The organism is Nocardia sp. NPDC004260, from assembly GCF_053603155.1.
In genome coordinates this window covers 147472-205142 of record NZ_JBSGEZ010000001.1, presented here as the reverse complement: position 1 = coordinate 205142, position 57671 = coordinate 147472, and the positions used below count along the sequence as shown (strand labels likewise).

Sequence of the window (57671 nt, the reverse complement as noted above, 5' to 3'; positions counted from 1 at the left end):
CGCTGGCGCAGCAGCGCATGTGGTTCCTCAACCGCTTCGACGCCGACTCCGCCGCGAACAACATCCCGGCCGCGGTGCGGCTGGAAGGCGCGCTGGATCTGGACGCGCTGCGCGGCGCGGTCGCCGACGTGGTCGGACGGCACGAGTCGTTGCGCACCATCTATCCGTCTCGCGACGGCGTGGCCTACCAGCGGGTGTTGAACGCCACCAGGGCGATTCCCGAGCTGGACGTGGTCGAGGTGGCCGAGGGGCAATTGCTCGGCGTGCTCTACGAGTTCGTCGAGCGCGGCTTCGACGTGACCGCCCAGCCGCCGGTGCGCCTGCGCGCCTACCGGCTCGGACCGGACGACTACGTGCTGGTCGTCGTGGTGCACCACATCGCGGCCGACGGCTTCTCCATGCGTCCGCTGGTGCGCGACCTGATGACCGCTTACGTGGCGCGGACCTCGGCGGCTGAGCCGGGCTGGCCGCCGCTGGCGGTGCAGTACGTGGACTTCGCGCTGTGGCAGCGCGACACGCTCGGCTCCGAGGACGACCCGACCTCGCTGATCTCCGAGCAGCTCGACTACTGGCGTGAGACGTTGGCCGGGCTGCCCGACGAACTGCGCCTGGCCGGTCGTCCGCGGCCCGCCGTCGCCTCCTACGGCGCGGGCACCTACCGGTTCCGGGTGCCGGGCGAGCTGATCGAAGACCTGAACCGGGTCGCGCAGACGCATGGCAGCACGCTGTTCATGGTGGTGCACGGCGCCTTCGCCGCCCTGCTGGCGCGGTTGAGCGGCTCCGAGGACATCGCTATCGGCATCCCGGTCGCCGGTCGTGGTGAGCAGGCGCTCGACGATCTGGTCGGCATGTTCGTCAACACCCTGGTGCTGCGCGCCGAAGTGGACACCGCCGAGTCGTTCGCCGATCTGCTCGCCCGGGTCCGCGAACGCGACCTGCAGGCGTTCGCGCACGCGGACGTGCCGTTCGAGCGGCTGGTCGAGGTGCTCAACCCGGCGCGTTCGCAGGCGCGGCATCCGCTGTTCCAGGTGATGCTGTCGTTCCAGAACCTCGGCCGCACCGCGCTGGAACTGCCCGGCCTCACCGTCTCCGAGCTGGGCATCGACCAGCCGACGGCGAAGTTCGACCTGCAACTCACGCTCAGCGAGGTCCCCGGGGCCGAGACGGCGATGGACGCCGAACTCGTCTACGCCACCGACCTGTTCGACGGCGTGTTCGCCGGGACGTTCGCCGAGCGGTTCGTGCGCGTGCTGTACGGCATCGCCGCCGATCCGTCGGTCACCGTCGGCGACATCGACCTGCTCGACGACGCCGAGCGGGCCTTGGTGATCGAGCGCTGGAACGCCACCGAATTCCCGGTCGACGCCGCGCTCACCTCGCCGGTCGGCGACGCCGCCGCGACCCTGGTCTCGCTGTTCGAGGCGCAGGTCGCGCGCACCCCGGACAGTCCCGCGGTGACGTTCGAGGGGACGAGTCTGTCCTACGCCGAGTTCGCCCAGCGGGTACATCGCCTGGCGCGCTGGCTCAAGGTCAACGGCGTCGGGCCGGAATCGTATGTGGCGCTGGGTATGCGCCGCTCGATCGACCTGGTGGTCGGCATGTACGCGGTGAACGCCGCGGGCGGCGCGTACGTGCCGCTGGATCCGGACCATCCGGCCGAGCGCATCGACTACATCCTGGAGACCGCGCGCCCGGTGTGCGTGCTGACCTCCGGCTCCGATTTGGAGACCACCGTTTCCCGGCAGGTGCGCATCGACCAGCTCGACCTGTCGGAGTTCTCCGACGGGCCGCTGACCGACGCCGACCGGCACAAGCCGCTGCGTCCGGCCAACACCGCGTACGTGATCTTCACCTCCGGTTCGACCGGCCGCCCGAAGGGTGTGGCGGTCTCGCACGCCGCGATCGTCAACCGTCTGGTGTGGATGCACGCCGAATACGGTTTGGCGGCCTATGACGTGGTGTTGCAGAAGACGCCCGCGACGTTCGACGTGTCGGTGTGGGAGTTCTTCTGGCCGTTGCAGGTCGGCGCGCGCCTGGTGGTGGCGAAGCCGGACGGGCATCGCGATCCCGCGTACCTGGCGCGGCTGATCGTCGACGAGCAGGTCACCACAGTGCACTTCGTGCCGTCGATGCTGTCGGTGTTCGTGGCCGAGGAGCGTGCGGCCGAATGCACCACGCTGCGTAATGTCTTCGCGTCCGGTGAGGCGCTGCCCGCGGTGACCGCGCAGAAGTTGCGCGAGCTGACCGGCGCGCGGTTGCACAACCTGTACGGCCCGACCGAGGCCGCGGTCGACGTCACCTTCCACGAGGTGACCGACCACGACACGGTGTCGGTGCCGATCGGCGCTCCGGTGTTCAACACGCAGGTGTACGTGCTGGATTCGCGGCTGCGGCCGGTTCCGGTCGGCGTGCCCGGCGAGCTGTACCTCGCGGGCGCGCAGCTGGCGCACGGCTATGTGGGCCGCCCCGATCTGACCACCGAGCGTTTCGTGGCCAACCCGTTCGGCACTGCCGAGCGGATGTACCGCACCGGCGACCTGGTGTCCTGGACCGAAGACGGCGAGCTGGAGTACTTGGGCCGCACCGACTTCCAGGTGAAGGTGCGCGGTCTGCGCATCGAGCTGGGCGAGATCGAGTCGGCGCTGACGGCGCTGGAGTCGGTGGCGCAGGCGGTGGTCGTGGTGCGTACCGATGAGCGGACCGGTGACCAGCTGGTCGCGTACCTGGTGGCGGACCCGGACCGGGTGGTGGAGGTCGAGTCGGTCAAGGCCGAACTCGGCGCGAGCCTGCCGGGGTACATGGTGCCCGCGGCCTATGTGGTGCTGGAGGAGTTCCCGCTCAACGCCTCGGGCAAGCTGGATCGCAGGGCGCTGCCGGAGCCGGTGTTCGAGGCCAAGGTGTTCCGTGCGCCCGCCACGCCGGTGCAGGAGATCGTGGCCGCGACCTTCGCCGAGGTGCTCGGCGTGGAACGGGTCGGCTTGGACGACGACTTCTTCGAGCTGGGCGGCAACTCGCTGATCGCCACGCAGGTGGCGGCGCGGCTGGGTGAGGCGCTGAACACGCAGGTGCCGGTGCGCACGCTGTTCGAGGCGTCGACCGTGGCCGCGCTGGCGGCGAAGGTGGAATCCGTCGCGGACGAGGGCGGCCGGACGCCGCTGGTGGCGCGGGAGCGTCCCGAGCTGGTGCCGTTGTCGCTCGCGCAGCAGCGGATGTGGTTCCTCAACCGGTTCGACAACCGGACCGCGGTGAACAACATCCCGGTGGCGCTGCGGCTGAGCGGTGCGCTGGACGTCGAGGCGCTGGGTGCGGCCATCGGCGACGTGCTCGCGCGCCACGAGGCGCTGCGCACGATCTACCCCGAGGTGGAGGGCACCGGCTACCAGCGCGTGCTGTCGGTCGGTGAGGTCGGGTTCGGCCTGGTCGCCGAGCCCGTCGCCACGGAGGAGCTGCCCGCGCGGATAGTGGAGCTGGCGAGCGTCGGGTTCGATGTGACCGCCGAGATCGGGTTCCGGGCGAGCCTGTTGTCGCTGTCGGCGACCGAGCACGTCGCGGTGCTGGTGCTGCATCACATCAGCGCGGACGGTTTCTCGCTGCGGCCGTTGCTGCGCGATGTGGTGCTCGCCTACACCGAGCGCGCTCGCGGCGAGGTGCCGTCCTGGGCTCCGCTCGAGGTGCAGTACGCCGATTACGCGCTGTGGCAGCGTGAGGTGCTCGGCGCTGAGGACGACGCCGAGTCCGTCGCGGCCCGGCAGATCGCCTACTGGACCGAGCAGCTGCGTGACCTGCCCGATCAGATCGAGCTGCCCGCCGACCGGCCCCGGCCGGAGGTGGCCTCGAATGCCGGTGGCACGCACAACTTCTCGGTCGACGCGCAGGTGCACGAGGCGCTGGCCGAGCTGGCGCGCGCCCGCGGCGTGACGCTGTTCATGGTGGTGCACGCCGCGCTGGCGGTGTGGGCGGGCCGGTTGTCGGGCAGCACCGACGTCGCGATCGGCACGCCGATCGCGGGTCGCGGTGAACGCGCGCTCGACGACGTGGTCGGCATGTTCGTCAACACGCTCGTGCTGCGCAGCGAGGTCGAGCCGGGCGCAGGCTTCGACGAGCTGCTCGAGCAGGTGCGCCGCACCGATCTGGCCGCCTTCGCCAACGCCGACGTGCCGTTCGAGCGGCTGGTGGACGTGCTCAGCCCGGCGCGCTCGCAGGCGCACCACCCGCTGTTCCAGGTCGCGCTGACCTTCGAGGCGGCCTCGGCGGCCGCTCTCGGTGCGGTCGCGCTGCCCGGTGGCGTCGAGGTCGCCGCGGTCGAGTTCGATCCGGGCACCGCGAAATTCGACGTGCAGCTCACCGTGGGCGAGGCCGCCGACGGCGGGTTGACGCTGTCGTGGAACTACGCCACCGAACTGTTCGATCCCGAGACGGTGGCCGCGTTCGCGGATCGTTTCGTGCGCGTCCTGCGCGGGGTCGCCGAGGATCCTCGGGCGGCGATCGGCGATATCGATCTGCTCGGCGAGGGCGAGCGGCTGGACGTCTCGCAGCGCTGGGTGTCGTCGGGTTCCGAAAGCGTCGCAGGGCTTTTCGCCGATCCGAACATCACCTTGGTGGGGCTGTTCGACGCGGCGGTGGCCGCGCATCCGCATCGTGTCGCGGCCCGCTTCGGCGTGGAGACGCTGACCTACGCGGAGCTGGACCGGCGCGCGAATGTTTTGGCGCGCAGGCTGATCAGCGACGGCGCGGGGCCGGAGACGCTGGTCGCGGTGATCCTGCCGCGGTCGCTGGATTTGGTGGTGGCGCTGCTAGCGGTGGTGAAGACCGGCGCGGGTTACGTGCCGGTGGACCCGACCTATCCGGCCGAGCGCATCGCCTACGTGCTCGCCGATTCGCGGCCGACCAGCGTGGTGCTCGACTCCACGGTGCAGGTCGAGGTGCCCGCCGGGCTGCCGTCGGTCGTGCTGGACGGATTCGCGGTGGAGACCGGCAACGTCGAGGACGCCGACGACGCCCCGATCACCAACGCCGACCGCAACTCCGCGCTCACGCCGGACAACGTCGCGTACGTGATCTACACCTCCGGCTCGACCGGCCGCCCGAAGGGCGTCGCGGTGGCGCACCGCAACGTGGTGCGGCTGTTCGCGAACACCGACCGCGACTTCGGTTTCGGACCCGGCGACGTGTGGACGCTGTTCCACAGCTACGCCTTCGACTTCTCGGTGTGGGAGCTGTGGGGTCCGCTGCTGTTCGGCGGCACCCTCGTGGTGGTCGACTACTACACCTCGCGCTCGCCGGAGCAGTTCCTGGAACTGCTGCGCGCCGAGCGGGTCACGGTGCTCAACCAGACCCCGTCGGCGTTCTACCAGCTGGCCGAGGCCGACCGGAACGCCGCGCCCGACGCCGCCGCGCTGGCGCTGCGGTATGTGGTGTTCGGCGGTGAGGCGCTGGAGCTGCGCAGGCTGTCGGATTGGGTGGCGCGCCACGGCGACGGCACCGGCGCGACGGCTGGTACCGCGCCGCTGCTGGTCAACATGTACGGCATCACCGAGACCACGGTGCACGTGTCCTACCGCGCGCTGGACGCCGCGACCATCGCCGCCGCCTCCGGCAGCGTGGTCGGCCGCGCCATCGCCGGTCTGCGGGTGTACGTCCTCGACAGCAGGCTGCGCCCGGTGCCGGTCGGCGTCGCGGGCGAGATGTACGTGGCGGGCCCGCAATTGGCGCGCGGTTACCTGGGTCGTCCCGATCTGTCGGCGACCCGTTTCGTGGCCGACCCGATGGGCGGCACGCCGGGCGGGCGGCTGTATCGCTCCGGCGACCTCGCCCGCTGGAACCGCTTCGGTGAACTCGAGTACCTGGGCCGCGCCGACGACCAGGTGAAGGTGCGCGGTTTCCGCATCGAACTCGGCGAGATCGAGTCCGCGATCCTCGCCCAGCCTGGCATCGCCCAAGCCGCGGTCATCGTGCGCGAGGACCAGCCCGGCGATCAACGGATCGTCGCCTACGTGGTGTCCGAGCCGGATACCGAGCCCGTGCTGGACGCGGTGCGCGACGGCGCGGCCGCGCAACTGCCCGCCTACATGGTGCCCTCGGCCGTGGTGCGGCTGGAATGGATCCCGCTGACCGTCAACGGGAAACTGGACCGTCGTGCGCTGCCCGCCCCGACGGCGACCTCGCGCGCCTTCCGCGCGCCGGTCACCCCGGTGCAGGAGACCGTGGCGGCGGTGTTCGCCGACGTGCTCGGCCTGGAGCGGGTCGGCGTGGACGACGACTTCTTCGACCTCGGCGGCAACTCGCTGATCGCGACCAGGGTGGTCGCCCGCATCGGCGCGGCGCTGGGGACGACGGTCGCGGTGCGCACCCTGTTCGAGGCCTCGACGGTGGAAGCGCTCGCCGCTCGGGTGGAATCGCACGCCGACGGCGCGGCCCGCGCCCGGCTCGTCGCCCGCGAGCGCGCGGCGGGCGAATTGGTGCCGCTGTCGTTCGCGCAGCAGCGCATGTGGTTCCTGAACAAGTACGACACCTCCTCGGCGGCCTACAACCTGCCGATCGCCATCAGGCTCACCGGTCGATTGGATGCGGCCGCGCTGCGGCTGGCGGTGGCCGACGTGGTGCGCAGGCACGAATCGCTGCGCACCCGTTACCCCGAGCACGGCGGCACCCCGGTCCAGGTGATCGTGCCCGCCGAGGACATCGCCCTGGACCTGCGTCCCGTGGCGGTGGACCCGGCGCGGTTGATCGAGACGGTGACCGAGTTCGTGACCACCGGATTCGATGTGGCCGAACAGGTTCCGCTGCGCACCCGGCTGTACGCGGCCGGGCCGGACGAGCACGTGCTCGTCGTGGTGGTGCACCACATCGCGGCCGACGGTTTCTCGATGGGGCCGTTGACCCGCGACGTGATGGCCGCCTACACCGCGCGCAGCACGGGCAGCGCTCCCGGCTGGGCGCCGCTGGCGGTGCAGTACGCCGACTTCGCGGTGTGGCAGCGCGAGATCCTCGGTTCCGAGGACGATTCCGACTCGCTGCTGGCGAAGCAGGTCGCCTACTGGCGGCATGCGCTCGACGACATCCCCGACGAGCTGTCCTTGCCCACCGACCGCCCGCGTCCGGCCGTCGCCTCGCACCGCGGCGCGACGCTGCACCGCGAGTTGTCCGGTGAACTGGTCGCCGCGCTCGAGGAGATCGCGCGGCAGCACGGCGCGTCGCTGTTCATGGTGATGCACGGCGCGCTGGCGGTGCTGCTGGCGCGGCTGTCGGGCAGCGACGACGTCGCGGTCGGCACCCCGGTGGCGGGCCGTGGCGAGGCCGCGCTCGACGACCTGGTCGGCATGTTCGTCAACACGCTGGTGCTGCGCACGGGAATCGAGCCGGGCGAGTCGTTCGCCGACCTGCTCGGCCGGGTGCGCCGCACCGACCTGGACGCCTACGGCAACGCCGACGTGCCGTTCGAGCGGCTGGTGGAACTGCTCGCGCCGGAGCGCTCGCAGGCCCGCAACCCGCTGTTCCAGGTGATGCTGGCGTTCCAGAACTTGGAGCGCACCACCCTGGAACTGCCGGGACTTTCGGTGTCCGCGCTGGACCTGGAAGAGAACGTCGCCCGCTTCGACCTGCAGTTCACCCTCGCCGAGCGTGGTGAAACCGGCCCCGGCGCTATGGCTTTGGCGCTCACCTACGCCACCGAGCTGTTCGACTCCTCGACCGCCGCGGCCATCGTGGATCGTTGGGAGCGCGTGCTCGCCGCGGTGGCGGCCGATCCGTCGGTCGCCGTCGGCGCGATCGACGTGCTCGACGCCGCCGAGCGCGCCGACCTGGTCGCGCGCACCGGTGCGCCCGCCACGCCCGCGCGGACGCTGCCGGACCTGCTCGCCGAGGCCGCCGCCATCGATCCCGAGGCGCCCGCCGTGGTGTTCCAGGGGAGAAGTGTGTCCTATGGCGAGCTGGACACGCGGTCGAACCGCTTGGCCCGTTTGCTGATCGAGCGCGGTATCGGCACCGAGGATCTGGTGGCGGTCGCCGTGCCGCGCTCGGACGAGTCGTACTTCGCCGAGTGGGCGGTGTCGAAGTCCAGTGGCGCGTTCGTGCCGATCGACCCCGCCTATCCGGCCGACCGCATCGCGCACATGGTCACCGACTCCGGTTCCCCGATCGGCCTGACCGTGGCGTCGGTGCGCGCCGAACTGCCGGAATCGGTCGAGTGGCTGGTGCTCGACGAACTGGATCTCGACGGGTTCGACAGCGCCCCGGTGACCGACGCCGATCGGGTGCGCCCGGTGCGGCCGGAGCACCCGGCCTACGTCATCTACACCTCCGGTTCCACCGGCGTACCCAAGGGCGTCGTGGTCACCCACGCCGGTCTCGCGAACTTCCGCGACGAGCAGAACGCCCGCTACGACGTCGACTCCGACACGCGCGCACTGCATTTCGCCTCGCCCAGCTTCGACGCCTCGATCCTGGAGTTCCTGCTCGCGATCGGCCGCGGTGGCGCCCTGGTGGTCTGCCCGCCCGGCGTGTACGGCGGCGAGGAACTGTCCGAGCTGATCCGCTCCGAGCGGGTCACGCACGCCTTCATCACCCCGTCGGTGCTCGCGTCGCTGGATTCGGCCGCGCTGGCCGGCATGCGGGTGATCGTGGCGGGCGGCGAGGCCGTGCCGGCCGATCTGGTCACCAAGTGGGGTGGCGCGCCGGACGGCTCGGGCCGCCGCTTCCACAACGGTTACGGCCCGACCGAAACCACGATCATGACCAACATCAGCGACGCGCTCGCGCCGGGCGACCGGGTCACCATCGGTGGCCCGACTCGCGGCATGCAGTCGCTGATCCTGGACGCCCAGCTGCGGCCCGTTCCGGTGGGTGTCGCGGGTGAGCTCTATCTGTCGGGCGTCCAGTTGGCGCGTGGCTACCACGCCCGCCCGGGTCTGTCGGCGGAACGGTTCGTCGCCAACCCGTACGTGCCCGGCGCGCGGATGTACCGCACCGGCGACGTGGTGCGCTGGACCCGGGTCGGGCACTCCGCGGGCTCCGCGCCCGCTGGAGAAGTCGAATCGCTTGTCGTCGAATACGTAGGCCGCTCCGACTTCCAGGTGAAGGTGCGCGGTTTCCGCATCGAACTCGGCGAGATCGACGCCGCGCTCGCCTCGCACGAGACCGTCGACTTCGCCGTCACCGTTGGCCACAAGAGCGCCGCGGGCGCTGTGTCGCTGGTGTCGTACGTCGTTGCCGCGCAAGGTCGTACGATCGACGTCGCGGCGCTGACCGCGCACGTCGAGGAGCGCCTGCCCGCCTACATGGTGCCCTCGTCGATCATGGTGATCGACCATGTGCCGCTCACCCCGGTGGGCAAGCTGGACCGTAAGGCGCTGCCGGAGCCCGTGTTCGCGACGGAGGTCGTGTTCCGTGCGGCGCGCACGCCGGTCGAGCAGACCATCGCGGAAGTGTTCGCCGAGGTGCTGGGCGTGGAGCGGGTCGGCGTGGACGACTCCTTCTTCGCGCTGGGTGGCGACAGCATCGTCTCCATCCAGTTGGTGTCGCGGGCCAAGGCGCGCGGCGTGGTGTTCACACCGCGGCACGTGTTCGAGCAGCGCACCGTGGCCGGGCTGGCGTCGGTCGCGGAGACCACCGAGGCGGCCGAGGCGTCGGCGACGACGCTGGCCGAGCCGCCGGGCGGCGGTATCGGCGTCATGCCGTTGACGCCGGTGGTGCGGTTCATGGCCGAGCGGCGCGGTTCGTTCGGCCGGTTCAATCAGACGCTGGCGCTGGAACTGTCGGTCGGTATCGATCGGGCGGGTATCGCCGCGACGGTCGGCGCGGTCATCGATCGTCACGACATGCTGCGCGCGAGCCTGCGCCGCGACGGCGACGACTGGGTGGTGGAGACCGCCGCGCCGGGCACGGTCGCGGTGGACGCGCTGATCGATCGCACCGAGTTCGACGCGAACGTCACCGACGCCGAACTGGTCGAGATCGCCTCGGCCGCATTGGACGAGTCGCTGGACCGGCTCGATCCGGCCGCGGGCGTGGTCATCCGGTTCGTCTGGCTCGAACCCGATTCCGCCGAGCGCGCCGGTCGCCTGATCGTCGTCGCCCACCACTTGGTGGTGGACGGCGTCTCCTGGCGCATCCTGGTGCCGGACTTCGTCGCCGCGTGGGGGCAGCGCACCGCCGGGCAGACGCCCGAGTTGGTCGCCCCGGCCACGTCGATGCGGGCGTGGGCGCACGCGCTGGAGCGCGAAGCGGTCAGCCCGGAGCGGGTGGCCGAGCTGGACTACTGGCGTTCGGTGGTCGGTACGGCCGATCCGCTGCTGACCGAGCGTGCGATGGATCCGGCTCTCGACACCTCGGGCGTCATCGCCAAGCATCAGGTCGAGGTGTCCGCCGAGGTCACCAAGGCCCTGCTCACCACGGTTCCGGCGCTGTTCCACGGCGGTGTGAACGACGGCCTGCTGACCGCGCTGGCGCTGGCCACCGCCAAGTGGCGGGCGCGGCGGGTTGCCGCTCGCGGCGAGGATTCGCTGCTGATTCGCTTGGAGGGTCACGGCCGCGAGGAAGACGTGGTGCCGGGTGCGGATCTGTCGCGCACCGTCGGCTGGTTCACCGCGATCTACCCGGTCGCCTTCGACCTGTCCGGCATCGACGTCGACGCCGCGTTCACCGGCGGCCCCGCGCTGGGCGCGGCCGTGAAGGCGGTCAAGGAGCAGTTGCTGTCGGTGCCCGACAAGGGCATCGGCTACGGCCTGCTGCGGTACCTGAACACCGAGACCGCGGCCGAGTTGCCGCGTGAGCTGCCCGGCCAGGTGAGCTTCAACTACCTCGGCCGCGTCTCCGAGGGTGACGTGCCGGAGTCGCTGCGCGGCTTCGGCTGGATCCCCGCGCCGGAACTCGGCGCGCTGGGCGGGGCCTACGACGCGGACATGCCCGCGATGGCGCCGCTGGACGTGAACGCGATCGTGGTCGGCGACAAGCTGACCGCCAACATCGGCTACCCGTCGACCCTGCTGTCGGCCGCCGAGGTGCGCGAGTTCGGCGAACTGTGGACCGCCGCGCTGGAAGCTGTCGCGCGGCACGCCAATTCGGCGGGCGCGGGCGGGCACACACCGTCGGATTTCGCGCTGGTGCGCAGCACGCAGCGCGACATCGACGTCTGGGAGCGGCGCTTCCCGGCGCTGGCCGACGTGTGGCCGCTGTCGGCGTTGCAGGCCGGTCTGCTGTTCCACGCCCGCCTCGCGGCGACCTCGGTGGACGTGTACACCGCGCAGGCGGTGCTGACGCTCACCGGCCGGGTGGACGCCGCCCGGTTGCGCTCGGCCGCGCAGGCTCTGGTGGACCGCTACGAGAACCTGCGCACCGCGTTCGTCAGCGACCACGACGGCAACCCGGTACAGATCGTGCTGGACAGCGTCCGGGTGGCGTGGGCCGAGCACGACCGGATCGAATCCGGTGTGGCTGAGGACCTGATCGAGGCCGACCGCATGAGCCGGTTCGATCTGGCCGCGCCGCCGCTGATCCGCTTCACGCTGATCCAGGTCGCGGCCGACCGCTGGCAGTTCGTGGTGTCCAACCACCACATCCTGCTCGACGGCTGGTCCATGCCGCTGCTCATGCGGGATCTGCTGGTGCTCTACGCCGCGCACGCGGACGCCTCCGCGCTGCCCGCGGTGCGGTCCTACCGGCACTTCCTGGACTGGACCCGGCAGCAAGATCAGGCGGCGTCGCTGGCCGCGTGGGCGCACGCGCTGCGCGGCGTCGGCGAGCCGACCCTGCTGGCGCGGCCGGACGCCGGTCGCGAGATCACCTCGCTGTCCGGCGAGTACTTCTTCGACCTGGACGAGGCGACCACCGCGCGGCTGACCGCGCTGGCCGGCTCGCTGGGCGTCACCCCGAACACCGTGTTGCAGACGGCGTGGGGCATTCTCGTCGGCCGCATGACCAGCCGCGACGACGTGCTGTTCGGCACCACCGTCTCCGGTCGTCCCGCGCAGCTGTCCGGCGTGGAGGCGATGGTCGGCCTGTTCATCAACACCGTGCCGGTGCGGGTGCGTTTCGATCCGTCGGAGTCCGTGCGCGACCTGCTGGTCCGCACTCAGGGCGAGCAGGCCGACCTGCTCGACCACCACTACGTGGGCCTGGCCGACATCCAGGCCGTCGCGGGCGTCGGCGGGCTGTTCGACACCCTGGTGGTGTTCGAGTCCTACCCGGTCGACGCCGCGGGCTTGCAGGCGCAGGCGGCGGACATCGACGGCATGGCCGTGGTCGGCCTGGACGCGGCCGACGCCACGCACTACCCGCTGACCCTGATCGCGCAGCTGGATTCGCGGCTGCGGGTGCGCGCGGGCTACCTGCGCGACCTGTTCGACGAGCAGACGGTGCGCCGCATCGCCGACCGCTTGGTCCGGGTGCTCACCGCGATCACCGCCGAACCCGAGGCGGTGGTCGGTGACATCGAGTTGCTGGATGCCGCTGAGCGCGAGCTCGTGGTGTCCGGGTGGAACGACACCGCGCATCCGGTGGACACCGGCGCGACGTTGGTGTCGATGTTCTATGACCAGGTCGAACGCACTCCGGACGCGACGGCGGTCACGTTCGAGGGGACAAGTCTGTCCTACGCCGAGTTCTCTTGGCGGGTGAACCAGCTGGCACGTTGGCTGATCGCGCGCGGCGTGGGCGCGGAATCGTTTGTGGCGCTGGGAATGCGGCGTTCGATCGATCTGGTGGTCGGCATGTACGCCGTCGCCGTGGCCGGTGGCTCGTACGTGCCGCTGGATCCGGATCACCCGGCCGAGCGCACGGAATACATTCTCGGCACGGCCGATCCGGTGTGTGTGCTCACCTCCGGTAGCGATCTGGACATCGATACCGCGCAGGTGCGCATCGATCTGCTGGATCTGAAGGGTCTGTCCGAGGCCCCGGTCACCGACGCGGATCGTCGTGCGCCGCTGCGTCCGTCGCACACCGCGTATGTGATCTTCACGTCGGGTTCGACGGGTCGTCCGAAGGGTGTGGCGGTTTCGCATGCGGCGATCGTGAACCGTCTGGTGTGGATGCAGACGGCCTACCAGTTGACCGGCGCTGATGTGGTGTTGCAGAAGACTCCTGCGACCTTCGATGTGTCGGTGTGGGAATTCTTCTGGCCGTTGCAGATCGGTGCCCGCCTGGTCGTGGCGAAGCCGGACGGTCATCGCGACCCGGCCTACCTCGCTGAGATCATCAGCGCCGAAAAGGTGACCGTCACCCACTTCGTGCCCTCGATGCTTGCGGTATTCGTCGCCGATGCCGCCGCCGCGCAGTGCGATTCGCTGCGACTGGTGTTCGCTTCGGGTGAGGCGTTGCCACCCAAGCCTGCGCACCGCCTGCGCGAGCTGACCGGCGCGGCCTTGCACAACTTGTACGGCCCGACCGAAGCGGCGGTCGACGTCACCTTCCACGAGGTCGTCGACGCCGACACCGAGACGGTGCCGATCGGTGCTCCGGTGTTCAACACGCAGGTGTTCGTGCTGGACGCGCGCTTGCGTCCGGTCCCCGTTGGTGTCGCGGGTGAGCTGTACCTCGCGGGTGTTCAGCTGGCGCGGGGTTACGTCGCGCGCCCGGATCTGACGAGTGACCGGTTCGTCGCCAACCCGTACGGGGAGCCCGGCGCGCGGATGTACCGCACCGGCGACCTGGTGGCGTGGACCGAGCACGGCGAGCTGGAGTACCTGGGCCGCACCGACTTCCAGGTGAAACTGCGTGGTCTGCGTATCGAACTCGGGGAGATCGAGCAGGCGCTGACCGGCCTGGACGAGATCGCGCAAGCGGTCGTCGTGGTGCGCTCCGACGCGCACGCGGGCGATCAGCTCGTCGCGTACGTCATCCCCGCGCCGGACGCCGCGCTGGACACCGACCTGGTGCGCGAGGACCTCGGTCGGCAGCTGCCCGCCTACATGGTGCCGTCGATCGTGATGGTGCTGGAGGAGTTCCCGCTCAACGCTTCGGGCAAGCTGGACCGCAAGGCGCTGCCCGCGCCGGTGTTCGAGGCCGCGGTGTTCCGCGCGCCGACCACGCCGGTCGAGGAGATCGTCGCCGCCACCTTCGCCGACGTGCTCGGCCTCGAGCGGGTGGGTCTGGACGACGACTTCTTCGCCCTCGGCGGCAACTCGCTGTCGGCCACCCAGGTCGCCGCGAGGCTGTCGGCCGCGCTGGACACCGACCTCGGCGTGCGCGAGCTGTTCGAGGCCTCCACCGTGGTCGCTTTGGCGGCGCGCGCGGAGACCAAGGCGGGTGTGGGCGGTCGTGCGCCGCTGGCGCCGCAGCAGCGGCCGGAGCTGGTGCCGCTGTCGCTGGCCCAGCAGCGCATGTGGTTCCTCAACCGCTTCGACCCCGACTCGGCGGTGGACAACATCCCGGCCGCGGTGCGGCTGTCGGGTCTGCTGGACCGTCAGGCGTTGCAGATCGCCGTCGCCGACGTGCTGGCCCGCCACGAGTCGCTGCGCACCTTCTACCCCGAGGTGGACGGCGCCGCACATCAGCAGATCGTGGCCACGGCCAAGGTCATTCCGGACCTGACGCCGGTCGACGTCACCGAAGCCGAACTGCCCGAACAGCTCGCGCGGCTGATCGGCACGGCCTTCGACGTCACCGCCGAGGTGCCCTTCCGCGCCCGGCTGTTCGAGATCAGCCCCACCGAGCATGTGCTCGCCCTGGTGGTGCACCACATTTCGGCCGATGGTTTCTCCATGGGCCCGCTGACCCGCGACGTGATGACCGCCTACGGGGCCCGCGTCGACGGCGGCGAGCCCGCCTGGCGTCCGCTGGAGGTCCAGTACGCCGACTTCGCGCTGTGGCAGCGTCAGGTGCTCGGCGCCGAGGACGATCCGGCTTCGGTGATCGCCGAGCAGATCTCGTTCTGGTCGGACTCGCTGCGCGGGCTGCCCGAGCAGCTGGATCTGCCGTCGGATCGGCCGCGTCCGGCGGTTGCCTCCGGTCGCGGCGCCACGCACGTTTTCGAGATCGACGCGCAGACCCACGCTCAGCTCACCGAACTGGCCCGCACCCGGGGTGCGACGCTGTTCATGGTCGCGCACACCGCGCTGGCCGTGCTGCTGTCGCGGCTGTCCGGCGAGGACGACATCGTGATCGGCACTCCGGTCGCCGGACGTGGCGAGCGCGCGCTCGACGATCTGATCGGCATGTTCGTCAACACCCTCGTGTTGCGGACCCCGATCCGGGCCGGTGCGACGTTCACCGAGTTGCTGCGCGCGGTGCGCGCCACCGACATCGCCGCGTTCGGGCACGCGGACCTGCCGTTCGAGCGGCTGGTGGAGATCCTGAACCCGGCGCGCTCGCAGGCGCGGCATCCGCTGTTCCAGGTGATGCTGTCGTTCCAGAACACCGGCCAGAACAGCCTGGAGCTGCCGGGTCTGACGGTGAGCGGTGTCGAATTGCCGATCGACGTCGCCAAGTTCGATCTGCAACTGGTGCTGTCCGAACGCGACGCCGAGAATTCCGCGGGCGCGAACTCCGCGGGCATCGCGGCCGAGCTGATCTACGCCACCGACCTGTTCGACCCGGCCACCATGGCCGAGTTCGGGCGGCGCTTCGGCCGGTTGCTGAAGGCCGTCGCCGCCGAGCCGGACCGGCCCATCGGCGATCTCACGCTGCTGGAGGAGTCGGAGGCCGAGCAGGCGCTGCGCGGCTGGAACGACACCGCACGCGACCTCGGCCCGGCGAGCACGCTGGTCGAGGAGTTCGCCGCGCAGGCGGCGGCGACGCCGGACGCGGTCGCGGTGATCGATCCGGCCACCGGGACGCAGCTCTCCTACGCCGAATTCGCCTCGCGGGTGCGGCGGTTGGCGCGTCGCCTCATCGAGGCGGGTGTGGGTCCGGAGACGTTGGTCGCCTTGGGCCTGCGCCGCTCGGTGGACTTGGTCGTGGCCGCTTACGCGGTGCAGGCGGCGGGTGGCGGCTATGTGCCGCTGGATCTCGACCAGCCCGCCGACCGGGTGCACTACGTGCTGGACTCGGCCGACCCGGTCTGCGTGCTGACCACCGCGCGCGACGCGTTCGACGGCGCGGGCCGCGCGACGCTGCGCATCGACGAGCTGGAGTTGTCCGGTTACGCGGACGACCCGGTCACCGACGCCGAGCGCGTCGCGCCGCTGCGCCCGCAGCACCCGGCGTACGTGATCTTCACTTCCGGCTCCACCGGCCGCCCCAAGGGCGTCGCCGTGCCGCACGCCGCGGTGGTCAACCAGATCCGTTGGATCACCGGGGAATTCGGTATCGACGCCGAGGATGTGGTGCTGTTCAAGACCCCGGCTACCTTCGATGTGTCGGTGTGGGAGCTGTTCGGCCCGCTGAGCACCGGTGGACGGATCGTGGTGGCGAGCCCGGACGGGCACCGCGACCCGCAGTACCTGGCCGAGGTGATCGCGGCCGAACGGGTCACGATGACCTCGTTCGTGCCGTCGATGCTGACCGTGTTCGCGGCCGGGATCGACCCGGCCGACGCGGACGCGCTCGCCTCGCTGCGCACGCTGTTCGTCGCCGGTGAGGCGTTCACCGCCGACGCGGTGGTGGCGATCCGTCGTGTCAGTGATGCCGCGTTGTACAACCTGTACGGACCCACCGAGTTCACCGTGCACGCCACGCACGCGCCCGTAGCCGAGCAGGTGGACGGGGCGGTGCCGATCGGCCTGCCGGTGTGGAACGCGCAGGCGTACGTGCTGGATTCGCGTCTGCACCCGGTGCCTTCGAACGTCGCGGGTGAGCTGTACCTCGCGGGCGATCAGTTGGCGCGCGGATACTTCGGTCGCACGGACCTGACCGCCGACCGCTTCGTGGCCAACCCCTACGGCGCGCCAGGTGCTCGGATGTACCGCACCGGCGACTTGGTGCGCCGGGACGACACCGGCGCCATCGAGTACCTGGGCCGCACCGACTTCCAGGTGAAGCTGCGTGGTCTGCGCATCGAGCTCGGCGAGATCGAGACCGCGTTGACGGCGCATGAGTCGGTCGCGCAGTCGGTCGCGCTGGTGCGCTCCGACGCGCGCACCGGCGACCAGCTGGTGGGTTATGTGGTGCCCGCGAACGGCGCGACGGTGGACGTCGAGGTGCTGCGCGCGCATCTGGCCGCGCAGCTGCCGTCCTACATGGTGCCCGCCGCGATCGTGGTGCTCGACGCCATGCCGTTGAACCCGAACGGCAAGCTGGATCGCCGCGCGCTGCCCGAGCCGGTCTTCGAGGCGCGGCAGTTCCGCGCGCCGTCGACGCCGGTGGAGGAGATCGTCGCCGATGTCTTCGCCGAGGTGCTCGGCCTGGCACAGGCGCAACGCGCGGTCGGCTTGGACGACGACTTCTTCGACCTGGGCGGCAACTCGCTGATCGCCACCCAGGTGGTGGCCCGGCTCGGCGCCGCGCTGGACACCAGGATCCCGGTCCGCACGCTGTTCGAGGCGCCGACCGTGGCGGCGCTGGCCGTGCGGGTGGAGGCGCACCAGGGCACCGGCCGCCGCCGGGAACTCGCCGCGGGCCCGCGCCCGTCGAAGATCCCGCTGTCGCTGGCCCAGCAGCGCATGTGGTTCCTGAACCGGTTCGACAACCAGACCGCGGTGAACAACATCCCGCTCGCGGTCCGGCTCACCGGAACCCTGGACACCGAGGCGCTGCGCCAGGCCGTGGCCGACGTGGTCGACCGGCACGAGGTGTTGCGCACGGTCTACCCGGAGACCGCCGACGGCCAGGGCGTGCAGGTCGTGCTGCCCGCCGGGCACAGCGCGGTCGACCTCACCCCGATCGAGGTGTCCGAGGCCGAGATCTCCGAGCGGATCAGCGAACTGGTGCTGACCGGCTTCGACGTCACCGCCGAGGTCCCGGTGCGCGCCGCGCTGTTCCGCATCGCGGGCTCGATGGACGGCTCGCAGCCCGACACCCACGTGCTGGTGTTCGTGGTGCACCACATCTCCGGCGACGGCTGGTCGGTGCGCCCGCTGGCGCGCGACGTGATGGTGGCCTACTCGGCGCGTTCGCGCGGCGAGGCGCCCGCGTGGGCGCCGCTGCCGGTGCAGTACGCCGATTACGCGCTGTGGCAGCGCGAGACGCTGGGGTCGGAGGGCGATCCCGCCTCGCTGATCGCCCAGCAGGTCGCGTTCTGGTCCGACTCCCTGGCCGGGCTGCCGGATCAGCTGGATCTGCCGTCGGACCGGTCGCGTCCGGCGGTGGCGTCCAACCGCGGCGGCGTGTACGAGTTCGCGCTCGACGCGCAGCTGCTGCGCGAGCTGAACGCGCTGGCCCGCGCGAACGGCGCCAGCCTGTTCATGGTGGTGCACGCGGCGTTCGCCGCCCTGCTGGCCCGGTTGTCCGGCAGCGACGACATCGCCATCGGCACCGCGGTCGCGGGCCGTGGCGAGGCGGTGCTCGACGACGCCATCGGCATGTTCGTCAACACCCTGGTGCTGCGCAGCGCGGTCGATCCCGCGATCGCGTTCACCGAATTGCTGGCGCGCACCAAGGACACCGACCTCGCGGCGTTCGCGCACGCGGACCTGCCGTTCGAGCGGCTGGTGGAGATCCTGAACCCGGCGCGTTCGCAGGCGCGGCACCCGCTGTTCCAGGTGATGCTGTCGTTCCAGAACACCGGTGAGGCCACCTTCGAGCTGCCCGGCCTGGAAGTGGCCGGGGTGCCGCTGGACGTGGTGACCGCCAAGTTCGACCTGCACCTCAACCTCGCCGACCGGTTCGACGCCTCCGGCTCGGCCGACGGCATGACCGCCGAATTCGCTTACGCCACCGACATGTTCGACCCCGACACCATCGCGGGCGTCGCGTCGCGGCTGGTGCGGATGCTGACGGCGATCGCCGCGGATCCGTCCGTGGCCGTCGGCGATGTCGAGTTGCTCGACAGCGTCGAGCGCACCGAGGTGCTCGAGCGGTGGAACGACACGGCGCACCCGGTCGACCCGGACGCCACGCTGGTGTCGATGTTCGCCGCGCAGCTGGCGCGGACCCCGGACGCGCCTGCGGTGACGTTCGAGGGGACGAGTCTGTCCTACGCCGAGTTCGCCGCTAGGGTGAACCGCCTGGCCCGGCACCTGATCTCGCTGGGCGTCGGCCCGGATTCGATGGTCGCGTTGGGTATGCGCCGCTCGATCGAGCTGGTGGTCGGCATGTACGCGGTGAGCGTCGCCGGTGGCGCGTATGTGCCGCTGGATCCGGACCATCCGGCCGACCGCACCCGCTACGTGCTCGACACCGCGCAGCCGGTGTGCGTGCTCACCACTTCGCGCGACGAGTTCGACGCGGGCGCTACCCCGGCGATCGAGATCGATGTGGTCTCGCTGGCCGGGTACTCCGACGAGCCGGTCACCGATGCGGATCGCCGTGCGCCGCTGCGCTCGTCGAACACCGCGTACGTGATCTTCACCTCCGGTTCGACCGGCCGCCCTAAGGGTGTGGCGGTCTCGCACGCCGCGATCGTCAACCGTCTGGTGTGGATGCAGGACGAGTACGGCCTCGACGACACCGACGTGGTGTTGCAGAAGACGCCCGCGACGTTCGACGTGTCGGTGTGGGAGTTCTTCTGGCCCTTGCAGGTCGGCGCGCGCCTGGTCGTAGCGAAGCCCGACGGCCACCGCGACCCGGCCTACCTCGTGCAGGTCATCACCGGCGCGCAGGTCACCACGGCGCACTTCGTGCCGTCGATGCTGTCGGTGTTCGTGGCCGAGGAACGGGCCGACGAATGCACCAGTCTGCGCAACGTCTTCGCCTCCGGTGAGGCGCTGCCCGCCGCCACCGCGCAGCGGATGCAGGAACTCACCGGCGCGCTGCTGCACAACCTGTACGGCCCGACCGAGGCCGCGGTCGACGTCACCTATCACGAGGTGACCGAGGCCGACACGGTGTCGGTGCCGATCGGCGCTCCCGTGTTCAACACACAGGTGTACGTGCTGGATTCGCGCCTGCACCCGGTGCCGGTGGGTGTCGCGGGTGAGCTGTATCTCGCGGGCGTGCAACTGGCCCGCGGCTACGTCGCGCGTCCCGATCTGACCGCTGACCGGTTCGTGGCCAACCCGTACGGCGCGCCGGGCGAGCGGATGTACCGCACCGGCGACCTCGTCTCCTGGACCGACAAGGGCGAACTGGAGTACCTGGGCCGCACCGACTTCCAGGTCAAGCTGCGCGGTCTGCGCATCGAGCTCGGCGAGATCGAGTCGGCGCTCACCGCGCTGGACTCGATCGCGCAGGCCGTGGTCGTGGTGCGCTCGGACGAGCGGCTGGGCGACCAGTTGGTGGCGTACGTCATCGCGACCGCGGGCCGCTCGGTGGACATCGAGGGCGTGCGTTCCGAGCTCGGCGGCGAGCTGCCCGCCTACATGGTGCCGTCGGCGTTCGTCGTGCTGGACGCGTTCCCGCTGAACGCCTCCGGCAAGCTGGACCGTAAGGCGCTGCCCGCTCCGGTGTTCGAGGCCAAGGTGTTCCGCGCGCCGTCCACCCCGATCGAGGAGATCGTGGCCGGCACCTTCGGTGACGTGCTCGGTGTCGCGCGGGTCGGCCTGGACGACGACTTCTTCGAACTCGGCGGCAACTCGCTGCTGGCCACTCAGGTGACCGCGCGGCTGGGCGCCGCGCTGGACACCCAGCTTGCGGTCCGCGACCTGTTCGAGGCGTCCACCGTGCTGGCGTTGGCCGCCAGGGTGGAGCGCAACGCCGGGTCCGGCCGCGACCGGCCGCGCCTGGAGGCCGGGGAGCGGCCGGCGCGCATCCCGCTCTCGCCCGCGCAGCAGCGGTACTGGTTCCTCAACCAGTTCGACACGGCTACTTCGGCGGTGGACAACATCCCGCTGGCCGTCCGCTTGTCGGGCACGCTGGAGGTGGCCGCGCTGGAGCAGGCCATCGGTGACGTGTTCGCTCGTCACGAGGTGCTGCGCACCACCTACCCGCGCTCGGCGGAGGGCCCGCACCAGGTGATCCGTCCGGCGGACCGGTCAGCGGCGGCGCTCACCCCGATCGACGTGGCCGAGGAGGACCTGCTCGGCGCCGTCATCGGCTTCGCGCTGACCACCTTCGACGTCACCGTCGAGGTGCCGTTGGCGGTGGCGCTGTTCCGCATCGCCGACAACGACCACGTGCTCGCGTTCACCGTCCACCACGTCGCGGCCGACGGCTCGTCGATGGGCCCGCTGGCGCGCGACGTGATGGCCGCCTACGTGGCCCGGGTGCAGGGCGAGACGCCGCAGTGGCAGCCGCTGCCGGTGCAGTACGCCGACTACGCGCTGTGGCAGCGCGCGGTGCTCGGATCCGAGGACGATCCGGAATCGCTGGCCGCGCAGCAGGTGGCGTACTGGCGCCAGGCGCTGGCGGATCTGCCCGATCAGCTGGAACTGCCCGCCGACCGGCCGCGCCCGCCCGCGCAGTCGTTCCAGGGCAAGGCGATCCGCTTCGAGATCGACCCGCAGCGGCACGCCCGCCTGCACGAGCTGGCGCGCGCGCACAACGCGTCGCTGTTCATGGTGGTGCACGCGGCACTGGCGGTGCTGCTGTCGCGGTTGTCGGGCACCGACGACATCGCGGTCGGCACCCCGATCGCCGGTCGCGGTGAACGCGAACTCGACGACCTGATCGGCATGTTCGTCAACACCCTGGTGTTCCGCACCACAGTGGCGCCCGGTGAGCGCTTCGCCGACCTGCTCGGCGACGTCAAGGAACGCGACCTGGAGGCGTTCGCCAACGCCGACGTGCCGTTCGAGCGCCTGGTCGAGGTGCTCAACCCGGTGCGCTCGACCGCGCGCAACCCGCTGTTCCAGGTGGGCCTGTCGTTCCAGAACCTGGCCGAGACCACCTTCGAGCTGCCCGGCCTGACGGTGAGCGCGGTCAACTTCGACTCGCAGCTGGCCAAGACCGACCTGCACGTCACGCTCTACGACCGGTACGCCGACGACGGCACGCCCGCCGAGATCATCACCGAATTCGGCTACGCCACCGATCTGTTCGACGAGGACACGGTGCAGGGCTTCGCCGACCGGTTCCTGCGAGTGCTCGACGCCGTGCTGGCCGACGCCACGGTGCGGGTGGGCGAGATCGACCTGCTCGCCGCCGAGGAGAGCGAGCGCATCCTCACCGCGTGGAACGCCACCGAGCACGAGGTCGACCAGACCGCGACGCTGGTGTCCTTGCTGGACGCCACGGTGGCCGCGACCCCGGCGGCCGTGGCGCTGGTCGCCGACGAGCCGACCGGCCGTCGCGAGCTGACCTACGCCGGGCTGGACGCGCGGGTCAACCGCCTGGCCCGGTACCTGATCGGCCGCGGCGTCGGCCCGGAGGACCGGGTCGCGCTGGCGATCCGCCGCAGCAGCGACCTCGTGATCGCCATGTATGCCGTCGCGAAGGCCGGTGCGGCGTACGTGCCGATCGATCCGGACCAGCCCGCCGAGCGGACCGACTACATCCTGGGCACCGCCGCGCCGGTGTGCGTGCTGACCACCGGCCGGGACGGGTTCCACACCGCGGCGGCCGATGTCGTGCAGATCGACGGGCTCGACCTCGCCGAGTACTCGACGGCTCCGGTGACCGCGGCCGAGCGCACGGGCGCCCTGACCCCGGCGAACACCGCGTACGTGATCTTCACCTCCGGTTCCACCGGTCAGCCGAAGGGCGTCGCGGTGCCGCACGCGGCGATCGCCAACCAGCTGCAATGGGAGACCTCCGTCTTCGAGCTGGGCGCGGACGACGCGGTGCTGCTGAAGACGGCGGCGACGTTCGACCTCTCGGTCTGGGAGTTCTGGTCGGCCGCGGTTTCCGGCGGCCGCCTGGTGATCGCCTCCGCCGACGGACATCGCGACCCGGCGTACCTGAACGAGCTGATGCGCGCCACCGGCGTCACCACGCTGCACGTGGTGCCGTCCATGCTGGACGCACTGCTCACCGAATCCGGTGGCCGCCTGTCGGATTCGCTGCGGCGGGTGCTGGCCATCGGTGAGGCGCTGCCCGCCGCGACCGCCCAGCGGTTGCGCCGTAACAACGCCGCCGAACTGCACAACCTCTACGGTCCGACCGAGGCGGCGGTGTCGATCACCAGCCACCTGGTCACCGATGCCGACGAGGCGGCGGTGTCGATCGGCGCGCCGGAGTGGAACAGCCGGGTCTACGTGCTCGACTCGCGCCTGCGGCCGGTTCCGGTCGGTGTTTCGGGTGAGTTGTACCTGGCCGGTGCGCAGTTGGCGCGCGGGTACTTCGGTCGTGCGGACCTGACCGCGGACCGGTTCGTCGCCGACCCGTTCGGCGCGCCGGGCGACCGGATGTACCGCACCGGCGACCTGGTGGCCTGGAGCGCCACCGGCGAGCTGGACTACCGCGGCCGCACCGACTTCCAGGTGAAGATCCGCGGCTTCCGCATCGAGCTCGGCGAGATCGAGGCCGCGTTGCTGCGGCAGGACGCGGTGAGCGCCGCGGCCGTCGTCGCGCACACCGATCCGAGCATCGGCGATCGGCTGGTCGCCTACGTGGTGACCCGCACGGGCGCGCTGGACAAGCGGGCGCTGCAGTCCGCGCTGTCGGCCGAGCTGCCGTCGTACATGGTGCCGTCGATGCTGATCGGGCTGGAGGCGTTGCCGCTCAACGCCAACGGCAAGCTGGACCGCAAGGCGCTGCCGGAGCCCACCTTCGAGAAGGCGGTGTTCCGCGCGCCGGTCACGCCGATCGAGCAGATCGTGGCGAACACCTTCGCCGAGGTGCTGCGGATCTCCGATCGCGAAGGCGGCGAGGCCAAGCGCCTCGGCCTGGACGACGACTTCTTCGCCTGGGGCGGTAACTCGCTGCTGGCCACGCAGGTCGCCGCCCGCCTGGGTGAGGCGCTCAACACGCGGGTGCCGGTGCGTCTGCTGTTCGAGGCGTCCACCGTCGCCGCGCTGGCGGTGCGGGTGGAGCAGCACGCCGACATGGGCGGCCGCCGTGCGCTGACGGCGGGCCCGCGGCCGGAGCACATCCCGCTGTCGCTGGCGCAGCAGCGCATGTGGTTCCTCAACCGGTTCGACACCCAGTCGGCGGCCTACAACGTGCCGATCGCGGTGCGGTTGTCCGGCGCGTTGGACGTGGCCGCGTTGCGTGCCGCGATCGCGGATCTGGTGAGCCGCCACGAGATCCTGCGGACGGTGTACCCGCAGACCGAGGCGGGCCCGGTGCAGGTCATCCTGCCGCCCGCCCAAGCCGTGCCGCGCTTGGAGGTGCGGGTGGTCGCACCGTCGCAGATCGAGTCGGCCGTGGTGGCGCTGACCTCGACGATCTTCGATGTCACGACCGAGGTGCCGGTGAAGGTCGCGCTGTTCCAGATCGCCGGGGAGGGCGCGCAGATTCCGGCGGACGGGTCGGTGGACTACGTGCTGGCCATGGTCGTGCACCACATCTCCGGTGACGGCTCCTCGGTCGGCCCGCTGACCAGGGACCTGATGATCGCCTACGCCGCGCGGTCGGCGGGCGAGGCGCCGAACTGGGCGCCGCTGGAAGTCCAGTACGCGGACTACAGCATCTGGCAGCGCGAACTGCTCGGCGACGAGGCGGATCCGGAGTCGCTGGCCGCCAAGCAGGTCGCCTACTGGCGCCAGGCGCTGGCCGAGCTGCCCGATCAGCTGGACCTGCCCTCGGACCGGCCGCGCCCCGCGGTGCAGTCGTTCGCGGGCGGCAAGGTCGAGCTGCGGGTGGACGCGCAGACCCATCAGGCGCTGATCGAGCTGGCGCGTGCCGAGGGCGCGACGCTGTTCATGGTCGTGCACACCGCGCTGGCGGTGCTGCTGGCCCGGTTGTCGGGCACCGACGACATCGCGATCGGCACGCCGATGGCGGGCCGTGGCGAAGCCGTTCTGGACGACCTGATCGGCATGTTCGTCAACACCCTGGTGTTCCGCACCCGGGTCGAGGCGGGCGAGGCGTTCACCGATCTGCTGGCCCGCCAGCGCGAGACCGACATCCAGGCGTTCGCCAACGCCGACGTGCCGTTCGAGCGCCTGGTGGAGGTGCTCAACCCGGTGCGTTCGACCGCCCGGCACCCGCTGTTCCAGGTGGGTCTGTCGTTCCAGAACCTGGCGCAGTCCGCGCTGGAGTTGCCCGGCCTGAGCGTGTCCGGCCTGGACATCGACACCGAGCTGTCCCAGTTCGACCTGCACCTGATCGCGACCGACCGCTACGACGACGCCGGCGCGCCCGTGGGTATCACCGGCTTCTTCACCTACGCGACCGACATGTTCGACCGCGCGACGGTGCAGGGCTTCGTGGACCGGTTCGCGCGTCTGCTGGGCGAGATCATCGCCGCGCCCCGCACCCCGGTCGGCGACCTCGAACTGCTCGACGCCGCAGAGCGGACCCAGTTGCTGAGCGCGCGCAACGCGACCGACCAGCCGGTGGACACCTCCGCCACGCTGGTGTCGCTGCTGGACGCCACGGTGGCGGCCGGCCCGAAGGAAGTCGCGCTCGTCACCGAGGACGGCGAGTCGATCACCTACGGCGCACTCGATGTTCGGGTGAATCGTCTTGCGCGGCATCTGATTTCGCTGGGTGTCGGTCCGGAGTCGCGGGTGGCGCTGGCGTTGCGTCGCTCGGTGGATTTGGTCGTGGCGATGTATGCGGTGGCGAAGTCCGGTGGTGCGTATGTGCCGGTGGATCCGGATCAGGCTGCCGAGCGGACGAGCTACATCTTGGAGACGGCGGCACCGGTTTGTGTGCTGACGAATGCCGACGCCGAGTTCGAGACCGATGTCGCGCCGGTGGTGCGGATCGACGAAATCGACTTGTCGGGTGTCGATGCGACGCCGGTCGCTGATGCCGATCGTGTGGGACCGTTGCGTCCGGAGAACACGGCGTACGTCATCTTCACCTCCGGTTCGACGGGTCGCCCGAAGGGTGTGGCTGTTTCGCACGGCGCGATCGCCAACCAGTTGCAGTGGAAGAACGTCGAGTTCGGGCTCGACGCGGCGGATGCGATTCTGCTGAAGACGGCGGCGACGTTCGACTTGTCGGTGTGGGAGTTCTGGTCGGCGGCAGTGTGCGGTGGCCGTTTGGTCATCGCCTCGCCGGACGGTCACCGTGATCCGTCCTACCTCAACGAGTTGATGGCGCGCGAGTGGGTCACCACGCTGCATGTGGTGCCGTCGATGCTGGACGCGCTGCTGACCGCCGGTATGCCGAACTCGCTGTGGCGGGTGCTGGCGATCGGTGAAGCGTTGCCGGGTGCGGTGGCGCAGCGGTTCCTACGGGAACACCCGCGCACCGAGCTGTTCAACCTCTACGGTCCGACCGAGGCGGCGGTGTCCATCACCAGCCACCGGGTCACTCTCGCCGACGGGACATCCGTGTCGATCGGCGCGCCCGAATGGAACAGCCAGGTCTACGTCCTCGACTCCCGGCTGCGGCCGGTGCCCGACGGCGTCTCCGGTGAGTTGTACCTCGCCGGTGCGCAGTTGGCGCGCGGTTACTTCGGTCGTGCGGACCTGACCGCTGACCGGTTCGTGGCCAACCCGTTCCAGCCCGGTGCGCGGATGTACCGCACCGGTGACTTGGTGGCCTGGACCAGCACCGGCGAACTCGAGTACCGGGGTCGTACGGACTTCCAGGTCAAGATTCGTGGCTTCCGTATCGAGTTGGGTGAGATCGAAGCCGCGCTGCTCGCGTTGCCGGAGATCGCGCAGACAGCGGTGATCGCGAAGTCGGATCCGAAGACCGGTGACCGTTTGGTGGCCTACCTGGTGGCGAGCGACACCGAAGCCGGTGTCGATGTGGCGCAGGTGAAGTCCGAACTCACCGCTGGGTTGCCGTCGTACATGGTGCCGTCGGCGTTCGTGGTGTTGGACGCTTTGCCGTTGAACGTCAACGGCAAGCTCGACCGCAAGGCGTTGCCGGAGCCGGAGTTCGAGGTTCAGGCGTTCCGGGCGCCCTCGACGCCGATCGAAGAGATCGTGGCGTCGGTGTTCGCTGAGGTGCTCGGGGTGGAGCGTGTCGGCGCGGATGACGACTTCTTCGCGCTCGGTGGTAATTCGCTGTTGGCGACGCAGGTGGCGGCGCGTATCGGCGCGGCATTGGATGCCCGTGTGCCGGTGCGTGTGTTGTTCGAGGCCTCCACTGTCGCCGGGTTGGCCGCGAAGGTGGAGCAGCATGCGGGCGCCGGTGGTCGTCGCGAGCTGGTGGCCGGTCCGCGTCCGGAGCGCATCCCGTTGTCGCTGGCGCAGCAGCGCATGTGGTTCCTCAACCAGTTCGACACCGCCTCGGCGGTGAACAACATCCCGGTGGCCGTGCGGCTCACCGGCGAGCTGGATGTCGAAGCGCTGCAAGCGGCGGTCGGGGACGTCATCGCCAGGCACGAGACCCTGCGCACCGTCTACCCCGAGCACGGCGGCGCGGCGCACCAGGTCATCGTGCCCGTCGAGCGGGCCGTTCCGGACCTGCGGCCGGAAGCCGTCGCGCCCGAGGACATCCGGCACCGGATCATCGAGGTGATCTCTGCCGGGTTCGACGTGACCACCGAGGTTCCGTTGCGGGCCAAGCTGTTCCGCGTCACGGCGGCGGGCGGCGGGGCGGGAGCCGGCACAGCGTACGTGCTCGTGTTCGTCGCGCATCACATCAGCGCCGACGGCTGGTCGATGGGCCCGCTGACCCGCGACGTGATGCTGGCCTACGCGGCCCGTTCGGCCGGTGTGGAACCGGGTTGGGCGCCGCTGCCGGTGCAGTACGCCGACTTCAGCCTCTGGCAGCGTGACGTGCTCGGCTCCGAGGACGACGCGCAGAGCCTGATCTCCCAGCAGGCCGAGTACTGGCGTGCCGCGCTGGCCGGGCTGCCCGACGAGCTGAACCTGCCCGCCGACCGGCCGCGTCCGACGACGCAGTCGTTCGCCGGTGGGCGCGTGGTGTTCCCGATCTCCGGTGAGCTGCACGGCAGGCTCACCGAGATCGCCAGGCAGCAGAACGCGACGCTGTTCATGGTGGTGCACGCCGCGCTGGCGCTGTTCCTGGCGCGTATGTCCGGCACCGACGACATCGCCGTCGGCACGCCCATCGCGGGCCGCGGCGAGGCCGAACTCGACGACGTGATCGGCATGTTCGTCAATACCCTGGTGCTGCGTTCGCACGTGGACGGCGACCTCACCTTCGACCAGTTCCTGGCCCGCACCAAGGACGCCGACCTGCAGGCGTTCGCGCACGCGGACCTGCCGTTCGAGCGGCTGGTGGAACTGCTCAACCCGGAGCGCTCCACCGCGCGGCACCCGCTGTTCCAGGTGGCGCTGTCGTTCGAGAACTTGCCCGAGAGCAGCTTCGAGCTGCCCGGACTGCACGTGGGCGCGGTCGATTTCGACGTCGACACCGCCAAGTTCGACCTGTCGCTGACCATCCGCGAGGCAGGGGAGAACCCCGACGACGCGGGCATGTACGCGGAGTTCTCCTTCGCGCGCGATCTGTTCGACGACGAGACGGTGCGGGTGTTCGCCGAGCGGTTCACCAGGCTGCTCACCGCGATCGCCACCGACCGGGAAACCCCGATCGGCGACCTGCCGCTGCTGGACGCGGCCGAGTACGACCTGCTCACGCACGTGGCGGGCGAGGACGTCATGGCCACCGGCCTGCTGCCGGACCTGCTGCAATACGGCGCGCGGCTGGACCCGGAGCAGATCGCGGTGCGCTACCAGGGTCGCTCGATCACCTACCGCGAACTGGACGAGTACTCCTCGCGCCTGGCACGGGTGCTCATCGCGCGCGGTGTGGGACCGGAGCGCATCGTGGCGCTGTCGTTCCCGCGCTCCTACGAGATGGTCGCGGCGTTCTGGGCGGTGGCGAAGGCGGGCGGCGCGCACGTGCCGGTCGACCCGACCTACCCCGAAGATCGCATGCGGCACATGGTCAACGACTCCGGCGCGGTCATCGGCATCACCGCGAGCGAGTACGTCGACCGGCTGCCGCGCGACGTGGAGTGGCTGCGGATCGACGACCCGGCGCTGGGCGAGCTGATCGAGAGCCAGTCCGCCGAGCAGGTGACCGACGCCGACCGCAACGCCGTGCTGGCGATGCGTCATCCGGCGTATGTCATCTACACCTCCGGCTCGACCGGTATGCCCAAGGGCGTCACCGTGACCCACGCGGGCATGGGCGGCTTGGTCGGCGTCGCGGCGGATCTCTACCAGCTGGAATCGCACCATCGGTTCCTGCACATCTGCTCGCCGAGCTTCGACCCGTCGGTGCTGGAATGGCTGTGCGCCGCCTACACCGGCGCGACGCTGGTGGTCGTGCCCTCGACCATCATCGGCGGCCCGGACCTGGCGGAGCTGCTGCGCACCGAGCGGGTGAGCCACACGATCATCACCCCCGCGGTGCTGGGCACGGTCGATCCGGAAGGCATGGAGGCGCTCGAGGTGGCGTCGGTCGGCGGTGACGTCACCACGCCGGAACTGCTGGCCAAGTGGTGGCCGGGCCGCAAGTACTTCAACGCCTACGGCCCGACCGAGACGACGATCATCTCGTCCTACGCCCAGCTCACCCCGGGCAGGCACATCACCATCGGCCGTCCGGTGCGCGGCATGTCCGCGCTGGTGCTGGACAACCGCCTCAACCCGGTGCCGCCGGGCGTCGCGGGCGAGTTGTATTTGGCCGGTGGCGCGCTGGCGCGTGGCTACCACAACCGCCCCGACCTCACCGCGGAACGGTTCGTCGCCAACCCGTGGAGTGACGAGGGCGCGCGCATGTACCGCACCGGTGACGTGGTGCGCTGGTTCGCCGAACCCGGCGAGCGGGCGGGCAACGCCGCGGTGGCGTCGGTGCCGTGGCACCTCGATTACGTGGGCCGCTCGGACTTCCAGGTGAAGATCCGCGGCTTCCGCATCGAACTGGGCGAGATCGACACCGTACTGGCGAGCCACGAGGACGTCGAGTACGCGATCACCATCGGCCGCAAGACCGAGGCGGGCGCGACGATCCTGGTGTCCTACGTGCTGGCGGCGCCGGGCCGGGAGATCGACACGGCGAGGCTGACCGAGTACGCCTCGCGCACCCTGCCGCCGCACATGGTGCCGACGGCGATCGTGGTGATCGACGAGATCCCGCTGACCCCGGTCGGCAAGCTGGATCGCAAGGCGCTGCCCGAGCCCGAGCTGGCGCCGCGCGAGTTCCGCGCGCCGGCCAGCGAGGTCGAGGCCGTCATCGCCGAGGTGTTCGCCGAGGTGCTCGGCGTCGACCAGATCGGTTTGGACGACTCGTTCTTCGCGCTCGGCGGCGACTCCATCCTGTCGATCCAGCTGGTCTCGCGGGCCAAGGCGCGTGGCGTGCTGTTCACTCCGCGTGACGTGTTCGAGCGGCGCAGCGTGGCCTCGCTGGCCGAGATCGCCGCGCTGGGCGCGGGCACGGAGCAGGTGCGGCTGGAGGAACTGCCCGGCGGCGGTGTCGGCGAGATCCCGCTGACCCCGATCATGCGGCAGATCCTCGCGAGCGGCTCGTCGTATCAGCGGTTCTCGCAGACCATGGCGCTGCGGCTGCCCGAAGGCATCGACCGAAAGACCCTGGTCGCCACCATCGCGGCGGTGTTCGACCACCACGACGTGCTGCGGTCGCGGCTGCGCCGCACCGGCGGGGACTGGACATTCGAGGCGCTGCCGCACGGCGCGGTGGACGTCGACGCGCTGGTGCACCGCGTGGACCTGGCCGCCGACGCCGACGAGGCGGAGCTGGCGCGGGTGGCCACCGAAGCGCTCGACGGTGCGTTGGGCAGGTTGGATCCGGCCGAGGCCGCCATGGCGCAGTTCGTCTGGTTCGCCTTCGAAGGCGAGCGGCGGGACGTGCTGTTGATCGTCGCGCACCACTTCGTGGTCGACGGCGTGTCCTGGCGCATCCTGATCCCGGATCTGGCGGTGGCCTGGTCGCAGCTGGTCGCCGGTCAGCCGGTGGCGCTGCCCGCCAACGGCACCTCCATGCGGCGCTGGGCGCACAGCCTGGTCCAGGCGGCGAGCGCGCCGGATCGGGTCGCGGAACTGCCGTTCTGGCAGCAAGTTTCGGCCACACCGGATCCGTTGCTGGGCGAGCGTGGGTTCGATCCGGCGGTGGACACGTTCGCCACCGTCGAGCGGGTCGAGGTCACCGTGCCCGCGGAGGTCACCGACGCGGTGCTCACCGCGATCCCGGGCCTGTACCGGGGCGGTGTGAACGACGGTCTGCTCTCGGCGCTGGCCATGACGGTCGCCCGTTGGCGCGGCGACGGTTCGGACGCGGCGCTGGTGAAGCTGGAAGGCCACGGTCGTGAAGAGGACGTCGTGCCGGGCGCGGATCTGTCGCGCACGGTCGGCTGGTTCACTTCGGCCTACCCGGTCCGGCTGGACCTGGCCGGTGCGGATCTCACCGACGCGTTCGCCGGTGGCGCCGCGCTCGGCGAGATCGTGAAGTCGATCAAGGAGCAGCTGCTCGCGGTGCCCGACAAGGGCCTCGGCTACGGCCTGCTGCGGCAGCTGAATCCGGAGACCGCGCCGAGCCTCGGCTCGTCCGGGCAGATCAGCTTCAACTACCTGGGCCGGATGTCGGCCGGGGAGATCCCCGAGCAGCTCGCCGAGATCGGCTGGGTGCCGGTGGCCGACCTGGGTCAGCTGGATGTCGACATGGACCTCGACATGCCCGCCAACGCGACGATCGACATCAACGCCATCGTCACCGACTCCGACGAGGGTCCGCGACTGGGCGCGTCGTTCGCCTTCCCGACCGGTCTGCTGAGCAGGGAGCGGGTCCAGGAGTTCGCCGACCTGTGGGTCGAGGCGCTCACCGCGCTGGCCACCCACGCGCGGCGGCCCGACGCGGGCGGCTTCACGCCGTCGGACATGCCGCTGGTGCGGGTGCGGCAGCCCGACCTCGAGCAGTGGGAGCGGAGCTACCCGGCGCTGGCCGAGGTGTGGCCGCTGTCGCCGCTGCAGTCGGGTCTGCTGTTCCACGCGATGATGACCCAGTCCACCGTGGACGTCTACACCATGCAGGCCGTGGTGGACCTGGGCGGCACGCTGGACGTGGCGCGGCTGCGTGCGGCGGCTCAGGGCATCGTCGACCGGTACCCGAACCTGCGCACCGCGTTCGTCACCGACGCCGACGGGCAGGCCGTGCAGGTGGTGTTGGATCGGGTCGAGGCGCCGTGGCGCGAGGTGGATCTCACCGGGCTGCCCGCCGACGAGCGGACCGCGGAGCTGCGCAGGCAGGTCGCGGCCGATCAGGCGACGCACTTCGACATGGCCACGCCGCCGCTGATGCGGTTCACGCTGTTCCGCAGCGACGCCGCGCAATGGCACCTGGCCATCACCACCCACCACATCCTGCTGGACGGTTGGTCGATGCCGCTGCTCATGCGGGATCTGCTGGTGCTGTACGCGGTGCGCGGCGACCAGACCGCCTTGCCGCGGGTGGCCTCCTACCGCAACTTCCTCGGCTGGCTGGCCGGGCGCGACCGGGACGCCTCGCTGCGCGCTTGGGCGACGGCGCTGGAAGGGGTCAACGAACCCACCCAGCTCGCGCCGCAGCCGCGCGGCGCCGAGAACTACGAGATCGGCAAGGTCGTCACCGAACTCGACGCCGACCGCACCCGCCGGATCACCAAGCACGCCGCCGAACTCGGCGTCACGGTGAACACGCTGGTACAGGCCGCGTGGGGCATCCTGCTCGGACGTCTGACCGGACGCGGCGACGTGGTGTTCGGCGCGACGGTGTCCGGCCGTCCGGCCGAGCTGCCCGGTGTCGAGTCGATGGTGGGTCTGTTCATCAACACGCTGCCGGTGCGGCTGCGCATCGATGACCGCCAGAGCATCGGCGAGCTGCTCGGGCGCTTGCAGGGCGACCAGGCGGGTCTGCTCGAGCACCACTATGTGGGGCTCACCGACATCCAGCGGGTGGCGGGCACCGGAGCACTGTTCGACACGCTGCTGGTGTTCGAGTCGTATCCGATGGACAAGGAAGCGATCTCGGCCGCCAGCTCGATCGACGGCATGTCGGTGACCGGTGTCGGCGTCAACGACGCCACGCACTACCCGATGACCCTGCTGGTGATGTCGGAGGCCACGATCGAGCTGACCCTGAAGTACCTGGGCAGCCGGTTCACCGCCGAAGAGGTCGAGATCCTCGCCGAACGGCTGGTGCGGGTGCTCGACGCGCTGCTGGGCGATCCGGAGGCGCTGGTCGGGGACATCGACATCCTCGACGAGGGCGAGCGGGCCCGGCTGCTGGTCGAATCCGGCGTCACGGCCGCGGCTTCCACGCCGGAGCCGGTGGGCCGGGTCGGCGCTCGCACGGTGTCCAAGGTGCTCGCCGAGGTCGTCGAAGAGGACCCGGATGCGCCCGCGCTGCTGGCCGGTGAGGACGAGGTCGCCTTCCACACGCTGGATCGGCGTTCCTCGCAGCTGGCCCGGGTGCTCATCGACCGCGGTGCGGGACCCGGCGACGTGGTCGCGGTGACGCTGCCGCGTTCGGTGGACGCGGTGGTCGCGGCCTGGGCGGTGCAGAAGGCCGGTGCGGCATGCCTGTTCGCGGGCGACCGCACCGCCGAGGAGCTGGCCGCGGCGGGTACCGCGTTCGGGATCTCCGCGGGCTCGGTGGCCGACAGCGACATTCGCTGGCTGGCACTCGACGACGCCCAGGTCCAGCAGGACATCGCCGCGGCGGCCGCGCATCCGGTGTCCTACGCCGACCGGGTCCGCCCGCTCGGCGAGGAACACCCGGCGTTCGTCGTCACCACGGCGAACGGAGTCGTCGCGATCACTCAGTCCGAGGCACTGGACGAGGCCGAACGCGTGCGCGATGAGCACGAGATCGACTACGAGTCGACCACGTACACCACCGCACTGTCCGGCCGCGCCGCCGTCCTGGAGTTCTTGGTCTCCGCCACCGCCGGAGCCCTGTCCGTCCTCCCGACCGGCGACCTCGAGACCGACCTCACCGAAGGCGAGGTCACCCACTGGTTCGCCTCGCCGGGTGAATCGACCGACGCGGCGGGCGAGGAGATCACGATCGTGATCGCGGAATAGGAAAACGACGGAACTTGCTGCTGTAGGGCACGGGTCAACCCGTGCTCTACACCAGTGGCGTTGCCTCGCTCCACCCTCCTGCCCCGACCTCGCCGCAACCGCGAGTGGCACATGGCCGCGGCAAAGCGCGAGAGATGTCTCCACCATGTGCCACTCGTGGACGCCGCCCGGGTTGGCCGCTGCGCGAAATTGTTTGTCTTGATACGTCATTTACGGGGGTCGGGGGCGTGGATAGTGTCGGGGGCGCGGCTTCGGTCGCGCGTTTCCCGTCCTTTCGGTCCGTAATGGACTCGCCCGCACGCGTATCGCGGGTGGTGCGCGAACTTCATAAGGAAGACATGTCCACGATCGCAACCTCGTCCGGCAGCAAGCCGGACGACTCTTCCGCAAGTCCGCTACGCGCCGGGTTGGTGCTGGTCATGGTCAGCGGGGCCATCTTCATGATGATGCTCGACTTGACCGTGGTCTCCGCCGCGCTCGCCGATATCCGCGCCGACTTCGACACGTCCATCGACGGACTGCAGTGGGTCATCGACGCTTACGCCATCCCGATGGCGGGGTTGCTGCTGACCTTCGCCACGCTCGGCGACCGGTTCGGCCGCAAGCGCCTTTTCATCGCGGGCATGGTGGTGTTCACCGCGTCATCGCTGGCACTGGCGCTGGCCGGCAGCATCTTGCAGTTGAACGTCCTGCGCGCGGTGCAGAGCGTCGGCTCGGCGATGATCTTCGCTACGGCGTTGCCCCTGCTCGCGGTGGCCTACCCCGACGCGGGCAAGCGCGCGAAGGCCATCGGCATCTACGGCGCCGTCATGGCGAGCGCGACCGTCGCGGGTCCGGTGCTCGGCGGCGCGCTGGTCACCCAGTTCGGCTGGCGGTCGATCTTCATCATCAACGTCCCGATCGGCATCTTCATCGGCGTGCTCGCCGTGCTGCGGATGCCGGAGTCGGCGCGCATGGAAGGGCGCAAGGCCGACTGGCCGGGGTCGCTGCTGCTCACCGGTGGCCTGGTGACGGGTGTATTCGCGCTGACCCGCGGCAACTCGCTGGGCTGGACCTCGGCCACGGTGCTCGGGCTCGGCGCCGCCGCCGTGGTGCTCCTGGCCGGGTTCGCGGCATGGCAGTTCAAAGCCGAGCACCCCCTGCTCGACGTGTCCATGATGCGCAAGCGCGGATTCACCGGCACGGCCGTCGTCTCGATCGGGCACATGGCGACGCTGATGGCCGCGAGCAACTACCTGGCGGTGTTCCTGATCAACACGCTCGGGTACACGCCGTTGCAGATGGGCCTGCGGCTGCTGCCGGTGAGCGTGGCCGCGCTGATCAGCGCGCCGCTGGCGATGGTCTTCGCCAAGCGGGTCCCGTTCGCGGTCTCGCTGCCGGTCACGATGGGCATGGTCGCGTTGGGCACATGGCTGATGGGCGACTTCGGTTCCGACGACTCTTGGACGCATTTCCTGCCCGGAATGGTGATCGGCGGACTCGGACTCGGCGCGATCACGGCCGTCAACCAGGCGGCCTCACTCACCTTCGCCTCCGACGAGAACGCGGGCATGGCCAGCGCGACTTTCGGCACCCTTCGGCAGGTCGGCCTTGCGGTGGGCGTGGCCGGGCTGGGCGCCATGTTCAATCACTCAGCGCGCGGTTCCGCTGCCGACGGCCTCGACGCGCTGCCCGGAGCCGTCCCGCCGGTGTTGCGTGAGCAGTTCCTGGAAGCGGCGGGCTCCGGCGCCGGTCGCTCGGTGGCCGACGAGCTGCCCACGCAGTTCCAGCCGATCGCGTCGGACCTGTCGCACATCGCGGCCTCCGCGTCGATCGACGGACTCAACTCCATGATCGCCCTGGCCGCCGTGATCGGATGCGTCGCGGTACTCACCTCCATGCTCGCTTTCGGCGTGAACCACCTGCGCAGCAGACGCACCCGTCCGGACTAGCCGGAAACACCACCGGGAGTGGCACATGGTTGCGGCGAACCGCGACGAGAAGACCTCTCCACCATGTGCCACTCGTGGTCATGATTTCGCGGGGAGGAGAGTCGTCAGGGCGATGAGGAGGAAGGCTAGGAGGGCGCAGGCGGTGCGGGCGACGTGGAAGGTTTCCCAGCGGGTGAGGATTTCGGCGTAGTCGGCGGGTGGGCCGCTGATCGCCCATATCTTGATCTTCTGGTTGATCGGGACGTTGCCCAGGCGGGTGATCACGAACGCGGCGACGGCGAGCAGACTCGCGATCCCGGCGAGCAGGCGTGACCGCCCGGTGGAGCGGGCGGTCAGCACCAATGCGCTCAGAATGGTCAGGCCCATCAGTGTTTGCATGACCACGCCGTTCACGCTCATCAGCGCGGTGTGGAAGGTGAAGCGCACATCCAAAGGGACTCTGCGGAACGCGTAGAGGACATTCACCGCGCCGTAACCGAACGCTCCGGCGAGCAGCCCGGCGGGAACCAGCGCGAACACCCGTGCCACCAGGGGACTTTCGGCGATTCTCATGCGCGCCGCCCCGCTGGGACGAGCGCGAGGAGTTCGTCGACCGACCACTGGTCGTAGACGTGCGCGCCGTGCTTCGCGGCGAGCACCCGTCCGTCGGGTGCGATCAGGAAATCGGCGGGCAGTCCGAGACTGCCGCCCTCGGGCTTGCCGGGTGGGGCGGACTGCCTTCGGCGCAAGGTCGCGTAAGCGTCGTGGGCCACACCGCGCAGGATGGCGGGCCAGCCGCGCGGGTCGAGCAGCGCGCGAGGCGAGGTCTCGACGCCGAATTCGCGGTAGAGCTTCCGGTCCGGATCGGCTATCACGTCCAGCGGCAGTTCCGCGGTGTACTTGCGCAATTCCGCCGCGCTGGAATGGAAGACGATCACTTCGCGGACACCTGCGGCGGCGATTTCCGCGTGGCGCGCGACGATCGAACGCAGGTGCAGGTTGCACACCGGGCATCCGGCGAAGCGCCGGAATTGCAGGTGGATCAGGCGATCCGGGTCCGGCACCAAGACCTGCGCACCGGAGACGGTGACCAGCTTTCGGTCCGGGACAGCGGTCGGCAGCGACATCAGGGACTCCTCTCGTAGGTGTACTTTGTACGCCTACGACAAGTATGCGCGTAGCTTGTACGCTGTCAATCCGTGCCCCGCCCCCGCTCGCTGACCACCGCCGATCTCGCCACGGCTGCCCTCGCCGTGCTCGACCGCGAGGGTCCGTCGGCGCTGACCATGCGTGCCGTGGCCAAGGAACTGGGCATGGCAACCATGGCTTTGTACCGCTACGTGCGCGACCGCGACGAACTCGAGGTACTGGTGGCCGACCAGGTCTTCGCCGCGATCGACACGTCGCTCCCTGCCGGAACCGACTGGCGGGAGCGCGTCACGGTACTGCTCGAGAACATCCGTGACGGGTTCTCGGCCCATCCGGCCGCCGTGCCGATCGTGCTGCGGCGCAGGCAGTCGGCGGTCGAGTCGTTGCGCGTGATGGAAACACTGCTCGCCGTGCTCACCGAGGGTGGATTCACCGGGCGCGCCCGCGTCATCGCCCAGCGCACCCTGATCGCCTTCCTGATCGGCTACCTCCAGAACAAGCACTATGCGCCGCTGCGGGGGCACGGGACGATCGTGCTGGCCGAACTGCCTCCGGAGAAATACCCACACCTGGCGCAGACCGCGGGCCAGGCCAAGGGCATGTCGGCCGACGACGAATTCCGCGGTGGCGTCGAGATCGTGCTGCGTGGTCTCGAGCCGTGACCTAGCCGGACAGAACTGTGACGTCGACACTTTCCGCCATGGCGCGAGCGCCGGCGTCGTTGAGGTGCATGCCGTCGCCGCTGTCGAATTCGGGCCGGATGAAGTCCGGCCGCTCCGGGTCCTCAACGGCTCGCGCCACATCGAACACCGAATCGAAAACGTCGGTGCCGCGCAGCCATTCGTTCACGCGCCGCCGGATCGGCAATGTCTCCGCGATCGGCAGGCCCTCGTAGACGCAGCCGCCGTAGGGTCCGATGGTCGCGGCGTGGATGGGAAGCCCCGCCGCGTGCGCGCGCCGCGTGAGCGTGGTGAAGCCGGTGATCAGCTCCTCGGCGGTCGCGGGCGGCTGACCCGCCATGCCGCCCAGGATGAAGTCGTTGATGCCGAAGTTGATCAGCACACTCGTCACACCCGGCACGGCGAGTACATCGCGCTCGAGACGGTCCAGGCCCGGCTCGCCGATTTCGTCGGTGAGCAGCCGATTCCCCGAGATGCCCTGGTTGACCACCCAGCCCCGCTCCAGTCGCGCGTTGAGGAAGTCCACCGACCTGCGGTTGGCGCCGATCGTGGTGCCGAAGCCTTCGAACCACGAATCGCCGAACGCGACGGCCACCGGCGTCGCCACGGGCGCGAGAACGTCGACACCGGTGACGAAGAACCGCGCGGGCACCTCGTCGACGGTGGTGAGCGCGGCTTCGTCGGCGACATTTCCGTCCGCGATGTAAGCGGTTTCGCCGGGCTGGTGGGAGAAGGTGGCCAGCCCCGTCGGGCCGGGCAGATAAAGGCTCAATGCCAAATCCGTGCCCGCTGAGACGGCCAGATCGACGGGGTCGCTGAGCACTTCGCCGCCCACCGGGACGATCACCTGTTCGGCGCCGTCGAACCGCAACGCGACATCGGTCTCGGCGACGATCTCGCTGCCGGTCTTGCGCAGGGCGACCCGGGCGGCGCCGATCGCCAGCGGTGTCTTCCCATAGCGATTGGTCAACCCGACCCGCACCTGCGCGCCGCCGCCCGCGAGATGCAGCACCTGGCGGACGGTCTGGTCGGTGAACGCGCGCGACTCCGCGAGCTTGATCTGTTCGTCCGGGCGGATCACCGCGGAGCGGAATCCGGCGATCCAGGCGGTCGGCGACATGGGAACCTCCACTAGTTGATGCGAGGAATATTGCGTATGCATATTTTTACGACGACTTATTCCTCGTGTCAACTATCCGCAGGGAAACATTCCGGTAGGTTGCCCGTATGGACGTGACCGAGCTGTTCGACGACCCGCGCCTGACCACGATGGGCCTGCTGTTCGAGGCGTACGGCGGTGTGGTCGCCAAGCTGGAGCAGGTCTGGAATGCGCACGGTCTGTCCGGACTGGATCTGAACGCCCTGATGCGGCTGAGCCGTTCGCCGGGGCGGCGGCTGCGGATGACGGAGCTCGCCGTGCAGACCGCCCTGTCCACCAGCGGCGTCACCCGGCTCGTCGATCGGCTGGCGCGCGCCGGGCTGGTGGAACGCGAGCTGGATCCGGGGGATCGGCGCAGCGCGTACGCGGTGCTCACCGAGGCGGGCGCGGCGCGGCTCGCGCAGGTGCTGCCGGACTATCTCGCCGCCGTCGACCGCTGGTTCGTTGGTTTGCTGACGCCCGAACAGCTCGCGGCGTTGTCCGAGGCGTTGCGGATCGTGCGGGACACCGCGAACCCGGAGGCCACGTTTCGCATGGACTGAGCTTCACGCGGGATGCGGGCGCGCCTCGAATCCCGCCCCTGGCCGGGCCGCTGCGGGGAAGCTGCGCCGGGTGATCGAGCGGCGCTGACCCTGGCCGCCAGGCTTGTGCCAGCGGCACGGTCGGGGGGAGACGGTCATCGGGTCGGTGCCGGTGGCCGAGGCATCGGCGGGCCCGGAATTTACCGACGGCGGGTTGGGTCTCGGCACTGTGCCGAGCGCACCGGCGGCCGTTTCCCGGCGCAGCGCATTGCCGTCGTCGTCTCCCGGGCCCGGCGGCGGTTATGCGGACCGGACTGCGCCCGCCCGCTCGGCAATGTAGTCCGCCCAGGTCAGCTCGCCGACGTCGGCGCCGTCGGTCACCAGATTTCCGCCCGCCCGATAGACCCGGCCCGCCTTGCCCGGCACCCGGACGGTCAGCAACGCCCGCCGCTTGCCCAGCAGCGCCAAGTAGTCGCGGATCAGCTCGCGCATGCCGATCACCTCGGGCCCGACCAGATCCGGGACCCGTCCGGCGGGCGCGCCGACCGTCAGCTCCGCCAGCCGGGCCGCCACCTCGCGCACGTGCACCGGCTGGAGGCGCACCCCGCCGAGCGCCGGGAGCACCGGCGATTTCAGCATCGTGTCCACCAGCTTCGGCACGAAATCGTGGAATTGCGCGGCCCGCAGCGTGGTCCACGGGATACCCGACTCCGCGATGGCCTGCTCGGCGGCGAACTTCGCGCGGAAGTACGTCATCGGGAGCAGTTCGGCGGCGGTGACCGAGATGTAGACGATGTGCCCGACGCCCGCGGCGGTGGCTGCCCGCAACAGATTCGCGGTGGCCACGTCGTCGCCCTTCGCGTCGCCCGCCAGATGCAAGATGGTGCCGACACCCGCCACCGCGGCGGCTATGCCGGTGCCGCGCAGCAGGTCTCCCGCGACGAACTCGACGCCGCCGTCCGACGGACGTTCGGTGCGGCTCAACACGCGCACGTCGGCGCCGGTCGCGCGCAGCAGCGGGAGCACTTCGCGGCCGAGGGTGCCCGTGCCACCGGTGACCAGGATCTCCGCGGTCATGACTGTCTCCGATCTCGTCGGTGCCGATGGGACGTTCCCATCGCTTCACCGAGACGACGACGTGCGGGCGCGGACTGTGACACCTGTGCCGCGCACCACTCCTGACCGCGATAGCGGCGGACCTCGCCGAGATTGCCGCAGCGGTCCATCGAGCGCTAGCGGCGCGAGGCGTCGACGAACAGCACGCCGTCAGCCGACCGCCGCGCCGAGGCGCGCGGCGAGGTCGCGTAAGTGCGTGACGAGTTCCGGCGGTTCGTGCACCCGGAAGGGAAAGCCGAAGCCGGCGACGTAGATCGCCAATTCGTCCAGCGAGTCGGAACCCGTTCGCAGCACACAATTTTCCGCGTCCACCGCCTCGATCACGCCGACGGTCGGCGCGATTCGCTCGGCGGCCACTTCCGCGGCGACGCCCAGGGTGATGCGCGCCGCGTAGCGATACGGCGCGGTGGTGACGCCACGGGAGACGTACCCGGGCAGGTCGGCATCGGGCGCTTCGCGCGGGGTGAAGCGGGGGCCGGTCGGGATGCGCGGCCGCAAGCGGTCGACGCGGTAGGTGCGCCAGTCCGCGCGGTCGACGTCCCAGCCGATCAGGTACCACCGCCTGCCCGTGTGGGCGAGGCGATGCGGTTCGGTGACGCGCAGCGAGGTGGCGCCGTCGTGCGCGCGATAGTCGAAGCGCAGGCGGTGGTGGTCGCGGATGGCCGCCGCGACAGCGGTCAGCACGTCCGGGTCGACGGTCGGGCCGCCCGCGGGCACCGTGACCGTAGCGGCCTGGAGCATCCCGACGCGGTGGCGCAGGCGCGCGGGCAGCACCTGCTCGAGCTTGGCCAGCGCGCGTACCGAACTGTCCTCGATGCCCGCGATGGTGCCGCCCGCCGCAGTGCGCAGGCCGAGTGCCACCGCCACCGCCTCGTCATCGTCCAGGAGCAGCGGCGGCAGCTTCGCTCCCGCACCGAGCCGGTAACCCGCCACGCCCGGTGTCGCGTCCACCGGGTAGCCCAGCGCGCGCAGCTTGTCGATGTCCCGGCGGACGGTGCGCACGTCGACACCGAGTCGTTCAGCGAGTGCGGCGCCGGTCCAATCGCGCGGGGTCTGCAACAGCGACAGCAGACGAAGCAGGCGCGCCGAGGTTTCCAACATGGGGAAAGTTTGCCCGAAAGCTAGGGCGAAAGCTGTCCTAGGCAGGTCATACCGTCGATGACATGACCGACGAAATCACTCCGTTCCGCATCGACATCCCGCAGCGGCAACTCGACGACCTGCGTGCCCGTCTGGACGCGACCCGCTGGCCTGCCCCCCTGCCCGGGGACGACTGGGACACCGGTGTGCCGACCGCGTGGCTGCGCGAGCTGGTCGACCACTGGCGTACCGGATACGACTGGCGCGCGGCCGAAGCGCAGCTCAACTCCTCTCCGCAGTACACGACGGAGATCGACGGGCAGACCATCCACTTCCTGCACGTGCGCTCGCCCGAGTCCGGCGCACTGCCGCTGCTGCTGACCCACGGATGGCCCGGCTCGGTGGCCGAATTCCTCGACGTTATCGGGCCTTTGAGCGATCCGAGGTCGCACGGCGGCGACCCGGCCGACGCGTTCCACCTCGTCATCCCGTCGCTGCCGGGATTCGGGTTCTCCGGCCCGGTCGCCGAGACGGGCTGGAGCATCACGCGGATCGCCGCGGCGTGGGCCGAGCTCATGCGCAGGCTGGGGTATGAGCGATACGGCGTGCAAGGCGGCGACATAGGAGCGGCGGTGAGCCCGGAGGTGGTCCGAACGGCGCCCGATCGGGTCGTGGGCGTGCACGTCAATGGCGCGCCGGGTCTTCCGCCGCTGCCGCGCGCGGAGGCGGAGCTGGCGAGCCTGACCGAACTGGAGCGCGATCGCGTCCGGCGGATGCAGGCGTTCATGCGGGAGGAGTACGGCTACGTCGCCATCCAGTCCACCCGCCCGCAGGCCTTGGCCTACGGACTGACCGATTCTCCGGTGGGACAACTGCCCTGGATCATCGACAAGTTCCGGGAGTGGACTCATCCACGGGCCGTCGAGCCGGACAAGATCCTCGACCGGGATCGGCTGCTGACCAACGTGATGATCTACTGGCTCACCGGCACCGCGGGGTCGTCGGCCTATGTCGGCTATGCCCAGGACGCCCCGTGGGGCGAGCCGAAGCGCAACTCCGGCGTGCCGACGGCCGTGCTGGTCTTCGCCCACGACGTCGGCGTTCGTCGCTACGCCGAGGAAGCCAACACCATCACGCGCTGGAACGACGTCGATCGCGGCGGCCACTTCGCCGCCATGGAGGAACCCGCGCTGCTCACCGCCGACATCCGCGAGTTCTTCCGCGACCTGCGCTGACGAGTCAACCCGTGAGCTCCTGCGCAGATATCACAGGCAGTTCGTGACCTGCGTTCACAACTCAACCCGTGAGCTCCTGCGCAGATAGCACACGCAGTTCGTGACCTACGCTCATAACTCAACCCGTGAGCTCCTGCGCAGATAGCACACGCAGTTCGTGACCTACGCTCATAACTCAACCCGTGAGTTCACCAGCCGAGCGCCAGGAATTGCGTTCCGCGGTGAACGCTTCCGCCTGCTTCGCGCGGAAAGCGTCGATGGATCGGGCGTTCTCGGCGAGGAACGCCCGATACTCCGCCAGGCGGAATTCGCCGTCCTCGGCTCGCACCCGCACGTCGCCCGCGGCGAAGTCGGCGCGCAGGTCGAGCAGTTCCTCCGCTTCGACGGGATACCAGCGGATCCGGTCGAAATAACGTAGTAGCCAGGGTGTTTCGACCCCCGATGCGGCCCGGTCGGCGCCGGGAGGAACCGGGCCAGCACCGGCTCGGTGATTCCACACCTGCGTGGTGCGTCCGACGAACTGATATCCGCCCGGCCCTTCCATGCCGTAGATGCACAGATAGGCGCCGCCGATGCCGACCGCGTTCTCCGGCGTCCAGGTGCGGGCGGGGTTGTACTTCGTGGTGACCAGCCGGTGCCGGGGGTCGGTGGGTGTGGCGACCGGCGCGCCGAGGTAGACGTCGCCGAGGCCGAGAACCAGGTACTCGGCTCCGAACACGGTGTCGTAGACGTCCGCGACGGAAGCCAAGCCGTTCATGCGGCGGATGAACTCGATGTTCCACGGGCACCACGGCGCGTCGGCGCGCACGCCGTGCATGTAGCGGGTGATCGCCTCGCGCGTGGACGGATCGTCCCAGGACAGCGGCAGATGAACGACCCGGCTGGGCACCACCAGCTGATCGGATGCGGGCAACTGCGCCTCCGTCTCGGCGAGCAGGTCCAGCAGCGCGGCCACGGACAGCACGTGCGGGTCGACCCGGATCTGCAACGAACGGATGCCGGGGGTCAGCTCGGTCACACCGCGCACTCCGGCGGCGAGCAGGTGCTGGTGCAGCGCGTGCACGCGGGCGCGCAGGCCCAGATCCAAGGTCATGGCGCCGTATTCGACGAGTACGCCGTCGTCGCCGGCGCGACGGTAGGTCACCGCGGTCTCGTCGTCGGCTTCGCAACGGCGCAACACGCCGTCGTCGCCGTCGCCGCCCGACGAGAGCACCGTCGGCCACCCGGCCCGGCGCGCGAGCCCGAGCTCCCGGATCGAGGCCGCCCGGTCACCGCGGACCGGCACGAATCGCACGCGGTCGCCCGGCGAGAGCTGCCCGAGCTTCCAGCGGTCGGCCGCGACGACGGTGACCGGGCAGACGAAACCGCCGAGGCTGGGTCCGTCGGGACCGAGCAGAATGGGCGTGTCGCCGGTGAAGTCCAGCGCGCCGACGGAATACGGGGTGTCGTGGATATTGGACGGGTGCAATCCCGCCTCGCCGCCGTCGGTGCGGGCCCATTCCGGTTTCGGCCCGATCAACCGGACGCCGGTGCGGTCGGAGTTGAAGTGCACCTCGTAGTCGGTGCCGACGACGGTCTCGAAGTCGGCGCGGGTGAAGAACTCGGGCGCACCGTGCGGGCCCTCGGTGACCGCGAGTTCCCAGCGCCGGGCAAGCACGGGTTGCTCGTCCATCGGCACGGCCGCCGTGACGCGGCCGTGGTGCGTGCCGAGCGCGAGCGACTCTCCGGCGCGCAACGCGGCGCCGGTGCCGCCGCCGAAGCGGCCGAGCGTGAACGTGGCTGCGCTACCGAGGTATTCGGGCACGTCGATACCGCCGGCGATCAGCACGTAACAGCGCATCCCCGGTCCGCGCACCGCGCCCACGTCCAGCACACCGCCCGCGGGCACCCGTACGGTCCGCCACTGCGGCACGGCGACGCCGTCCACGGTCACCTCCGCCGGAGCGCCGGTGACGCAGACCCAGCCCGGTGCGGTGAACCGCAGCGCGGGGCCGCCGAGGGTGCATTCCAGTCCGGCGGCGCCCTCGGCATTGCCGAGCGCGCGATTACCCAGACGGAAGGACAGATCGTCCATCGGCCCCGACGGCGGGACGCCGATGTGCCAATACCCGACCCGGCCCGGCCAGTCCTGCACGGTGGTGAGCATGCCGGGGCGAACGACCTCGATCCGGTCGGGTCGCGCGGACTCGTCCTGCGCGACCCGGGCCACCGGTAGCTCGGCGACGGTCATCGTGACACCACCATGCGCACCGGGGTCGGGTCGAAGCCGTTGCAGGGGTTGTTGATCTGCGGGCAGTTCGACACCAGCACCAGCGTGTCGATCTCGGCGCGCAACGTGACGCGTTTGCCCGGCGCGGACAATCCGTCCACGATGCCCAGCGTGCCGTCCGCCTCGACCGGAACGTTCATGAACCAGTTGATGTTCGACACCAGGTCGCGTTTGCCCAGGCCCCACCGCAAGGCCTCGGTGAGGAAGTTCTCCACGCAGGCGTGCTGGTGGCGGGTGTGGTGGCCGTAGCGCAGAGTGTTGGATTCCTGCGAGCACGCGCCCGCGATGGTGTCGTGGTTGCCGACCTCGTCGGCTACCACCGTCATCAGTGCCGTGCCCGTGTCGGTGCGCAGCACGCTGCCGGTGGTGAGGAAGATGTTGCGCTGGGCGGTGATCGTGGCCTGCGCGCTGTAGCGTTCGGAGTGATCGGCCGCCGAGTACAGCAGGCAGTCCACCGCCTGGTTGCCGTGCAGATCGATGATCTCCAGGTCTTCGCCCGCCCGGACCACCGCCGACCAGGGCGAGCGGGCGGGGACGGTCTCGTCGAGCACGATGGTGCGTGCCGTGGTCATGCGGTTGCCTCCAAGGTCAGCGCGGCGGTCCAGGCTTGTTCGGTGTTCTCCAGGGCCCGTCGGTATTCCGGGTCCTCGTTGCCGGGTGCGGCGAGGTCTTCCGGTGCGGCCCACGCGACGAAGTCGAGGTCCGTCGCGGGCCGATCGTCCAGCGGATGCGCGGAGTTGGCGACCAGCACGGTGACCGGCAGGTGCACCAGCAGATCCACGGAGGAGCCCGGGGCGGCGCTGCCGGTCGAGACCAGCGCGCCGTCCTGCCGCACGCGCACGCCGCGGAAGAACGAGACCGTCGGCCCGATGTCCCGTGGTTCCAGGCCGTGTTTGGCGCCCGCGAGGCGCAGCGAGTGCCGGGCCTCGTAGGTGGGTCCGCAGAGCGTGTCGTGGTGGCCGGAGGTGTCGGCGAGCACGGTCGCCAGCACGCGACCCTGATCCGACAGCAGCGGGTGACCGCTGCCGAGGTACGCCTGCCACGGCACCTTGACCGTGTCGGCGACGTTCAGGCGCTCCCACGGCGCATCGGCCCGCACCAGCAGCAGGTGCGCGCAGGCCGCGCCGTGCGGGTCGGACAGGCGGACGCGGGTGCCGCGTCCGAGCGCGATGTTCGCGTAACCGCCCGCCGGAATCCGCTGGGCGAAGGTGATCTTCGAGGCGGGGATATCGGCGGGGAGCGCGGGATTCGCGATCGTCGCCGCCGCGGCCTGCGCCCGTGCGTGCGCTCGCGCGCCGGAGGTGTCCGCAGTGCTTGTCACGATGATTCCTTTCGGATGCCGAATTGGGGGAATGCGGCGGTGCCTGGCAGCGCACCGCCGCATCGAAGGCGCTCAGGCCGGTTGCGGTGCGGGCTCGCCCGCGGTGACGCCGCGCGACCAGCCGACCACGAAGCGGTGCACCACGACGCCGACGGCGAGCACCAGCAGCACGAAAAGCGGTGCGGCCCAGAGCATCCACCAGCCGCCGCCGGCCGGGGTGTATACCTCGGCGCGCGGCCAGGCCAGGTTCACCACCATCGCGACGCCCCAGACCACGGCGAGCGCGTTGACCGGAATACCGAATCGGCCCAGGCCGAACAGTCGCGCGTCGGTACCCGCGTCCGGCAGGCCGGTGAACCGGCGGATCAGCAGTGGCACCGTCACCAGCAGGTAGGCCAGGTACAGCGTGACGATGCAGACGCTGGCCAGTGTCGCGAAGATCGCGGCGTTGCCGAGATTCAGCACCAGCAGGCCGATGCCGAGCGCGCCGATCACGATCGCGGGCAGCACCGGCGTGCCGTAACGCGGGTGCACCGCGGCGAGCCTGCGGGCGAACGGCAGCTTCCCGTCCCGCGCCATGGAGAACATCAGCCGCGAGCCCGCGGTCTGGATCGCCAACGTGCACACGGTGATCGCGACCGCGACACAGCCGAGCAGCACCTTGCCCGCCGGGCTGTCCAGCTTCGCGGTCAGGACGTAGGCCAGGCCGTCGGAGGCCAGCGCGCCGTCGGACAGGCTCGGCGCGGCCATCAGCGCGCCCAGCAGCATCAGTCCGCCGCCCAGCGCCGAGACCGACAGCGCGGTGAGAATGGTGCGCGGCGCGACCCGGCGCGGGTTCTTGGTCTCCTCGGAAAGCTCACCCGCCGAGTCGAAGCCGACCATGACGTAGGCCGCCATCAACCCGGACACCAGGAACGCGGCCCAGTAGGGTCCCGGCGCGGCCTGGTCGGTCTCGAGTACCACGCCGGGCCCGCGCTCGGTGTGGGTGAAGAACAGCGCGATGATCGCCAGGACGCCGACGATCTCGACGGTGACGCCGATCGAGTTGATCCGCGCCATCAGATCGATGCCGATCACGTTGATCAGCGTGGTGACCACGAGCAGGATGCTGCCCAGCAGCACGGCGTTGGTCGCGCCGGACGACGAGGTGAGCGCGGTGTCGGTGCCGACGAGCTGGAATCCGCTCCAGATCGACGGCAGCACCACTTGCAGGGCGATCGCCGCCGCGGCGGCCGTGACGATCTGCGCGATGATCATCATCCAGCCCGCGAACCAGCCGACGAGTTCGCCGCCGAGCCGTCGGGACCACTGGTAGATGCAGCCCGAGATCGGGTAGCGCGCGGCTAGTTCCGCGAAGTTGAGCGCGACGAGGAACTGTCCGGCGAACACGATCGGCCAGGTCCAGAAGAAGGCGGCTCCGCCGAACGAATAGCCGAAGCCGAAGAACTGGAAGATCGTGGTCAGGATGGAGACGAACGAGAAACCTGCCGCGAAGGAGGCGTAGCGGCCGAGCTTGCGGTGCAGGACGGGCTGATAGCCGAACCTGGCGAGGTCGGCGCTGTCGCCGGTCAGGTCGGGCGGCGGGGTCTGGGCGAGCGTGGTGGCCATGGGCGGTCCTTCGGCGTGGCGGCCAATAACTATCAGCCGATAGTTTTGCTGCCGCGATCGCTCGTTCGGTGACCTGCGTGTATCGCTTTCGAGACCTTCGGTAACTTCTGTGTTGCGGGGATTTCTATCAAATGACAGAAAACGCACCGCCCGCCGTCGCCGAGCTGTGCGCACGACCACCGCGCCGGAGCATCCCCACGCCGACCTGCCAGAATGAACCCGTGGCAAACCTCGGGCCCGGACGGCCGCGTCTCGAACAGCGACGCAGGCGCGGATCGACGCCGCGCGCCGAGATCCTCGACGCCGCAGGCGAACTGTTCACCACCAACGGGTACGCCAACACCTCCACCCGCGCGATCGCCGACGCCGTCGGCATCCGGCAGGCCTCGCTGTACCACCACTTCGCCGCCAAGGACGACATCCTCGACGCGCTGCTCGCCGAAACCGTCGCCGCCCCGATCGAACTGGCCGAGCGGCTGCGCGCGGCGTCCGAACCAGTGCCGGTCCGGCTGTACGCGCTGGCACTGTTCGACGTGCGGCAACTGTGTGCGTCCCGCTGGAATCTCGGTGCGCTGTACCTGCTCCCGGAACTGCGCACCGAGCGCTTCGCCGCCTTCCGCCTGCGCCGCGACGAATTGCGCGGACATTACGAGACTTTGGCCGCGCAGGTACTGGCCGAGGTCGGCGCGGTGAGCGTGCCGGGGACGCAGTTGCTGCCGTTCCGGCTGGTGGAGACGGTGATCAGCATTCGCTCCGACGAAGGAGCCGCGCCCAGGTACGCCGAGCGCACGATCCCCGGGGCGGTACTGCGCACGCTCGGCTGGCCCGGAGATCTCGACCCGATCCGGGCCGAGGCGATCGTGCTGCTGGACCACCTGGCGATGCCCAACCCATGACACGGTACGGCTACCGATTGCGCTCGATCCCCCGGCTCCGATCCTGGCTGTGCAAATAACCCCGCACGACCGACGGAGCATGACCCGGCGACTCCCGCACCGCCGCCGACGGCGGTTCCGCTTGACCGAGCCCCAGAATCTTCACCACCTCCGGTGGTATTCCGCGCGCTTGCAGCCGCGCCAGATGTTCCGCGCGTTCCTTCTCCGCTGCCGCGCGTTCCTTCTCGGCCGTCGCGCGTTGCTTGTCGGCTGCCGCACGTGCCTCGGCCGCCTCCCGGGCCGCCCGTTCTCCGGTGTCGGCGGTTGGTCGTTCCCGGTACTGCTCGGGCGCCAGAAATTCCCGCGCGACCCGCTCGGCTGCCGCACGTGCAACCCGTGCACTCTCGGTTTCCGGCGCTTGGGGTGCTTGCCTGGCTCGTTCGGCTTGCTCCTGGACCTGTCTGGCGTGTTCGGCTCGCTGCGGGGCGTCCGCCCGGCCACGAGCGGCAGCTTCCCGGAACTGCTGCACCTTCCGAAATCCTTCGGCTCGCTCTCGCGCCCGCATGATTTCACGTATCTTCGGTAGCCGTTGGCGGGCACGGTTGGCACGGTTCAGCTCATATCTTGTCTTCAATTCGAGCTGGCGGGCGTCCTTCTCGCGGCCCAACCCTGTGGCGAATGCCGCACGAGCCTGTTCCCGCGTCAACTATTGGTGAATCACCCTGTTGCCGAATTCTTGCCTCAGCGCGACCAGCAACTTCTGGTATTTCGGCGACATCTGCTCACCTGCGACGGTCCGGATCAGGAGCGATTCGATCTCGCGTTTCGCGAGTAGCTCGCGATCTTTTTGCAGCTCGCGGAGATCGTTTTTGCTGCCGGTCTGACCCGATTTGTCTTCGATGGCGTGAATCCGGCCCTGCTCGTCGGCCCTGGCTTTGTCGTAATGACATGGACCCAGCGATGTGTTGTACCGGTCCGGTTGCTGCACATAACCGTTTTGCCGGTCATGGAACAGGTGCTCTATGCCGTTCTCGAAAATCCGCCCGCGAGCCGGATTGTCGAAGCGTTCTCGGATTCTGTCGTACTCATCAGGCATGACAGTACCCACCCCCGGATTCTGGAATTACTCAGGTGAGAGGTTCTCGGCTACGTGCCGTTGCGTGACGACGAGTATTCTTCAGCGAATTCACGCAGCATCTCCGCCATGCTGGAGAACATGCCGCCATCGGCCGGGTCGTAGTCCTCGATCATGAGTTTCATCAATCCGTACGCGGTGTCGCCGTCGGTGTCGAACCCGTATTCGAGCATCGGGTTGACGTGGTCGTAGAACGAATTCTCGCGACCGAACCATTCATAATTCTCCCAATGTGCGCCTGCGAACCTGATGAAAAGCTCGCCCAGGAAGCATATGCAGGCGTCGGCCATGTCGGCGTTTTCAGCCTTCATTGCGGTATCCATATCCGGAAACAATGCGGCCACAGCTGCGTCCAGTTGGGCCAATTCTGGAGCGCTTTCGGGCCACGGCTCGGACGGAATATCACGCAGTCCCGCATGATTTAGGAATTTCTGGACCTGCGCCGCGCGGCGGTCGGGGTCGACCCACTTTCCCCATTCGGTCTGCTCGACGGGTACGCCGAGATCCATGGCCAACTGCTCGTCATTCCCCACGCCCAGCTCCTTCTCGTCATGGTCCGAACAGGTCAGTGTCGCGCGTGCATCGGTCACCGAGCAAGGAATCATCATCGCTCCAAGTACAACCTCTCGTTCGGCAACCGGGGCCAGCCCTCGGCATTGTCGGGAAGTATGTGCACCGCGTCGACGTAGTGGCGTTTCCGGTGCTCTTCGATGAACGTCAACGCAGCAGTGCGGCAGGCCGTGAAGTCGAGCCGGACGCCGTGTAGGAACACGGACAGATGCACATCCGGATCGTTCGGCAGCGGTGAAGTCATCGCGTCTCGCCCCCGGTCATCGACTACATGGACCGACATACGCCCGAATGAACTCCACCACAACCATTCCCGACGGACGAAACCTGTCCCGGGGCGTCTCTATCCAATGCCTGACAGCGCCGGACTCAGCTGTGGGTGACGGCAGTGCCACAGTGCCGCCCTCCCGCACAATCGACACGTCGAGCCGGAACATCTCCGCGAAAAGTCTTGTGTCGTCGGGGAAATCGGGCCGCACAATGTAGGTCCACCTGTTCGAGCGAGGATGCGCCACGATCGGCCCTATCGCATCCCTGCGGCGCTGCATGACTTGCCTGACGGCTCGCCCTAGCGGAGCGGGCATGGTCAACGCTCCTACGTGCGACGTGCGCATGATGATGCGCCCCAGCTCTGGCGGGTCGATCACAGCGGGCAGATCACAAACACGTCGGTAGAAGTGGCAGCGGGACGGGGGTGTATCCCCGAAAGGAATGTGCTCCATCGGTTTCAGACCTCTTGGTCAGGTTGCTCGGTGTGGGTTCAACCCGGCGGCGGGGCGCTTCTAGCTTGTCCGCGCTGAGCATGTGATCCCAGGCACACAACTCGCCTCGAGGTCGTACGCTTCTCGTACGGACCGTTGGAGGCACGGGCGAGGGGGCGGGTAAATGATCGTCAGCACGTGGACACGGAAAGAAGTCCGAGCGCTGCGCGAAGTTGCTTTGCGCATGACACAAGAGGAGTTCGCGGAGAAGGTCGGATTTCAGACTGCGACTGTGCAGAAGTGGGAGCAGAAGGCCACAGCCGAGCGTCCGGTCAAGGGTCGGTCGGCCGAAGCGCTCGATACGGTCTACGACTGTCTCGAACCGGCGCAGCGGCAGCGGTTCTGGCATCAGTTGGCAGGTGCACCATCGCAAACCGGAGGGCATCCTGTTCTGGGCGGCACAGAAACCATCCAGTCCGAACCGGCCGATGCCGGTGACGGCGCGGCCGGTCTGCATGTGCGGGAAGTCGAGGACGAGGTGAAGCGGCGTGAGTTCAACAAGCTAGCTGCGGTAGGCGCTGTCGCGGTGATCATCCCGGACAGCTCCGGCCGAATCGATATGAGTGACGTCCAGCGACTGTTGGCCGATGTCGACGCACTCGATCAGGAGGATCAGCGCACAGGCGGTGCGCAACTGGTCGGTCTTGCCGTCGAAAAGCTGACGCAAGCCTTGGACCGGCTGCAAACCGGTGTATTCGATTCCACCACCGGCAGCGCTTTCACCAAGGCGACTGGAGAACTTGCCGTGCTCGCCGGGTGGTTAGCCTACGACGCGGACCGGCACCGCCTTGCGCGCCGGTGCTTTGCTGACGCCCTGGCGCTCGGCACCGAGGCCGATGATGATGATCTCATCGCACACACTTGCCTGTATGCGGCGAATCAATCAAGCTCCCTTGCTCGCGCCAGCCGAGGGGGAAGCCCGCACAAAGCACTGCAACTGTCTGATCGTGCTCGCACTCTCATGCGCGGTCGGCCACCGGGTCGGATACATGCCTTGATCGCCGTTCGTGAGGCGCAGGCGTACGGAATACTCGGTGACAGAACGGCATTCGGGCGTGCTATCGCGACAGCATGGCGAGAGTTGGATCAAGCCATGCAGTCCGAACCGCTGGAAGAAGTTCCGCAATGGCTGCGATTCGTCACCTACTCGGAGATCGCCGACCACGAGGCTCGCGGCTACGCGGACATCGGCGACCTGCGTCGATCTGTCGAGTTGTACACGGCTGCCGTCGATCACCCTGCGGCAATGCGTAACGCCACGATCGTCCGCGCATGGTCGGCCGCTACCAGGGCTCGCCTCGGCGATATCACCGGTGCGCTCGAGCACGGCTTCCCGGCGTTGTCGGAACTGTCTGCCATTGCATCGACACGCACACTGCGCCGCCTCGCGCCGGTTCGAACAGCAGTCGATCGTGTGTCCGCCGGTGTGGAGTTCCGGGAGCTGTACGACTCCATGACGCGGAAGGCGGTGACCGCGTGACCGGCTTGCCGGCTGGCCTGAAATTCCAGCACTACACAGCTACCGAAGCACGTTCGCGAAGAGAGATCGTCGAAGACGTCTACCGCCGTTCATACGTCGATGCCATCGCCTCTGGAGATCCATTCGATTCGCCTTCGGAATTCATGCGCCGGTTCGATTCCTACACCGGTCCCCGTGGCAGCGGCTTCGCATATGTGCTTGCCCGAGTCGACGGTGAACCTGCGGGGCAGATCTGGGGATGGCCGCTACCCCCGAACGCGCGATGGTGGACAGGACTACATCTCGACAGCGGTGACCTCGAGGAGTTCACCACCGAGGACGGCGCGCGCACGTTCGGTCTCAGCGAGATCATGGTGTGCGCGGAATACGCCGGGCAGGGCATAGCGAGGGCACTGCATGACGAACTGCTCGGTTCTCGATCCGAACAGCGCGCGACACTGCTCGTCGAAGCGGACAACGAGCGCGCCTACGCGCGCTATAGGCGTTGGGGCTGGGAAAGGGTCGGATGGCTGCGCCCATCTTGGCCTGACGCCCCGCGTTTCGATGTGCTGATCCGCGAGTTGCGCTGAGCAGAAACGACGAAAGAAGCCGGCTCGGCTGACCCACCCCTCAGTGCGTCGGCGGCGCGATCTGCCAATGCTCCTGCAACGCGCACGCGATCTGCGGCAGCACCGTCACCGGAATCCGCTTGCGCCGCAGTATCGCCCGGATCTCCGTGACCTGGTCGCGCTTGCGCAGGTCGTACGCTCCCGCGACCGGGCGGACCACCGGGGGAATGGACAACAGCACCAGTTCGCCGTGCGGTTCGTCGCCACCGATGAGGTCCAGCGCCAGCGACCACCGGGCGCGCTCGTCGAGCGTGAAGCGCCCGGCCACCACGCGGTCCCACGAGATGCGGGAGACCGTCCACGGCTTGCGGCGGTAGATGGCGTGTTCGGTGAGCACGACGGCGTCCCGGGTGAACAGGGCCGCCAGCACCGCGATACCGACGACGGCCCCGGCCAGCAGACCGGTGAACACCCGGTTCACCCCGAACGCGGCGACGAACGAACCGCAGATCGTAACGGTGGCAAGGATGCCGAGCACGCTGTAGAACACGGCGCGCTGCGTCGGAACGACACCCGCCCGCACCGTCGTCATCTCACCTACCTGTTCATGGCGCATTCCGGTCACCGTACCGCTTCGCGCTCCGGCCGCGCACCTGGCCGTTCCCAGATGTGACCGGTGCTCAGAGGGTCAGCGGGACCGCGGCCTCGGCCGTGTACACCAGGAACGTCAGACTCTGCTGGAAGTACAGCTGCACCGACGTGCTGTCGTGCGTCAGGTAGCCGATGGACAGGTCCTGGCCGATGCGCAGATCGAAGTCGCCGCCGCGGGTGGTGAGCACGATCGCGCCGTCGATGGCGGGCGCCCAGATGATTTCCCCTTCCGGGATCAGGCGCTCGATGTGCGTGCGGATCATGTGGCCGTGGTCGGAGGTCTCGCTCACCGCGGTGTACAGATCGGCGCTGAGCAGTACCGAGTACGGCCCGTCGACACCGGCAAGGCGCAGCGCGGTCAACGCCTGCGCGATCGCTTCGGGGACCAGCCGGGTGTCGCTGGGCAGCGTGATCGGATCGTTGGACGAACTCGCGCGGATGCCGGTGATGTGCGCGGTCGGATAGCCCTCGAAGATCGCCCGGTCCTCGGCGAACGCCATCTTCTTCGCGGCGTCCTTCACCGGGTCCAGGTCGGTGTCCTGCGCGCCGCGCTCCACGTTGTCGAGTTCCTCGCGGTCGAGCGTGAACGGCACGCGCAGTTCGACCAGCGGCGCGACCACCCGCTGACGGGCGAACACCCCGGCGTCCGGCGAGTCGATCGCCGTGGTGTGCCCGGTGCCCACCGCGGAGTAGTCGACGCCGTGCGGGCCGGACAGGTCGACGACGCGCCGGCCCGCGATGTGCCGCTTGAACGTGCGCGTCGCCTCCTCCTCGATGGCCGCCCACGCCTCGGAGGTGATCGGCGCTAGTTCGCGATGGAGGTTGTTCATGACCGGATGCTCCTTTTCAACGAGCCGATACCGAGGGCGCCGTCGCCCGCGGGCGCGGCGGTGCCGGGCAGATCTGCGGGACCGGCGCCGTCGGTGTCCACGGACACCACGGATTCCGCCGCCTCCCACGGCGCCGGGGGCAGATCGTCGAGGAAATCGACGGTGGGTGCGAAGAACGAGGTGCCTGTTTGGGCGACGGAGAAATCCAGGATGCGGTCGTAGGCCGCCTCGCCGGTGCCGAGGAACATCCGGGTGAGCATGCGTTCGGTGACGCTCGGCGTGGCCGCGTAGGCGATGTAGTAGGTGCCGAACACGCCCTCGCGCACGCTGCCGAAGGGCATGTTGCCGCGCAGGATCTGGCGTTCGGTGCCGTCCGGATCGATCAGCGTGTTGACCTCGACGTGCGAGTTGGCCGGCTTGATCTCGTCGGGGAGTTCGAAGTCGTCCAGTTTGGTGCGTCCGATGATGCGTTCTTGCTCTTCCACCGACAGCGCGCGCCAGTCCGCCAGCGGGTGCGTGTATTTCTGCACGATCACGTAGCTGCCGCCGGTGAAGTCCGGATCCTCCTCGCCCACCAGCGCCGCGGCGAAGGCCGCGCGACCCTCTGGATTCTCCGTGCCGTCCACGAAACCGAGCAGGTCGCGCTGCTCGAAGTAGCGGAAGCCGACCGTCTCGTCCACGATCGTTCCCGCACCGGCCAGCCGGTCGCCGATCGCCATGGCCAGCTCGAAACAGGCGTCCTGCACCTCGGACTTGATGTGGAACAGCAGGTCGCCCGGCGTCGCGGGCGCGGTGTGGCGTGCGCCGACGTAACCGGGGAACGGATGCAGCTCAGCCGGTTTCGGGCCGGCGAACAGGCGGTCCCATGCGTCGGAGCCGATCGAGGTGACGCAGGTGAGGTTCGCGCTCGGCAGGCGGAAGCCCACCGAGCGGCGCAGGCCGGTGATATCGGCGAGCAGGTCGCGGACCGTCGCTTCGCCACCCTCGTCGATCGTGGCGACCAAGAAGATCGCGGACGGTGTGAGCGGTTCGAGGATCGGCTGCGGCTCACCCATGATCGACACCCTAGTGCCCGACCGGTCCGGCCGGGCTACGGACCCGCATCGTGGTGGCTACATCGCCACCGTCAGCAGGAACGCGACGTCGTCGATCGCCTTGACGCTGTGGCGCGCCTTGGGCACCACGATCAGGTCGCCCTCGGAGCCTTTCCATTCGTTGGCGCCGCTGAGCAGCACCAGAGTGCCGCTGAGCACCTGCAACGTGGCTTCGCCTGCGTTGTCGTGTTCCGCCAGGCTGTGCCCGGCGATCAGGCCGACCACCGTTTGCCGCAGCGTATGCGTGTGGCCGCCATAGATTGTCTGTGAACTGCGCCCGCTCGTGGCGAGGGCGGCCAGCTTCAGTTGCTGGCGCGCTACCGCAGTCAGCGATTTCTTTTCCATGGACCGCCTTTCGCAGAGCACCACAGCCGATGCCGGGCTGCTGGCAACGGCTCCAGGCGTTCGACCGGACGCGGGTCCGGCCGCCCGCATATCGAGGAGTATGCCCGAGTCCGTCGCGGCGCGGGCCGGGTTCGACCGTCCCCGCCCGTGGGGGCGGCGTTCGCGGAGCCTCTTGGCGTGGCGCGCTAAGCGGGCCGCCGGGTGTAGTGCCGGATGCGGAAGCGCAGGCCGGTGGCCGAGGTGCGCCACGGCTCCGGGTCGTCGGGCCGCCACTGCGGTCCGATCGACGGCGCGAAGGCGTCGCCCTCGACCGCGGTATCGATCTCGGTGACGCGCAGGTCGGTCGCGAACTCGAGTGCGGCGCGGTAGATCTCGCCGCCACCGGCCACCCAGACCGCGTCCGGGGCGCACTTGGCCAGCGCCTCCGGCACCGACGACGCCCGCTCGGCGCCTTCGGCCGACCAGTCCGGCTGTCTGGTCACCACGATATTGCGCCGCCCGGCCAGCGGCCGGAACCGCGGCGGCAGCGAATCCCAGGTCCGTCGGCCCATCACCACGGGATGCCCCCAGGTGACGTCCTTGAAATGCGCCATGTCCTCCGGCAGCCGCCAAGGGATGGTGTTGCCGGACCCGATCACCCCGTCCAGGGTCTGCGCCCAGATCAGCCCGACCGTCCGCTCGCTCACACCGCCACCGGGGCCTTGATGGCCGGATGGTGCCGGTAGTCGATCACCTCGACGTCCTCGTAGCGGTAGTCGAACAGCGTCGGCGCGGGATGCAGCCGCAGCGTTGGGAACGGGTAGGGGTCGCGGCCGAGTTGCTCGGCGACCTGGTCGAGGTGGTTGTCGTAGATGTGGCAGTCCCCGCCGGTCCAGATGAAGTCACCGGGCGTCAGCTCGGTCTGCTGGGCGACCATGTGGGTGAGCAGGGCGTAGCTGGCGATGTTGAACGGCACGCCGAGGAACAGGTCGGCGCTGCGCTGGTAGAGCTGGCAGGACAGCTTCCCGTCGGCCACGTGGAACTGGAAGAACGCGTGGCAGGGCGCCAGCGCCATCTTGTCCAGGTCGGCGACGTTCCACGCCGAGACGATGATGCGCCGGGAGTCGGGGTTGGTGCGCAGCGTGTGCAGCACCTGGGAGATCTGGTCGATGTGCGTTCCGTCCGGCGCGGGCCACGACCGCCACTGCACGCCGTAGACCGGGCCCAGTTCGCCGTGCGCGTCGGCCCATTCGTCCCAGATGGAGACACCGTGCTCGCGCAGCCAGCCGATGTTGGAGTCGCCGCGCAGGAACCACAGCAACTCGTAGACGATCGACTTGAGGTGCACCTTCTTCGTGGTGATCAGCGGGAAGCCCGCCGCGAGGTCGTA

27 protein-coding genes (2 of these 27 only partly in view) are annotated in these 57671 nt (G+C 69.6%); 8 read left to right on the top strand and 19 right to left on the bottom strand.

The annotated features are described in order from the left end of the window. Positions 1-33965, top strand: the 3' portion of a protein-coding gene (locus ACWEO7_RS00905) for a non-ribosomal peptide synthase/polyketide synthase (RefSeq protein WP_452419924.1). It extends 9775 nt beyond the left edge of the window; the window shows 33965 of its 43740 coding nt (coding positions 9776-43740); its start codon lies off the left edge, out of view; the stop codon is at positions 33963-33965. A 338-nt stretch (positions 33966-34303) separates the two neighbouring features. Next, positions 34304-35896, top strand: coding sequence for an MFS transporter (locus tag ACWEO7_RS00900; protein ID WP_452419923.1), 1593 nt, complete (start codon positions 34304-34306; stop codon positions 35894-35896). A gap of 78 nt (positions 35897-35974) precedes the next feature. Here ACWEO7_RS00900 and ACWEO7_RS00895 read toward each other — a convergent pair whose 3' ends face one another. Both ACWEO7_RS00895 and ACWEO7_RS00890 read right to left on the bottom strand, forming a co-directional pair. Then, entirely contained in the window at positions 35975-36448 is a 474-nt protein-coding gene (locus tag ACWEO7_RS00895) for an anthrone oxygenase family protein (RefSeq protein ID WP_452419922.1), read from the bottom strand. After that, on the bottom strand, positions 36445-37002 hold the full coding sequence (locus tag ACWEO7_RS00890) for a peroxiredoxin-like family protein (RefSeq protein WP_452419921.1): 558 nt from the start codon (positions 37000-37002) through the stop codon (positions 36445-36447). The genes ACWEO7_RS00895 and ACWEO7_RS00890 overlap by 4 nt, the downstream gene beginning before the upstream one ends. Before the next feature lie 72 nt (positions 37003-37074). Here ACWEO7_RS00890 and ACWEO7_RS00885 point away from each other — a divergent pair, with 72 nt between their 5' ends. Then, a complete protein-coding gene (locus tag ACWEO7_RS00885; protein WP_452419920.1) occupies positions 37075-37686 on the top strand; it encodes a TetR/AcrR family transcriptional regulator C-terminal domain-containing protein in 612 nt (203 codons plus the stop codon). A 1-nt stretch (position 37687) separates the two neighbouring features. Here the strand turns inward: ACWEO7_RS00885 and ACWEO7_RS00880 are convergent, their stop codons facing one another. Next, on the bottom strand, positions 37688-38824 hold the full coding sequence (locus ACWEO7_RS00880; protein ID WP_452419919.1) for a GDSL-type esterase/lipase family protein: 1137 nt from the start codon (positions 38822-38824) through the stop codon (positions 37688-37690). Between the two features lie 107 nt (positions 38825-38931). On the opposite strand from ACWEO7_RS00880, the gene ACWEO7_RS00875 reads away from it, so the two are divergent. Continuing rightward, on the top strand, positions 38932-39405 hold the full coding sequence (locus ACWEO7_RS00875; RefSeq protein ID WP_355074748.1) for a MarR family winged helix-turn-helix transcriptional regulator: 474 nt from the start codon (positions 38932-38934) through the stop codon (positions 39403-39405). A gap of 279 nt (positions 39406-39684) precedes the next feature. Here the strand turns inward: ACWEO7_RS00875 and ACWEO7_RS00870 are convergent, their stop codons facing one another. Together ACWEO7_RS00870 and ACWEO7_RS00865 are read right to left on the bottom strand one after the other, a co-directional pair. Then, positions 39685-40461, bottom strand: coding sequence for an SDR family oxidoreductase (locus tag ACWEO7_RS00870; RefSeq protein WP_452419918.1), 777 nt, complete (start codon positions 40459-40461; stop codon positions 39685-39687). A gap of 189 nt (positions 40462-40650) precedes the next feature. Next, positions 40651-41601, bottom strand: coding sequence for a helix-turn-helix transcriptional regulator (locus tag ACWEO7_RS00865; protein ID WP_452419917.1), 951 nt, complete (start codon positions 41599-41601; stop codon positions 40651-40653). A gap of 62 nt (positions 41602-41663) precedes the next feature. Between ACWEO7_RS00865 and ACWEO7_RS00860 the strand changes: the two genes are divergently transcribed. Next, the gene (locus ACWEO7_RS00860) at positions 41664-42815 is read left to right on the top strand and encodes an epoxide hydrolase family protein (protein ID WP_452419916.1); all 1152 of its coding nucleotides are present in this window, start codon (positions 41664-41666) and stop codon (positions 42813-42815) included. Positions 42816-42990: 175 nt separating this feature from the next. On the opposite strand, the gene ACWEO7_RS00855 is transcribed toward ACWEO7_RS00860, so the two are convergent. The 4 genes from ACWEO7_RS00855 to ACWEO7_RS00840 form a co-directional block, all read right to left on the bottom strand. Continuing rightward, positions 42991-45045, bottom strand: a complete 2055-nt coding sequence (locus ACWEO7_RS00855; protein WP_452419915.1) for a 5-oxoprolinase/urea amidolyase family protein — start codon at positions 45043-45045, stop codon at positions 42991-42993. Continuing rightward, a complete protein-coding gene (locus ACWEO7_RS00850; RefSeq protein ID WP_412805325.1) occupies positions 45042-45656 on the bottom strand; it encodes an urea amidolyase associated protein UAAP2 in 615 nt (204 codons plus the stop codon). Before ACWEO7_RS00850 ends, ACWEO7_RS00855 begins: the two co-directional genes overlap by 4 nt. After that, positions 45653-46405, bottom strand: coding sequence for a DUF1989 domain-containing protein (locus ACWEO7_RS00845; protein WP_452419914.1), 753 nt, complete (start codon positions 46403-46405; stop codon positions 45653-45655). Before ACWEO7_RS00845 ends, ACWEO7_RS00850 begins: the two co-directional genes overlap by 4 nt. 72 nt (positions 46406-46477) lie before the next feature. Beyond that, entirely contained in the window at positions 46478-48013 is a 1536-nt protein-coding gene (locus ACWEO7_RS00840; protein ID WP_452419913.1) for an amino acid permease, read from the bottom strand. Between the two features lie 221 nt (positions 48014-48234). Between ACWEO7_RS00840 and ACWEO7_RS00835 the strand changes: the two genes are divergently transcribed. Then, positions 48235-48909: a TetR/AcrR family transcriptional regulator gene (locus ACWEO7_RS00835; protein WP_364428649.1), complete on the top strand. Its 675-nt coding sequence runs from the start codon at positions 48235-48237 to the stop codon at positions 48907-48909. Between the two features lie 10 nt (positions 48910-48919). Here the strand turns inward: ACWEO7_RS00835 and ACWEO7_RS00830 are convergent, their stop codons facing one another. The 4 genes from ACWEO7_RS00830 to ACWEO7_RS00815 form a co-directional block, all read right to left on the bottom strand. Beyond that, on the bottom strand, positions 48920-49417 hold the full coding sequence (locus ACWEO7_RS00830; RefSeq protein WP_452419912.1) for a hypothetical protein: 498 nt from the start codon (positions 49415-49417) through the stop codon (positions 48920-48922). Between the two features lie 177 nt (positions 49418-49594). After that, complete coding sequence (locus ACWEO7_RS00825; RefSeq protein ID WP_452419911.1) at positions 49595-49996, bottom strand: hypothetical protein; 402 nt, start codon at positions 49994-49996, stop codon at positions 49595-49597. A gap of 38 nt (positions 49997-50034) precedes the next feature. Next, positions 50035-50613 (bottom strand): hypothetical protein, encoded by a 579-nt coding sequence (locus ACWEO7_RS00820; protein WP_452419910.1) that lies wholly within the window; start codon positions 50611-50613, stop codon positions 50035-50037. A gap of 14 nt (positions 50614-50627) precedes the next feature. Continuing rightward, positions 50628-50837, bottom strand: a complete 210-nt coding sequence (locus ACWEO7_RS00815; protein ID WP_452419909.1) for a hypothetical protein — start codon at positions 50835-50837, stop codon at positions 50628-50630. Between the two features lie 641 nt (positions 50838-51478). On the opposite strand from ACWEO7_RS00815, the gene ACWEO7_RS00810 reads away from it, so the two are divergent. Together ACWEO7_RS00810 and ACWEO7_RS00805 are read left to right on the top strand one after the other, a co-directional pair. Further along, the gene (locus tag ACWEO7_RS00810; RefSeq protein WP_452419908.1) at positions 51479-52834 is read left to right on the top strand and encodes a helix-turn-helix domain-containing protein; all 1356 of its coding nucleotides are present in this window, start codon (positions 51479-51481) and stop codon (positions 52832-52834) included. Beyond that, positions 52831-53403 (top strand): GNAT family N-acetyltransferase, encoded by a 573-nt coding sequence (locus tag ACWEO7_RS00805; RefSeq protein WP_452419907.1) that lies wholly within the window; start codon positions 52831-52833, stop codon positions 53401-53403. The genes ACWEO7_RS00810 and ACWEO7_RS00805 overlap by 4 nt, the downstream gene beginning before the upstream one ends. Before the next feature lie 40 nt (positions 53404-53443). Here ACWEO7_RS00805 and ACWEO7_RS00800 read toward each other — a convergent pair whose 3' ends face one another. From ACWEO7_RS00800 to ACWEO7_RS00775, 6 genes are all read right to left on the bottom strand, one after another. Then, positions 53444-53998, bottom strand: a complete 555-nt coding sequence (locus ACWEO7_RS00800; protein ID WP_450024508.1) for a hypothetical protein — start codon at positions 53996-53998, stop codon at positions 53444-53446. 64 nt (positions 53999-54062) lie between these two features. Further along, positions 54063-54863: a family 1 encapsulin nanocompartment shell protein gene (locus tag ACWEO7_RS00795; protein WP_452419906.1), complete on the bottom strand. Its 801-nt coding sequence runs from the start codon at positions 54861-54863 to the stop codon at positions 54063-54065. Then, complete coding sequence (locus ACWEO7_RS00790) at positions 54860-55918, bottom strand: Dyp-type peroxidase (RefSeq protein WP_452419905.1); 1059 nt, start codon at positions 55916-55918, stop codon at positions 54860-54862. The genes ACWEO7_RS00795 and ACWEO7_RS00790 overlap by 4 nt, the downstream gene beginning before the upstream one ends. A 57-nt stretch (positions 55919-55975) precedes the next feature. Continuing rightward, positions 55976-56302: a cupin domain-containing protein gene (locus ACWEO7_RS00785; protein WP_452419904.1), complete on the bottom strand. Its 327-nt coding sequence runs from the start codon at positions 56300-56302 to the stop codon at positions 55976-55978. Positions 56303-56487: 185 nt separating this feature from the next. Then, the gene (locus ACWEO7_RS00780; protein ID WP_452419903.1) at positions 56488-56988 is read right to left on the bottom strand and encodes a dihydrofolate reductase; all 501 of its coding nucleotides are present in this window, start codon (positions 56986-56988) and stop codon (positions 56488-56490) included. Next, positions 56985-57671 carry the 3' portion of a thymidylate synthase gene (locus ACWEO7_RS00775; RefSeq protein ID WP_452358323.1) on the bottom strand. 141 nt of this gene lie beyond the right edge of the window, so only the last 687 of its 828 coding nucleotides appear in the window; its start codon lies off the right edge, out of view; the stop codon is at positions 56985-56987. Before ACWEO7_RS00775 ends, ACWEO7_RS00780 begins: the two co-directional genes overlap by 4 nt.

Coding starts and splice junctions, on each gene's coding strand:
- ACWEO7_RS00900 (WP_452419923.1), top strand. CDS start 34,304: ATGTCCACGATCGCAACCTCGTCCGGCAGCAAGCCGGACGACTCTTCC.
- ACWEO7_RS00895 (WP_452419922.1), bottom strand. CDS start 36,448: ATGAGAATCGCCGAAAGTCCCCTGGTGGCACGGGTGTTCGCGCTGGTT.
- ACWEO7_RS00890 (WP_452419921.1), bottom strand. CDS start 37,002: ATGTCGCTGCCGACCGCTGTCCCGGACCGAAAGCTGGTCACCGTCTCC.
- ACWEO7_RS00880 (WP_452419919.1), bottom strand. CDS start 38,824: ATGTCGCCGACCGCCTGGATCGCCGGATTCCGCTCCGCGGTGATCCGC.
- ACWEO7_RS00875 (WP_355074748.1), top strand. CDS start 38,932: ATGGACGTGACCGAGCTGTTCGACGACCCGCGCCTGACCACGATGGGC.
- ACWEO7_RS00870 (WP_452419918.1), bottom strand. CDS start 40,461: ATGACCGCGGAGATCCTGGTCACCGGTGGCACGGGCACCCTCGGCCGC.
- ACWEO7_RS00865 (WP_452419917.1), bottom strand. CDS start 41,601: ATGTTGGAAACCTCGGCGCGCCTGCTTCGTCTGCTGTCGCTGTTGCAG.
- ACWEO7_RS00860 (WP_452419916.1), top strand. CDS start 41,664: ATGACCGACGAAATCACTCCGTTCCGCATCGACATCCCGCAGCGGCAA.
- ACWEO7_RS00855 (WP_452419915.1), bottom strand. CDS start 45,045: ATGACCGTCGCCGAGCTACCGGTGGCCCGGGTCGCGCAGGACGAGTCC.
- ACWEO7_RS00850 (WP_412805325.1), bottom strand. CDS start 45,656: ATGACCACGGCACGCACCATCGTGCTCGACGAGACCGTCCCCGCCCGC.
- ACWEO7_RS00840 (WP_452419913.1), bottom strand. CDS start 48,013: ATGGCCACCACGCTCGCCCAGACCCCGCCGCCCGACCTGACCGGCGAC.
- ACWEO7_RS00815 (WP_452419909.1), bottom strand. CDS start 50,837: ATGACTTCACCGCTGCCGAACGATCCGGATGTGCATCTGTCCGTGTTC.
- ACWEO7_RS00810 (WP_452419908.1), top strand. CDS start 51,479: ATGATCGTCAGCACGTGGACACGGAAAGAAGTCCGAGCGCTGCGCGAA.
- ACWEO7_RS00800 (WP_450024508.1), bottom strand. CDS start 53,998: ATGCGCCATGAACAGGTAGGTGAGATGACGACGGTGCGGGCGGGTGTC.
- ACWEO7_RS00795 (WP_452419906.1), bottom strand. CDS start 54,863: ATGAACAACCTCCATCGCGAACTAGCGCCGATCACCTCCGAGGCGTGG.
- ACWEO7_RS00790 (WP_452419905.1), bottom strand. CDS start 55,918: ATGGGTGAGCCGCAGCCGATCCTCGAACCGCTCACACCGTCCGCGATC.
- ACWEO7_RS00785 (WP_452419904.1), bottom strand. CDS start 56,302: ATGGAAAAGAAATCGCTGACTGCGGTAGCGCGCCAGCAACTGAAGCTG.